55 protein-coding genes and 2 pseudogenes are annotated in these 54,689 nt (G+C 63.8%); 34 read left to right on the top strand and 23 right to left on the bottom strand.

All coding sequences use genetic code 11. From position 1 onward, the window contains the following. Window positions 1–623: 623 nt before the first annotated feature. Window positions 624–905 (bottom strand): hypothetical protein, encoded by a 282-nt coding sequence (locus A8G00_RS24825; protein ID WP_146032597.1) that lies wholly within the window; start codon window positions 903–905, stop codon window positions 624–626. Between the two features lie 88 nt (window positions 906–993). Here A8G00_RS24825 and A8G00_RS15095 point away from each other — a divergent pair. Further along, window positions 994–1,350 (top strand): annotated as a pseudogene (locus A8G00_RS15095) (chromosome partitioning protein ParB); the annotation flags it as partial. Here the strand turns inward: A8G00_RS15095 and A8G00_RS15100 are convergent. Both A8G00_RS15100 and A8G00_RS15105 read right to left on the bottom strand, forming a co-directional pair. Further along, a pseudogene (locus A8G00_RS15100) lies at window positions 1,349–2,044 on the bottom strand (conjugal transfer protein TraH); the annotation flags it as partial. The pseudogenes A8G00_RS15095 and A8G00_RS15100 overlap by 2 nt on opposite strands. A gap of 94 nt (window positions 2,045–2,138) precedes the next feature. After that, complete coding sequence (locus tag A8G00_RS15105; RefSeq protein WP_103001049.1) at window positions 2,139–2,753, bottom strand: hypothetical protein; 615 nt, start codon at window positions 2,751–2,753, stop codon at window positions 2,139–2,141. 28 nt (window positions 2,754–2,781) lie between these two features. On the opposite strand from A8G00_RS15105, the gene A8G00_RS15110 reads away from it, so the two are divergent. Then, window positions 2,782–3,033, top strand: a complete 252-nt coding sequence (locus A8G00_RS15110) for an AbrB/MazE/SpoVT family DNA-binding domain-containing protein (RefSeq protein WP_103001050.1) — start codon at window positions 2,782–2,784, stop codon at window positions 3,031–3,033. Next, the gene (locus A8G00_RS15115; RefSeq protein ID WP_044660699.1) at window positions 3,030–3,428 is read left to right on the top strand and encodes a type II toxin-antitoxin system VapC family toxin; all 399 of its coding nucleotides are present in this window, start codon (window positions 3,030–3,032) and stop codon (window positions 3,426–3,428) included. The genes A8G00_RS15110 and A8G00_RS15115 overlap by 4 nt, the downstream gene beginning before the upstream one ends. Window positions 3,429–3,481: 53 nt before the next feature. Here A8G00_RS15115 and A8G00_RS15120 read toward each other — a convergent pair whose 3' ends face one another. From A8G00_RS15120 to A8G00_RS15135, 4 genes are read right to left on the bottom strand one after another with little or no spacing between them, the layout of a single operon-like run. Beyond that, window positions 3,482–4,324, bottom strand: a complete 843-nt coding sequence (locus tag A8G00_RS15120; RefSeq protein ID WP_253258015.1) for a conjugal transfer protein TraF — start codon at window positions 4,322–4,324, stop codon at window positions 3,482–3,484. A 38-nt stretch (window positions 4,325–4,362) separates the two neighbouring features. Next, the gene (locus A8G00_RS15125) at window positions 4,363–4,962 is read right to left on the bottom strand and encodes a S26 family signal peptidase (RefSeq protein ID WP_103001051.1); all 600 of its coding nucleotides are present in this window, start codon (window positions 4,960–4,962) and stop codon (window positions 4,363–4,365) included. Further along, complete coding sequence (locus A8G00_RS15130) at window positions 4,934–5,788, bottom strand: type-F conjugative transfer system pilin assembly protein TrbC (RefSeq protein ID WP_253258009.1); 855 nt, start codon at window positions 5,786–5,788, stop codon at window positions 4,934–4,936. The genes A8G00_RS15125 and A8G00_RS15130 overlap by 29 nt, the downstream gene beginning before the upstream one ends. Before the next feature lie 13 nt (window positions 5,789–5,801). Then, window positions 5,802–6,032 carry a hypothetical protein gene (locus A8G00_RS15135; protein WP_216365623.1) on the bottom strand — a complete coding sequence of 77 codons (231 nt, stop codon included), beginning with the start codon at window positions 6,030–6,032 and terminating at the stop codon, window positions 5,802–5,804. Between the two features lie 214 nt (window positions 6,033–6,246). Between A8G00_RS15135 and A8G00_RS15140 the strand changes: the two genes are divergently transcribed. Together A8G00_RS15140 and A8G00_RS15145 are read left to right on the top strand one after the other, a co-directional pair. Next, window positions 6,247–7,785: an AAA family ATPase gene (locus tag A8G00_RS15140; protein ID WP_367379459.1), complete on the top strand. Its 1,539-nt coding sequence runs from the start codon at window positions 6,247–6,249 to the stop codon at window positions 7,783–7,785. Continuing rightward, window positions 7,782–8,354: a lytic transglycosylase domain-containing protein gene (locus A8G00_RS15145; RefSeq protein ID WP_253258010.1), complete on the top strand. Its 573-nt coding sequence runs from the start codon at window positions 7,782–7,784 to the stop codon at window positions 8,352–8,354. The genes A8G00_RS15140 and A8G00_RS15145 overlap by 4 nt, the downstream gene beginning before the upstream one ends. A 316-nt stretch (window positions 8,355–8,670) precedes the next feature. Here the strand turns inward: A8G00_RS15145 and A8G00_RS15150 are convergent, their stop codons facing one another. After that, window positions 8,671–8,994, bottom strand: coding sequence for a hypothetical protein (locus A8G00_RS15150; RefSeq protein ID WP_044660683.1), 324 nt, complete (start codon window positions 8,992–8,994; stop codon window positions 8,671–8,673). Between the two features lie 149 nt (window positions 8,995–9,143). Here A8G00_RS15150 and A8G00_RS15155 point away from each other — a divergent pair, with 149 nt between their 5' ends. Both A8G00_RS15155 and A8G00_RS15160 read left to right on the top strand, forming a co-directional pair. After that, complete coding sequence (locus A8G00_RS15155) at window positions 9,144–10,028, top strand: DUF1206 domain-containing protein (RefSeq protein WP_167706850.1); 885 nt, start codon at window positions 9,144–9,146, stop codon at window positions 10,026–10,028. Window positions 10,029–10,085: 57 nt separating this feature from the next. Next, the gene (locus A8G00_RS15160; RefSeq protein ID WP_226870466.1) at window positions 10,086–10,382 is read left to right on the top strand and encodes a hypothetical protein; all 297 of its coding nucleotides are present in this window, start codon (window positions 10,086–10,088) and stop codon (window positions 10,380–10,382) included. Window positions 10,383–10,586: 204 nt separating this feature from the next. On the opposite strand, the gene A8G00_RS15165 is transcribed toward A8G00_RS15160, so the two are convergent. Beyond that, the gene (locus tag A8G00_RS15165; protein ID WP_025548404.1) at window positions 10,587–11,345 is read right to left on the bottom strand and encodes a ZIP family metal transporter; all 759 of its coding nucleotides are present in this window, start codon (window positions 11,343–11,345) and stop codon (window positions 10,587–10,589) included. 214 nt (window positions 11,346–11,559) lie between these two features. Between A8G00_RS15165 and A8G00_RS15170 the strand changes: the two genes are divergently transcribed. From A8G00_RS15170 to A8G00_RS15185, 4 genes are all read left to right on the top strand, one after another. Continuing rightward, a complete protein-coding gene (locus A8G00_RS15170) occupies window positions 11,560–12,045 on the top strand; it encodes a VOC family protein (protein ID WP_103001083.1) in 486 nt (161 codons plus the stop codon). A gap of 101 nt (window positions 12,046–12,146) precedes the next feature. Beyond that, complete coding sequence (locus A8G00_RS15175; protein WP_172451869.1) at window positions 12,147–13,001, top strand: SDR family NAD(P)-dependent oxidoreductase; 855 nt, start codon at window positions 12,147–12,149, stop codon at window positions 12,999–13,001. 8 nt (window positions 13,002–13,009) lie between these two features. Further along, window positions 13,010–13,864, top strand: coding sequence for an SDR family NAD(P)-dependent oxidoreductase (locus A8G00_RS15180; RefSeq protein WP_103001055.1), 855 nt, complete (start codon window positions 13,010–13,012; stop codon window positions 13,862–13,864). A 16-nt stretch (window positions 13,865–13,880) separates the two neighbouring features. After that, on the top strand, window positions 13,881–14,663 hold the full coding sequence (locus A8G00_RS15185; RefSeq protein WP_103001056.1) for an SDR family NAD(P)-dependent oxidoreductase: 783 nt from the start codon (window positions 13,881–13,883) through the stop codon (window positions 14,661–14,663). A 157-nt stretch (window positions 14,664–14,820) separates the two neighbouring features. On the opposite strand, the gene A8G00_RS15190 is transcribed toward A8G00_RS15185, so the two are convergent. Beyond that, entirely contained in the window at window positions 14,821–15,096 is a 276-nt protein-coding gene (locus A8G00_RS15190; RefSeq protein ID WP_103001057.1) for a hypothetical protein, read from the bottom strand. 184 nt (window positions 15,097–15,280) lie between these two features. On the opposite strand from A8G00_RS15190, the gene A8G00_RS15195 reads away from it, so the two are divergent. The 8 genes from A8G00_RS15195 to A8G00_RS15230 all read left to right on the top strand — a co-directional run bounded on the left by A8G00_RS15195 (window position 15,281) and on the right by A8G00_RS15230 (window position 23,138). Further along, window positions 15,281–15,991: a GntR family transcriptional regulator gene (locus A8G00_RS15195; protein WP_082718674.1), complete on the top strand. Its 711-nt coding sequence runs from the start codon at window positions 15,281–15,283 to the stop codon at window positions 15,989–15,991. A gap of 194 nt (window positions 15,992–16,185) precedes the next feature. Continuing rightward, on the top strand, window positions 16,186–17,112 hold the full coding sequence (locus tag A8G00_RS15200) for an SDR family NAD(P)-dependent oxidoreductase (RefSeq protein ID WP_171009955.1): 927 nt from the start codon (window positions 16,186–16,188) through the stop codon (window positions 17,110–17,112). Between the two features lie 112 nt (window positions 17,113–17,224). Continuing rightward, window positions 17,225–18,124 (top strand): SMP-30/gluconolactonase/LRE family protein, encoded by a 900-nt coding sequence (locus A8G00_RS15205; RefSeq protein ID WP_103001084.1) that lies wholly within the window; start codon window positions 17,225–17,227, stop codon window positions 18,122–18,124. Window positions 18,125–18,180: 56 nt separating this feature from the next. Further along, complete coding sequence (locus tag A8G00_RS15210; protein WP_103001059.1) at window positions 18,181–18,738, top strand: hypothetical protein; 558 nt, start codon at window positions 18,181–18,183, stop codon at window positions 18,736–18,738. Then, window positions 18,656–19,756: a hypothetical protein gene (locus A8G00_RS15215; protein WP_244309809.1), complete on the top strand. Its 1,101-nt coding sequence runs from the start codon at window positions 18,656–18,658 to the stop codon at window positions 19,754–19,756. The genes A8G00_RS15210 and A8G00_RS15215 overlap by 83 nt, the downstream gene beginning before the upstream one ends. Beyond that, the gene (locus tag A8G00_RS15220) at window positions 19,753–21,234 is read left to right on the top strand and encodes an AMP-binding protein (RefSeq protein ID WP_103001061.1); all 1,482 of its coding nucleotides are present in this window, start codon (window positions 19,753–19,755) and stop codon (window positions 21,232–21,234) included. The genes A8G00_RS15215 and A8G00_RS15220 overlap by 4 nt, the downstream gene beginning before the upstream one ends. 3 nt (window positions 21,235–21,237) lie before the next feature. Beyond that, a complete protein-coding gene (locus tag A8G00_RS15225; protein WP_103001062.1) occupies window positions 21,238–22,329 on the top strand; it encodes a CaiB/BaiF CoA-transferase family protein in 1,092 nt (363 codons plus the stop codon). Window positions 22,330–22,340: 11 nt separating this feature from the next. Beyond that, on the top strand, window positions 22,341–23,138 hold the full coding sequence (locus A8G00_RS15230; protein WP_101756434.1) for a sugar phosphate isomerase/epimerase family protein: 798 nt from the start codon (window positions 22,341–22,343) through the stop codon (window positions 23,136–23,138). Between the two features lie 28 nt (window positions 23,139–23,166). Here A8G00_RS15230 and A8G00_RS15235 read toward each other — a convergent pair whose 3' ends face one another. Continuing rightward, window positions 23,167–23,487 (bottom strand): 2Fe-2S iron-sulfur cluster-binding protein, encoded by a 321-nt coding sequence (locus A8G00_RS15235; RefSeq protein WP_061936771.1) that lies wholly within the window; start codon window positions 23,485–23,487, stop codon window positions 23,167–23,169. 214 nt (window positions 23,488–23,701) lie between these two features. Here A8G00_RS15235 and A8G00_RS15240 point away from each other — a divergent pair, with 214 nt between their 5' ends. Together A8G00_RS15240 and A8G00_RS15245 are read left to right on the top strand one after the other, a co-directional pair. Continuing rightward, on the top strand, window positions 23,702–24,715 hold the full coding sequence (locus A8G00_RS15240) for an alcohol dehydrogenase catalytic domain-containing protein (RefSeq protein WP_064232577.1): 1,014 nt from the start codon (window positions 23,702–23,704) through the stop codon (window positions 24,713–24,715). Further along, window positions 24,715–25,881, top strand: a complete 1,167-nt coding sequence (locus A8G00_RS15245; RefSeq protein WP_103001085.1) for a sulfotransferase — start codon at window positions 24,715–24,717, stop codon at window positions 25,879–25,881. The genes A8G00_RS15240 and A8G00_RS15245 overlap by 1 nt, the downstream gene beginning before the upstream one ends. 80 nt (window positions 25,882–25,961) lie before the next feature. Here A8G00_RS15245 and A8G00_RS15250 read toward each other — a convergent pair whose 3' ends face one another. Beyond that, complete coding sequence (locus A8G00_RS15250) at window positions 25,962–27,191, bottom strand: CaiB/BaiF CoA-transferase family protein (RefSeq protein ID WP_103001063.1); 1,230 nt, start codon at window positions 27,189–27,191, stop codon at window positions 25,962–25,964. Window positions 27,192–27,350: 159 nt separating this feature from the next. Between A8G00_RS15250 and A8G00_RS15255 the strand changes: the two genes are divergently transcribed. Genes A8G00_RS15255 through A8G00_RS15275 form a run of 5 tightly spaced genes read left to right on the top strand, consistent with a single transcriptional unit; the run spans window position 27,351 to window position 32,025 of the window. Then, the gene (locus A8G00_RS15255; RefSeq protein WP_253258011.1) at window positions 27,351–28,178 is read left to right on the top strand and encodes an enoyl-CoA hydratase/isomerase family protein; all 828 of its coding nucleotides are present in this window, start codon (window positions 27,351–27,353) and stop codon (window positions 28,176–28,178) included. Further along, entirely contained in the window at window positions 28,175–29,308 is a 1,134-nt protein-coding gene (locus A8G00_RS15260; protein WP_253258012.1) for an NADH:flavin oxidoreductase, read from the top strand. Before A8G00_RS15255 ends, A8G00_RS15260 begins: the two co-directional genes overlap by 4 nt. Further along, window positions 29,305–29,859, top strand: coding sequence for a nuclear transport factor 2 family protein (locus A8G00_RS15265; RefSeq protein WP_103001066.1), 555 nt, complete (start codon window positions 29,305–29,307; stop codon window positions 29,857–29,859). The genes A8G00_RS15260 and A8G00_RS15265 overlap by 4 nt, the downstream gene beginning before the upstream one ends. Before the next feature lie 28 nt (window positions 29,860–29,887). Further along, window positions 29,888–30,655 carry an SDR family NAD(P)-dependent oxidoreductase gene (locus A8G00_RS15270; RefSeq protein ID WP_103001067.1) on the top strand — a complete coding sequence of 256 codons (768 nt, stop codon included), beginning with the start codon at window positions 29,888–29,890 and terminating at the stop codon, window positions 30,653–30,655. A gap of 59 nt (window positions 30,656–30,714) precedes the next feature. Next, on the top strand, window positions 30,715–32,025 hold the full coding sequence (locus A8G00_RS15275; RefSeq protein WP_103001068.1) for a DUF1214 domain-containing protein: 1,311 nt from the start codon (window positions 30,715–30,717) through the stop codon (window positions 32,023–32,025). Between the two features lie 53 nt (window positions 32,026–32,078). Here A8G00_RS15275 and A8G00_RS15280 read toward each other — a convergent pair whose 3' ends face one another. Together A8G00_RS15280 and A8G00_RS15285 are read right to left on the bottom strand one after the other, a co-directional pair. Further along, on the bottom strand, window positions 32,079–33,014 hold the full coding sequence (locus tag A8G00_RS15280) for a lysophospholipase (protein WP_253258013.1): 936 nt from the start codon (window positions 33,012–33,014) through the stop codon (window positions 32,079–32,081). Between the two features lie 135 nt (window positions 33,015–33,149). After that, window positions 33,150–34,301: a Gfo/Idh/MocA family protein gene (locus A8G00_RS15285; RefSeq protein ID WP_103001070.1), complete on the bottom strand. Its 1,152-nt coding sequence runs from the start codon at window positions 34,299–34,301 to the stop codon at window positions 33,150–33,152. An 84-nt stretch (window positions 34,302–34,385) separates the two neighbouring features. Between A8G00_RS15285 and A8G00_RS15290 the strand changes: the two genes are divergently transcribed. Continuing rightward, a complete protein-coding gene (locus tag A8G00_RS15290) occupies window positions 34,386–35,027 on the top strand; it encodes a TetR/AcrR family transcriptional regulator (protein ID WP_025552037.1) in 642 nt (213 codons plus the stop codon). A 56-nt stretch (window positions 35,028–35,083) separates the two neighbouring features. Here the strand turns inward: A8G00_RS15290 and A8G00_RS15295 are convergent, their stop codons facing one another. Then, window positions 35,084–36,826, bottom strand: coding sequence for an amidohydrolase family protein (locus A8G00_RS15295; RefSeq protein WP_103001071.1), 1,743 nt, complete (start codon window positions 36,824–36,826; stop codon window positions 35,084–35,086). Between the two features lie 98 nt (window positions 36,827–36,924). On the opposite strand from A8G00_RS15295, the gene A8G00_RS15300 reads away from it, so the two are divergent. The 3 genes from A8G00_RS15300 (at window position 36,925) to A8G00_RS15310 (ending at window position 39,531) form a co-directional block, all read left to right on the top strand. Then, the gene (locus A8G00_RS15300) at window positions 36,925–37,566 is read left to right on the top strand and encodes a TetR/AcrR family transcriptional regulator (protein ID WP_025552035.1); all 642 of its coding nucleotides are present in this window, start codon (window positions 36,925–36,927) and stop codon (window positions 37,564–37,566) included. Between the two features lie 97 nt (window positions 37,567–37,663). After that, window positions 37,664–38,629 (top strand): SDR family NAD(P)-dependent oxidoreductase, encoded by a 966-nt coding sequence (locus A8G00_RS15305; protein WP_103001086.1) that lies wholly within the window; start codon window positions 37,664–37,666, stop codon window positions 38,627–38,629. Then, complete coding sequence (locus A8G00_RS15310) at window positions 38,626–39,531, top strand: acyl-CoA thioesterase II (protein ID WP_103001072.1); 906 nt, start codon at window positions 38,626–38,628, stop codon at window positions 39,529–39,531. The genes A8G00_RS15305 and A8G00_RS15310 overlap by 4 nt, the downstream gene beginning before the upstream one ends. Window positions 39,532–39,681: 150 nt before the next feature. Here the strand turns inward: A8G00_RS15310 and A8G00_RS15315 are convergent, their stop codons facing one another. Beyond that, the gene (locus tag A8G00_RS15315) at window positions 39,682–40,935 is read right to left on the bottom strand and encodes an MFS transporter (RefSeq protein WP_103001087.1); all 1,254 of its coding nucleotides are present in this window, start codon (window positions 40,933–40,935) and stop codon (window positions 39,682–39,684) included. A gap of 135 nt (window positions 40,936–41,070) precedes the next feature. Here A8G00_RS15315 and A8G00_RS15320 point away from each other — a divergent pair, with 135 nt between their 5' ends. Further along, entirely contained in the window at window positions 41,071–41,880 is an 810-nt protein-coding gene (locus A8G00_RS15320; protein ID WP_064232575.1) for an enoyl-CoA hydratase/isomerase family protein, read from the top strand. 54 nt (window positions 41,881–41,934) lie between these two features. Here the strand turns inward: A8G00_RS15320 and A8G00_RS15325 are convergent, their stop codons facing one another. Beyond that, a complete protein-coding gene (locus tag A8G00_RS15325; protein ID WP_253258014.1) occupies window positions 41,935–42,921 on the bottom strand; it encodes a TauD/TfdA family dioxygenase in 987 nt (328 codons plus the stop codon). A 284-nt stretch (window positions 42,922–43,205) separates the two neighbouring features. Between A8G00_RS15325 and A8G00_RS15330 the strand changes: the two genes are divergently transcribed. After that, a complete protein-coding gene (locus tag A8G00_RS15330; RefSeq protein WP_061936754.1) occupies window positions 43,206–44,312 on the top strand; it encodes an amidohydrolase family protein in 1,107 nt (368 codons plus the stop codon). A gap of 53 nt (window positions 44,313–44,365) precedes the next feature. Here A8G00_RS15330 and A8G00_RS15335 read toward each other — a convergent pair whose 3' ends face one another. Together A8G00_RS15335 and A8G00_RS15340 are read right to left on the bottom strand one after the other, a co-directional pair. Further along, a complete protein-coding gene (locus tag A8G00_RS15335; RefSeq protein WP_103001073.1) occupies window positions 44,366–45,112 on the bottom strand; it encodes an enoyl-CoA hydratase-related protein in 747 nt (248 codons plus the stop codon). After that, window positions 45,109–46,212, bottom strand: a complete 1,104-nt coding sequence (locus A8G00_RS15340) for an epoxide hydrolase family protein (protein ID WP_103001074.1) — start codon at window positions 46,210–46,212, stop codon at window positions 45,109–45,111. Before A8G00_RS15340 ends, A8G00_RS15335 begins: the two co-directional genes overlap by 4 nt. 171 nt (window positions 46,213–46,383) lie before the next feature. Here A8G00_RS15340 and A8G00_RS15345 point away from each other — a divergent pair, with 171 nt between their 5' ends. Beyond that, a complete protein-coding gene (locus A8G00_RS15345) occupies window positions 46,384–47,232 on the top strand; it encodes a metal-dependent hydrolase (protein ID WP_172451870.1) in 849 nt (282 codons plus the stop codon). A gap of 56 nt (window positions 47,233–47,288) precedes the next feature. On the opposite strand, the gene A8G00_RS15350 is transcribed toward A8G00_RS15345, so the two are convergent. The 4 genes from A8G00_RS15350 to A8G00_RS15365 form a co-directional block, all read right to left on the bottom strand. After that, window positions 47,289–48,863, bottom strand: a complete 1,575-nt coding sequence (locus tag A8G00_RS15350) for an AMP-binding protein (RefSeq protein WP_103001076.1) — start codon at window positions 48,861–48,863, stop codon at window positions 47,289–47,291. 109 nt (window positions 48,864–48,972) lie between these two features. Next, complete coding sequence (locus A8G00_RS15355) at window positions 48,973–50,304, bottom strand: MFS transporter (protein ID WP_103001089.1); 1,332 nt, start codon at window positions 50,302–50,304, stop codon at window positions 48,973–48,975. 16 nt (window positions 50,305–50,320) lie between these two features. Continuing rightward, complete coding sequence (locus A8G00_RS15360) at window positions 50,321–51,796, bottom strand: aldehyde dehydrogenase (RefSeq protein WP_103001077.1); 1,476 nt, start codon at window positions 51,794–51,796, stop codon at window positions 50,321–50,323. Window positions 51,797–51,836: 40 nt separating this feature from the next. After that, window positions 51,837–52,625 (bottom strand): SDR family NAD(P)-dependent oxidoreductase, encoded by a 789-nt coding sequence (locus A8G00_RS15365; protein WP_103001078.1) that lies wholly within the window; start codon window positions 52,623–52,625, stop codon window positions 51,837–51,839. A gap of 185 nt (window positions 52,626–52,810) precedes the next feature. On the opposite strand from A8G00_RS15365, the gene A8G00_RS15370 reads away from it, so the two are divergent. Next, the gene (locus A8G00_RS15370) at window positions 52,811–54,484 is read left to right on the top strand and encodes a GMC family oxidoreductase (protein WP_103001079.1); all 1,674 of its coding nucleotides are present in this window, start codon (window positions 52,811–52,813) and stop codon (window positions 54,482–54,484) included. Window positions 54,485–54,689 lie beyond the last annotated feature (205 nt).

The raw sequence follows: 54,689 nt of genomic DNA on the forward strand, positions 1-54,689 counted from the left end.
CCGCAGAAAAACGGCCAATATGCAAAGGGCCCCGATCGGGGCCCTTTGCATATCATCCGCGCCACATTCACTGGCCTGCTTTTACTCCGCCGCGCTGGCCTAAAATCCGACCGCCGTTGACAGTTCCGGTAGGTTCCGGAGGGAATCATATCGGACAACCGCTATTCAACGGCTGCCAGTATATGTCTGCTGATCTAACGCCCGACGGATTTTTGATCCACGTCAGCGAGCAGCTGTCTTGCCGAGAAAAATGGTTCCGCACTCAGGTTGAGTGCTCGTACCTTCGCTTCGATCAAGGATCGAAGCTCTACTTCGCGCATTAAGGCCATTCGAAGATCATACCTTCTTCCTCGCGAGCTTTTGCGTTCCCATGAGGGCGTCGCGACGCTCACGATGGCATTGGTCCTGAACCCCTATCTTTTCATAGGCGGCCTCGGCTTTGGCTATTTTCGCGCCGCCTGGACATACAGATTTGGTCCGATGCTGCCGCTTACCGAGGATGAATGTGAATGGCGTAGGCGCCGCCGCGGGAATGACCCGACTGATTCCGGAAACCCTGACTGGCATTGGCATCCAATGAATCCGATGAGCGATTCTTTTCGGCGCCGACTTTACGGTGATCCTTAGCGCTTTTTGAAGGTCGGGTCGCCGTCTCCTGGACCATAGCCAATGTCACCCGAGAAACTTCCCGTGCCGAGAACCTTCGATTGCTCGAAGCTTGTCACGGGGGCTGTGAGGTCAAAAGTACCCCGACTTTCATCAGCTTGGCTGAGGTAGCGATTGCGTAGGCCTTCAGGGCCGAGGATCTGTTTGCTCAGTTCTTGAATGAAGGACTGATGCGGATTGCTCGATCTGGCTGCGCTTTGTTCGGCGTTAGCAATCGCCGAACGAACGTCGTAATTCACGATGTCTATAGTTGATGAAGCCCTTGTGGCACCGGATCCCGTGTCGGCCGTCCTACCAGTCAATTGAAATCCACTTTCCCCACGCGAGGCTGTCCGTGTCCTCGCCGCTTGCCATAACGACCGCGCCGAGGCCGCCCGGCGCCTTGGCTGGTCCAAGGCCAAGCTTGATCGCCGCCTTGCGCTGGCCAACCTCTCGGAAACCGTGAAACTTGCCCTGGATGAGCGCCGGATCAAGGTGGGGCACGCCGAACTGCTCGCAGCCGTCCCCGCCGACAAGCAGGACAAGGCGCTGGAAACGATCCTCGGCTCTGGCCTCGACGTCGCGAAGACGCGTGATCTCCTGATGCGTGTCACGCAGGATCTCGCCAGCGCCTGCTTCGACAAGACCGAATGCATGACCTGTCCCTTCAATTCCGCGGCCCAGCGCGCGCTCTTCGAAACGCATAGACGTCGCCCACATGCGCCCGCATGACGCCTGCCCAGCCGCTCGCGCCCACGCGCGCCGCGGCATGGGAAAGGAGCGATCCGGTCCGGAAGATGTCGGTGACTTCCGCCGGGCAGTTGGAGAGCGCGTCCTTCAGATCTTCGGTGGGATTGTTGGAGTTGGACTCGATCTTTTCCCGGCTCTGCTGATAGCTTTTGGCGAAACCCTGTTTTACCGAGCGATAGCCGGTCATCTCCTCGATAATCCCCGACATATTGTCGTCGCCCTTGGCGATCTGGACCATGCGGTTCGACAGGCGGCAGTCATTCACCTGGATGGAATTGAGGTAATTGGTCGCGGCCTCCATCTTGCTGATGATATTGCCCATTTTCTCATCGAGCGTTTCGAGCAGATACTGAAACGCGACCGCCGGGGCGGCCTGAAGAATGCTTTCGAGCTTCTGGACCAGATAGTCGGGGTCAAGGAACGACATGCCGCCCAAGAACATGTCGATGCCGCCGCAGCCGGCCTTCACCTTGGGAAGCGTGAGACTCATCAGATAGTCGTTATGAACGTCGACCCGGCCGGACATGCCGCCCGCCGTCACATACCCACGGGTCTGATCTTCGAAGCTGCCGGGGCTCGTATAGGTCACATTGTCGAACCAGCTTTCCGCCCAGCCCTGGGCATGGGCTGTTGGCGCGGTCAATGTCATGCCGAGGGCTGCGAAGCAGATCAGGAATTGGCGAGAGATAGGTGCCATGGCGGGTATCCTTGTCTGTGGGGGAAAGGGCTGAGACCCGCCATGGTCAGTTGCCTTTGCGCTGAGGTGAGGTGGTGGCTGCGCCGCTGGGCGCGACGATGCCGGTATATTTCGACATGGCGCGCAGGCCGATTTCCGGTCGGACGCCGGTCAGTATCTTCGCGGCAAGATAGATGTTCCGCCGAAGATTCTCGTCATGATCGGTGCCGATTGCTGCTGGCACGAGCCGGACCGGATCATTGGCAGGCCGCACCCACAGAACCGGATGGCCGACCCATGGAAGGCCAAGCCGGCCCGAGCGCACAAGCGCCTCGCTCGAAGGGATGGTGCGCACCTGCCAGCCATAGGCGTGGCCGAATCGGAGAAGGCGCGCCCAGAGATCGCCACAGGGCAGACAGCCGGGCGCCGAACTCATTTCGACCACGAAGGTCTGCGCCTCTGCCCGCAATGTCGCGTCCAGATCCGATGGAAATTCCCGGGTGCGCGGAACCCGAGCAAGCCAGGCGATCATTTCGCGGGCTTGCGTGACAGGATGGATCGCTGCCCGCTCAGCCTTTACCCTGTCATTTCCGGCGGCGGGCGCCTGCGCCGGAATGGCCAGCAATGCGAGGGGCAAGAGGGGCACAGTCGCTCTCAGCTTGAATGTAATGGAAGTTTCCATTACATGGCGAATGGAAAGGACCACCCGGATGAACGCGCTCACCGTCACCGCCAGAGGGCAGATCACGCTTAAGAAGGATTTGCTCCAGCATCTGGGCATCCATCCCGGCGACAAGCTCAGCATCGACAAGATGCCGGGAGGCGAAATCCGAATCCGGGCCGAGCGGCCTTCGGGAAGCATTGCCGATTTCTGCGGATCGCTGAAGCGGGAAGGGCAGCGGTCCCTTTCGATCGAGGAAATGAACGAGATCATCGGCAAAGGCTGGGCCGGAGAGCTGTGAAGGTCACGGCGGACACCAACATTCTGGTTCGCGCGGCCACCCAGGATGATGCGAAACAAGGACCAATTGCCCGTAAGCTCGTGTCGAGCGCGGAACTGGTCGCTGTGCCGCTGTCCGCGCTTTGCGAGTTCTGCTGGGTTCTCAAGGTCGGCTACAAATTGAGCTCTGCCGAGATCGCGAATTCTGTCCGGCTGCTGCTGAACGCCGGCAACGTCGTCATGGATCGCGGAGCGGCAGAAGCTGGCCTGGCTCTGCTCGATGCTGGAGGCGACTTTGCCGATGGCGTCATCGCCCATGATGGCCAGTGGTTGGGCGCCGATGTCTTCATGAGCTTTGACAAAAAGGCCGTGAAGCTTCTTCAGGCCACAGGGCATAACGCCGCCCATCCCGATTGAGAGGGATATGCGCTCAGCCCATGAAGTGGAGTTCAAAGGGAAGGGCGCGCTCATCATCGGTCAGCCCGTTGTTCGGTGGCGCCGGGCACATCATCGGCCGCGCTGGCGGAAACCGGACCATTGGCGAGCGCGTCGAAGAAGCCACCTTCCTCGCCTGCGCCCGTCATGAACTGCTCGGGCCGGATGTCGCCGTTCAATAGCCGCACGGCCTGATAGGCCATTGCCGAGAGATTGGGATATGCCTCCACCCCGCTGGCGATGATCATCCGCTGCTGACTGTCGCGCTTGATGACCATGGTCGTTGGCGTCACCTCGACGCCGAACCGTTGACCAAGCTCAGGATGCGCATCGAGATCCTGTCGTATGACCTGCCAGCCATATTCTTCCTGGAACCGCTGGGCGATCGGCCATTGTACGCGGCAATAGCCGCAGCTCGTCCGGCTGAACATGACAAGCGCATAGCCGCGGGCATTGGCGCGTAGATAGGCCCGGCGGGCGGCTTCCTTTTCCGCACCCAGCGCCGCGCGCGCGTCGCCGACCATGGGATTGGCGGACCTAGAATTGAGTTCCGGGTGGGTCAGCATCGCGATCTGCGTGACGCCGGCGAAGGCGCGGGCCTTGCGGCGCGCAAAATCCTGTAGCCGCCAGAAGTCTGAGACCGCCTCGACCGTCAGCACCGTCGCGGCATAATCGCGCTGGGCCTCGATCAGTTTGCGGATGCGGGGCGGCGACCATTTGGCAAGCTCCGCCATCGCCGCAATGGTCGGCTTCTCGATCGCCTCCTCCTGCTCGGCCCCTGCCGGCGCAGGCGGCGCTTCATACCACCAATAGCCCTGGCGGACCTTGGTGGGCGTGGAAGGGAAGGTTTCGCACACGCCGGCTGTCGGGTTGACCAGCGCTGCGGCGAAGATCAGCGATGGGAGGGCGCGGCGGATCACAGCACGCGCTCCATGCGTGTGAGCGCCGAGATGGGCACCAGACCGAAATAGCGGCTGTCGAACCCGTCCTTGTAGGAGGAGCCGATATAGGCCTGACCCTTGGGCACGGAGCCGTTCTTCCAGCGGAAATAGTCCAGCCTTTGCCCTGCGTGGCCATAAGGCTTGCTGACGCCGATCAGGCTTCCGTTGCAGAAGAAGGCGGCTTCGAGATGCTTGGGGAAACGGTCGCTATGCATCGTGTAGGAGGCGAGGTAATCGCCCGGCATACAGAGCGCATATTTGGTGACGGTGATCGGCAGAGGCCCTGCGAGCGGATGGCGAAGCTCAAACATAACGAGATCATGCCGTTCGACCGTGCCGCCGACCTTTCGCACCGCCCAGGCGTCGATCGAGGGGCTTCTGACCCAGATGAGCTGGGACAGCGCCCACCAGACGAACAGCGCGATGGCGCTCACGATCAGGATCGCCTTGGTGAGCCGGCTTTGGGCGAAAGGCTGATCGGGGTCGGTCGACTGCAGGGCCGCGGCCGCGTGGCGCGGAAGATCGCGAACGCAGGGCCAGACGAACTTACCGGCGTTCCAGGCGAGTCTCAGCATCGCGGACCTCCTCTTTTCCGCCCAGACGGGCGTAGGTTTCAAGCATCCCGGAGAGCGCCGCGTCGCCATAGACGAGGTGGCTGGCCTTGGCTGATGCGGGCCCTTCCTCTTCCCGCTCGCAATAGGGCTTGGTCGGATCACCCGGCAGCATCCCGAGTGCAGGCACACGGGCCACGCCATGCTGGCGGAACAGGATCGGATCGACGATGAGCTGGACATCGCGCATCGCGCAGGCCGGCCCTTCGCAGCCCGGATCGAGCCGCAGGATCTGCGCCGAGAGCTTCGCCATGGGGCCGACCCGGGTCAGGCCACCCGGCATACCGCGGAAGGCCAGCACGCCACGCGCCCGTTCAAGCTGCCCGGCATAGGTCCGCAGCGTAGCGAGCGGCATCGACGATGAGACGAAGAGAACCGGCACCCATGCGCCTGGGGCATTCGGCGCGACGGCCTGCGCGACCGCCATCGTCGATGGGGCCTCGAGCCCCAGGGCCTCCGCCAGCCGCTTGCTCATCGCCTCGCGATCCCGCGCAAGCTGGGCTTCGCCCGCCTTTCGCGCCGCGCGGGCCCGTTCCTCAAGGCGTGGATCGGATTTGTCCGAGCGAAGGGCGTCGAACGCGCGCTTGCGCAGGGCAGGAGAAGGCGTGAAGATCTTGGGTGACGGGATCGACTTGTCCGCATTGGCGCCATTGCGCGCCCGTGCTTGCGCGTCCGCCAAGGCTTCCATGGCCTTCTCACCCTCGGCGGTCGAAGCCACTTTCGCCTTGGGCTGGGCTATTTCCGGTGCTGCCTGCGCTGCCGCGATCGCGCAGCTGGCAACCAATGTCACGGATGTGATCAGCCTAATTCTGGACGGCGTTGAGATAGGCATCGACGCGCTCCTCCATGTCGGATTGGATGAGATCGGCCGAGCGGGCTTCGATCTCGGTGTAATATTCGCTCAGGTCCATCTTGCTGAAGTCGAGGGCCTGGAACTCCTGCGCGGTGAAGCCGCGGCAGTTGGGCGACTTCACGTCGCCCCATCCATTGGCGAACGCCTTCAGTTGGCCCAGCCTTCGGGTTGCCTCGACCATTCGTCCTTCCAAACTCCAAGCTGCGACCTGAAATGTCTGCGCTGAACGTGACGTCATTGGAAATCTGATGGTCTGCGGATCGAGCAAGTGAGCGGGTCCATCCTGTTTGAGACATTACAGCCTGAACATCCCGCTGAAGCGTATCTGCCACCTGCGGCTTCAAACGCCATTGGCCGTGACGGTCCATCTCGAACCCGCCTTTGCGGATGTCCGGGTGCAAGCCCTCGCGCCGACCTCATCGGCCGCAGCAGAACTCGGGAAGAAAGCGAAAATTCCCTCCCAGACGGTCATGAATTTGATCGTGTCGGGCGGACGGAAACTGGACGCTCGCGATCTTCTGGTGGTCGATGAAGCCGGGCAGCTCAGCAACCGGCAGGCCCTGCGGCTCTTGGAACTCAGTCGGGAGACCGGCGCTCGGATTCTCTTCCTCGGCGACAACAAGCAGACAGGCGCGATCGAACAAGGGAAGGCATTCTGGCTTCTTCAGCAGCTTGGATTGCCAAAGGCGGAGCTCTCCGAATCGCTGCGGCAGCAGAACAATCAGAAGATGATGAAGGCGGTTAAGGAGGCGCGCCTTGGAGAATATGCGCGGGCGATCGGCTTTCTGCACGGCGTCGTGAGCGGGGACAAAGCGAGCAAGCTTGCGAAAAATCTCGTCGATCAATGGATGCAACTGGCCCCCGAAACGCGCGCCGCGACGAACATCCTTGTTCTGGACAACGCGACCCGGATCACGGTTAACGCAAATGTCCGGCGCGGGCTTCAGAAGGAAGGTCTCATCGCTGTCGAGGAAGTGCCGTTGAAAATCCTCGCGCCAGCGGTTCTGACGAGTGAGGAGCGTCGAATGGCACGCCTCTATTCCAAGGATCAGGTCGTCATGTTCAACCGTGATGTTGATCAGCTGGGGATCGCCCGGCAGACGGAATACGCGGTCGTCGGTTTCGGGCGAGAAGAGAGCGGGCGCGAGGTCGTCAGGCTGGAAGACCAGCAGGGCCGAATCATCCATTGGGACCCGCGCCGAACGCGCGCTTCCGTGGTCAGCGTCTTCAACGTGCAGGACCGGGGCCTCGCAACGGGTGATCGAATTCAATGGCGCCTGGCGACGAAGGAACTGGGTCTGAAAAATGCCGAGCGGGGCACGGTCGAGCGCATGGAGAACGAGCGGGCCACGATCCGATGGGATCGAACCGGCGAACGACAGGAGATCGACCTCTCGAAATACAAGACCTGGGATCACGGCTATGCGGAGACCGTATACTCCTCCCAGTCGAAAACCTACCCGCGGGTCTTTGTTCTCGCCCCAGTCGACTCACCCTTGGTGACGGGACAAAATTTCTACACCGCGATCACGCGCGCGGCATCCAGCGTGACGCTGTGGACAGAAAATCGGTCGGACCTCGTGGAGAAATTGAAGCGCAATTCCGGCCAGAAGACCTCGTCCCTGGAAGGGCTGGATCTGATCAGGCGAAGCGGGACCGAGGCGCGGCTCGAAAGGGAAGCTGCCCGCATCCAGAAAGAACACGACCTCTATGACGTTCAGCGGCGTGAACTGGCCCTTCTGCGCACAGAACGCAGAAGCCGTGATCGAGGGAGCGAGCCCAAGGGTCTGGCTGGCGCAGGGCTTCGCGCAACGGAAACCCTCACGGCGCTCATCGAGCGCATGCTTCGGAACCGGCCGCAGCCGGAAATCTCCCAGCCCAAACAGCCGGATCGGACGACCGAGGTGCGCAGGGACCGAGGGCGCGACCGATGATCAGGCGGTGTTGTGCAACGCTTCTGGCCGGCGGCTTCGCTTCCACGCTGATCGTTCAGGCAGCGCCAGCTTATGGTGAGGCGAGGGACCCGGACATGCTGGCGGCGGAGAAGGCGATCAATCAATGCATCCATCGGGCAGCGTCCGGCCGGCCATGGCTTGCCCAAACCCTGCGGGCCTTGAGGAAGCAGGAGGGGGGATGGATTGGTGCAGAAGTCAGGAATAGGGATGGTTCCGTCGACCTGGGGCCGATGCAGGTCAACAGTTGGTGGGTTCCTCGAATCGCCCGAATGATCGGGCGGAGCGAATCGCAGATCAAGTCGTGGCTGCGGGATGATCCGTGCTTCAATGTCGATGCGGCCCGGTGGATATTTCTCTCAGCGCTCCACGACGTAAAGAATTTCTGGCGGGCAGTGGGCATTTATCACAGCCCAACCCGCTGGCGACAAATGCGATATTCGCGAAGTATCGCCTCGATCATGTTGACCCAGCGACAGGCGTTCGTCGCCTCGCCATTGCGGGAGCGAAAATTCAGGAAGTCACATTTGGTTATTTTCGGACCTCGCTAGCGTTCGCACTTCGAACGGTTCGGCACGGCCGACAGCGGGAGTGAAATTTACAGGCTTATAGTTGACTTTGGCTTGTGTACTCTTCGCGTAGATAACAGCCTCCCATGGCTTCCTCGCGGCAGATTGGAGCCTCCCTATAAAAGGCGATGCGCGTTGCTTTCAGATCGGACGTGGATTGCCCCATCCACGCCCGTTTGACATTCGTGCCATGGCGTTCCAGAGTGTCGCTTGCCGCAACTGTTGGAATTTTGTTGGAAACTGCGACAGGGGTGGCAATAAAGTAGCTTATTTTTCAATGTTGTACCGGGCAGTTGGGTTAGTCGGCGCAATATTCCCAGCGCCCGGCATTGCAGGCCGCGACGGCCCGGCGCCATTCCGCCATTCTCTGCGCGTATTCGCCGCGGGCGTCGGCATAGCTGTCGCGATCGCCTTGCGCCTGGCGGTAGTTGCGCATGATCCTGGCGTCGCGCTGACGGACATAGGCGAGCTGCTGCTGATTCATCCTTCTGATGATCGCGCTGTCGCGTGCGCGTGCTGCGGCGCTGCGCATCGTCGGATCATTGGGGTCGTCCGCATGCGCCGTCACGGGCAGCAGGGCCGCACCTATCGCAAGCGCCAACGCACAGGATCCAAGCTTCATGAATGCGCCCCTCTTTATCAGTCGCCTTCCTTCGCGCGGGAGAGGGCGCAAGGCAATCGATTTGCGATAAATGGAGGGCGCCCGGCAGGTTTCCGACCTGCTTCCGCATGTGCAGCCTGGCAAATGCGGCTGAGGCAACTTCACAGGCGATGCCGCGTTACCCTGCTTCCAATGCGATGGTGAAGATGATGAACGGCACGGAGAGTTATGGCGAACGTCTGACGATACTGGCGCGCATAGGGTTCGCGGCGCGCGGGATGGTGTATCTTCTCATCGGACTGTTCGCCATAGACGTGGCGCGCCTCGGCGGCCAACCAAGCGACAATCAGGGCGTTCTCGGCTCCCTTTCACAAAGCAGCCTGGGGTCGTTCCTGCTCCTGCTCTGCGCGGCGGGTTTCGCGGGCTATGCGCTCTGGCGCTTGATCGAAGCCGCTCTCGACCCCGAACATCGCAGCCGCAGCCTGAAGGGGAGGCTGGAACGGGCAGGCTATGCCATGAGTGGAATCGTGTACGGGGCACTCGCCCTGGCGGCGGTCAACCTGGTGCTTCGCAAGGCGCCGGCAGCCGAAGGAAGTCCCGGCGACCGGACGGCGCAAGGCTGGTCCGCCTGGCTGCTCGATCAGCCGGGCGGTCAGGCCGTTCTCGTCATTTGCGGGGTCATATTCTTCTTCATTGCGCTCGCACAGGCGGTAAAGGCCTATCAGGGCCGTTTCGACGAACTCGCGGCCGATGTGCCGGTGCCGGAAGCCGTGCGCTGGGCCGGACGGATCGGCTATGCGGCCCGCGCCATCGTCTTCGCCATGATCGGCTGGTTCGTGATCAACGCTGCCTTGCATGCCGATCCCGACGAGGCGGGCGGGTTGGGCGCGGCCCTCAGGCAGCTCCGCGATCAGGAGCATGGGCCGCTGCTGCTCTTCATCGTCGCGAGCGGGCTCGCGCTGTTCGGCCTGTTCAGCATTGTGGAAGCGCTATATCGCCATGTCAGGATCGACGGTTCGCAGCTTCGGGAAATTGCCCGGACGGCCAGACAATGAATGGAAAGGGAACAAGAATTAAGGCCTGATTGTTTCCCCAGTCTCTTAAGGAGGAGGATGGAGATGGTAGAAGTTCACAGGGATCGCTATACGGATGACCGTGTCGTGGTTCATAAACATCGCGGCGGGCGGACCGTTGCGATTGCCTTGATCATCGTTCTGGCGATTGTCGGAATATTGTTCGCAACCGGCTTCTGGAAAGCCGATGTTTCCGGTGGAGATGTTCCGGAGGTCAGTGTGAAGGGCGGCGAACTTCCCAAGGTGGACGTCGATTCCAAGGCGGTCGTCGTCGGCACCAAGAAGGAAACCATCGACGTGCCGACAGTGGGCGTGAAGGATAATGGCGAAGAATAAAGGCCGATTGTAAATTCAGCGCCGGCGCCCTGTCCCGAAAGGGACGGGGCGTTTTGTTATGGCAGGGGGCCTGCCTTCCCTTGCGAAGTCGTCGGCTACCCGCAAACATGAGGGTTGGACGCCGTGTCGTGCATGGGCGTCGGTCCTGCATGTGGAACCGGAGATGAACGAGGCTGGCATTTTCCCGTTCATCTGTGGCCCCGCTCACTCCAGCTTCGTCAATATGAAGGCAATCAGGAATCCCGCGACGGCGATGAGGCCGGAAAATTCATGCGCTTCCTCCGTCGCTTCCGGAATCATCGTGTCCACCAGCATGGCCAGAATGGCTCCTGCTGCCACGGCGGTGGTGGCTGCGATCAGATCCGGATCTGCGCCCGCCAGAGTGATGTAGCCGATCAGCGCCGCCAGACCGGAAGCCAAAGCGATAGCTCCCCAGACGCCGAAGATATAGGCGGGGCCCCGGCCCGCCTTCTTCATTCCCGCGGCGCTGGAAAGGCCTTCGGGAACGTTCGAAAGGAACACGGCGATGACCGTGACCATGCTGACGCCGCCGCCGTGCAGCAGACTCACCCCTATGACCACGGACTCCGGAATGCCGTCCAGCAAGGCGCCGACGGCAATCGACAGCCCGGAATTCCCGGCAGCCGGCGCCTGGCTCTCGTGCGGGTTCGAACCCGACCGTTTACGATGCCGGGCACCGGCCCGCGACACGGCCACATTCGCAATCGTGTAGACGACCGCCCCGGCCAGAAATCCGAAGGCGGTGGAATCGAAGCCGCCGCGAGCATAGGCATCGTCCATCAGGTCGAAGGCCACGGCCGAAATCAGCACGCCCGATCCAATCGCCATGATCGCGGCAATCAGCCGTTGCGGAAGATCAGCCACATAGGCGATGCACGCGCCTATCAACAGCGCCGATCCGCCCACCAGGCCCCAAAATCCCGCTTCCAAGGCTCCATGCATCGATGCTCTCCCTCATTCTGAAACGGCAAGGGGCGATAAAGGATGCTGGGGCCGCCCCATTTCACGGCGCGCCTATGTCGCCCATGCGCGCTTGCTGGACGACCGCTTGGGCCAGGGCCTCGCGCTGCCGAACCCGCCCGGGACCGGCTCGCTTGTCAGCATAGGTTCTTGATAGTACCTATCTTGGCATAAGGTCGCAGCGGCGGAGGACAGGGTGCAGAATTTCTTCAAGGGCTTTTTCCAGTTCGGCTATGTCACCCGCGACGCGGACGCCGCTGTTGCCGCGTTCCGCGCGAAATTCGGCCCGGTCGAGTTCATGGTGAACGAACCGCCGGCGATCGACGGCCGACCGGCGCCGACGCGGCGGATTGCGCTTGCATGGATCGACGATGTGATGACCGAGATCATCGAACCCGATCCGATGCAGAGGACAATCTATGACGATCATATACCCGCTTTGGCGGGGCCGATACGGCTACATCATTTCGGTTATCTGATCGACGATCATCAGGCGATGCTCCACCGGCTTCGGGGCATGGGCTATGATGTACCGATGGCGGGTTCCATGCCGGGGGTGCTGGACTATAGCTATGCCGATACGCGCCGCGATCTGGGCCTATGGTCGGAATTCATCCGTCTGGAGGAGGCCGGCAAGGCCTTTTTCAACGCAGTTCCGCGCACGATAACAGGCAATTCATAAGAACGATCGTTCTATATATTTGGCGAATTTCCGTTCACCTTCATATCCGTGATGGAATCCCCAGTAATATTGATCATCTTCATGGCCATATAATAAACTTGGTGAAATATCATCGAGTGGAGAGAGCCGTGCAGCCCATATTGGCGGACAAGGTGGCTGTCGTGACGGGCGGCGCATCGGGCATCGGCAAGGCGACAGCCGAGTTGCTCGCTACGCAAGGCGCGGCGGTGGTGATTGCCGATCTGGACGAGGGTAATGCACGCTCCGCGGCGGGGGCCATTGCAGCGGCCGGTGGACAGGCGTTGGCGCTACGGGTCGACATGCGCGACGAAGCGCAGGTCCGGATGATGGTCGATGAGACCGTGGCGCGCTTTGGGGGTGTCGATCTGCTCGACAACACCGTGTCGTACAACGCGCCCGATCAGACCGGTGCCGATGGCGAGATTCATGAGATGGACGTCGCCATCTGGAACCGCGCGCTGGAGGTCAACCTGCGCGGGCCGATGCTGGCCGCCAAATATTGTATCCCGCAGATGTTGAAGCGCGGCGGCGGGGCGATCGTCAATATTTCGTCCACCGCCGGCATATTGTCGCTTGGCTCCGTTCCCGCCTATGCGGCTTCGAAGGCGGCGGTGCACAGTCTGAGCCAATCGATCGCCACCGCCTATGGCAAGCGGGGAATCCGCTGCAACACGATAGCGCCGGGCTTCATCGACACGCCCACGACACGCAATATGGGCGACCGGTTCTTCCAGATGACACTGGACAATAATGTGCTGCCTTATCTTGGTCGGCCGGACGATATTGCGCAGGCCGCGCTGTTCCTGCTGTCAGATGCGGCCCGTTACATCACGGGCCAGTTGCTGGCGGTGGACGGCGGACAGACCATCCACCTGCCGGTAGTCGCAGACATGTGGCGCATGACGGCGGGCAAGCCGCTGATCGAAACAGCTTGAGGAGGGAAATGATGCAGACGCATGGGCGCCTGAGCGGCAAGGTGGCGGTCGTCACGGGCGGCACGAAAGGCATTGGCCAAGGCATCGTGCTGCGTTTCCTGAAGGAAGGCGCCGCAGTGGTCTATTGCTCGCGCAGCCCGGAAAATAATCGGGAGAATGAAGCGCTGATCGCGCAGCTTTCCGGCGCTGCGGAACGGGCGCAATTCGTCGCCGCCGATGTCGGCAACCGGCAACAGATGGAAGATCTGGTCAATAATGCGGCCGAACGATTCGGGCGGCTCGACATCGTCGTCAACAATGCGCAGGGGATCGCGCCTGTCCGGTCGATCGAGAACAAGCCCGACGCCGATTACAGCATGACGCTGATGACCGGCTTCTACCAGTCGCTCTGGACCAGCCGCGCCGCGGTTCCGCATATGCGCAAGGTTGGCGGCGGGCGGCTGATCTATTTCTCCAGCCACTGGAACATCTGGGGTCAGCCCTATGCCAGCGATTACAACATCACCAAATCCGCCAATGAAGCACTGACGCGCAGCGCCGCACGGGAATTCGGCAAGGACAATATCACTGTCAACTGCATCACGCCGGCTGGCGACAGTTGGGCCTATAAAAGCTGGGCCGACCAGAACAGGGAAATGGCCGAAGCCAGCGTGCGTCAATTTCCGATGCGTCGCATGGGCGATTGCGAGATCGACATTGCCGGCGCGGTGCTGGGGCTTTGCAGCGACAATGGCCGCTTCATCACCGGGCAGGTCTTCTGCGTCGACGGCGGCGTATGGGCGACCGCGCCGCTCCAGATGCATGAGGAAGGCACCGACATCCACAAGGGGCACAGCCAGGCGGCCGTCGAACTGACGGCCTGAGCGCGGGGAGGACAGGATGGGATTGATCGAAGGGCAGGTCGCGATCGTTACCGGCGCGGCCAATGAAGTGACGCGGGGCATCGCCCTCCGTTTCGCCCGTGAAGGCGCAAAGGTGGTGCTGGTCGACAAGGATCACGAAGCGGCGCAAGCGGCCGCCCACCCTATTCCCGGCGCGGAGGCGCGCAGCGCCGACCTTTCCGACCCCGAGGCCGCACGGGCGCTGGCCGATGCGGTAGTGGGGGCGCATGGCCGGATCGACATAATGCTGAATGGCGCGCACGCGGCGCTGAAATGGGACCGGCTGGCGGACAGGCAGGCGGCGCCCGACTTCACCGCAGCGTTCAATGACGTGCTGCTGAGCGCGCTCAACATGATGCAGGCGGTCTATCCGCACATGAAGGCGGCGGGCGGCGGGCGCATCGTCAACCTGGGTTCGATCTACGGTCCGACGGCGAATGAGGGCGTGACGGATGCCGTCACCATGGACTTCGCGCTGACGGGCCTTACCCGGTCGGCAGGCGTCGAATGGGGGAAGGATGGCATTCTCGTCAATTTCCTCCAGCCGGCGGTGCCGGACATTGCGGTCTTTGCGGATTATCGCGCGAAGAAGGGCAAGAGCGTCGATACGCTGATCGCCAATATGGCGATGCCGCGCCTTGCCGACCCGGTGGAGGATGTGGGCGGGGCGGCGATGTTCCTGGTTTCGGACGAGGCCTGCTTCATCCTGGGCCATCGCGTGCTGGCGGACGGCGGCCAGCATCTGACCGCCGCGGTCTTCGAACCTGGTGCGGAGCGGTGAGCGAAGGCGGGGTCGGCATCCCAAGCAGGCAGCCGGGCAAGTTCGTCCAGCTCCGCCATCTGGCGCCCGACGAGGGGTTGCGCTTTTCCGGGCCGGGATAAGATGCCGAACGCAATGACATGACGCGCATGATGCGCCATGCCATTTTCCGCCCCGGTCAGAGCTTGTTGAGGTCGGCTGCGGTCAGGCTGGTGACCAGTCCCTTTTCCCCATTGGACAGGGTTGCCGCCGGTATCGACACGAAGCGGCCCTTGTAGATGATCTGTACGGAGGTCGGGGCGCCCTCGGCATTCGCATTGACGCGATCGATGAAGCCGACGCGGACGCCATCGGCCGTCTTGACCATCGTGCGCGCCTTGATGACGGGCGCGTCCTGCGTGGCCGCCGGGCTGGAAAGGGACAGGGCAGCCGCAAGAGCAAAAATATACTTCATATATGCCTCATGATCGTTTGCCCGCGCGCTATCATGCCGGCCGGCAGCAAACAAAATGAATCCGATCCGTTCAGCATGCCATCGCCTATCTGAAGATTGCCGTGGTCATATCCTCATGCCCGCAATTGGCACGGCGGCCCGGTTTGCGTTGAAACCAGCTGCGATTGGGAGCATGGAGCTTTGCATGCAGAAGGAACATGAATATGCCGACGGGGAGCTGGAGGCGTCTGGGCATTTCGAACCGCTGACCCGGCCGGAGGCGCTGACGGAAATGGTTGCCGAGCGGCTGCGCAATGCCATACTTTCAGGCGCACTGGCCCCCGGCACTCATTTGAGCGTGCCGGAGATCGCGCGGCAGTTGGGGGTTAGCCGTACGCCTGCGCGCGAAGGACTGATCGCGCTGGAGCGGGAAGGGCTGGTCGAACCCCGCGCCAGGACCGGCGTAGCGGTGATCGCAGGCGGCACGCCCGACATTCTCGATCTGCTCGACATTCGGGAAGGGTTGGAGATCATGACCGTGCGCCGTGCGGCCGAGCGCATGGATGCGGAAGGCGTTGCCCGGCTTAGGGCGTTGTTCGCGCAGCATGAGATCGTGGTGGAGAAAAGCGATCTGGCTGCTCATGTCGAACTCGACGCCGCCTTTCACGGCATGATCCGCGAGGGTGCGGGCAATATGCGGCTGGCGCGGCAACTGGTGCAGATCGACCAGCAATTGCGGGTACTCAACAGCCGGCTCTCTCGCGCCCGTGGCTGGAGCGGACGGGCCGTGCTGCGGGATCACAAGGCGATCATCGACGCGATCGAAGCCGGCAATCCCGACGCTGCCGAACGGCATATGCGGGCGCATATCGAGCGCACCCGCGCATTCCAGTTGCAATCCGCCGGCCAGGACTGAGGCTGCGACCCTTCCATATTCGCCGATCCCGGTTGTGGCCCCGCTCGTGGCGCTGGGCCGCCTTATGTGGACTATTGCCACCGCTCCGCCGCAGGGACGCCCCCATATAATGGATAGGCGATGTTTTGGACGCGGATATGGCGGCGTCGTCCCTCTGCATGTTGCATGTATATGGACAGGCGAGAGGAAGCGGGATGATTCGGTTGGACGGGCGGGTCGCGATCGTCACGGGGGCGGGGCGAGGCATGGGCCGGGCTCATGCCCTTCTGCTCGCCGCGCGGGGGGCGAGGGTGATCGTCAACGACTATGGCGGCGCGCAGTCCACATTGACGCCCGGCACCATTTCCCATGCCCAAGCGGTTGTGGATGAAATCCGCGCTGCGGGAGGTGAGGCGGAAGCGGACGGCGAGATGGTCGGCACCGGCGAGTCCGCCCGGCTCATCGTCGAACATGCGCTCGACGCCTTCGGCCGGGTCGACATTCTGATCAATAATGCCGGCGGATCGCTGATCGGTGAGCCCGATGCCTTCACCGATGAAGAGATAGAGGGCGTGCTGCGGACCAATTTCATCGGTCCCTATATGCTGCTGCGTCGGGTCTGGCCGCTGATGCGCGGTCAGGGTTTCGGACGCATCGTCAACGTCATGTCGTCGGCGGTTCTGGGCGCGGGACATCTGGGGCCCTATGCAGCGGGCAAGGCCGGGCTGCTGGGGCTGACCCATGATGCGGCCTTTGACGGGCGGCCGCATAATATATTGGTGAACGGCATCTTCCCCACGGGCGCCTCCCGCCTTACGGAAACGTCGCACGAAGATCTGGCGCGCTGGTATCGCACCCATTTCCAGCCGGAGAAGGTGTCGGCGCTGATTGCCTATCTCAGTAGCGAGCAGTTGGACTTCTGCGGAGAAGTCTTCAACGTTGGGGGTGGGCGCGTCGCGCGGCTGGCGATCTTCGACAATGACGGATTGTTCGATCCGGCGATCACCCCTGAAAGCATAGCCGCCAATATCGACCTGATTCGTGACCTGAGCAAACCCACCATGATTCCCACGCTCTGGGCGCAGACCGAGCGCTATTTCGTGCATATTCCCTGGACTGGCGGCAAGGCCGGCCTGTTCTGAAGCGGTGAAACGACAGAATATGGCTGCCTGGCAGGAAAGGCCGCAGCCATCAACGGAAGCGGGTTCGGCATAACCACCATGAGCTGACAGGCGCCGGATGAAGGAGAAGAAGATGCAGGAGGGTAACGCCCCGGCGCGCTGCGTGCTGGACATCAGGGCGGAATCGGGCGAAACCCCGGTCTGGTCGGTGGCGGAGCAGAAGCTGTTCTGGGTGGATCAGGAGGCGCACCGGCTCAATGCCTTCGATCCGGCCTGCGGGAGCAATGAAAGCTGGCAGATGCCCGCCCATGTCAGCAGCTTTGCGCTGCGCGGCGCGGGCGAGCCGATTGTCGTGGCGCTGCGTACCGGCCTGTTCGATTTCGACCGGGCCAGCGGCACGTTGGCGCCGGTCGCCGCGCCGCCGCCCTATCCCGTCGAAACCCACCGTTTCAATGACGGCCGGTGCGACCGGCAGGGTCGCTATCTGATCGGTTCGGTCGACCTTTCCTATTTCCAGACCGGGGTGGCCGGCCGCGCTGCCGTCTATCGGCTGGACGGCGGCGGGTTGGCCGAGGTGATCGGAGACATCACGTGCAGCAACGGCATGGCCTTCAGTCCCGACGGGCGGATCATGTATCTGGCGGATTCCCCCGCCGGGCGGGTCTATGCCCTCGACTATGACATCGTGACCGGCACGCCCTCCAACCGCCGTGTCTTCACGGAGCGGGATCGCGGCGACGGGATTTTCGACGGGGCGGAAGTGGATGCGGAGGGCGGCTATTGGGTCTGCCTGCTGATGAAGGGCGCGGTGGCGCGCTATATGCCGGACGGACGGCTGGACCGGGAGATTGCCGTGCCGGTTCTGCAACCGACCAAGGTGGCCTTTGGCGGGCCGGAACTGGCCACGCTTTATCTGACGTCCGCCGCTCACCGCCATCTTCCCGGCGATCAGCCCCTGGGCAGTCATGCCGGTGGCCTCTTCGCGATCGAGACGGGCGTTCGGGGCATTGAGGAGCCGAAATACCGCTTCTGACATGCCCAATTTGACAATTTGCATGCAACATGCAAAAAGATGGCGGAGGTAACGACATGACCATCATTCTCGATCCCACTGCATCGCTGGCGCACGATCTGGCTGAGCCGGGTCCGGATGCCGGCGTCCTGAGGGGCAAGAAGATCGCCATCCGCATCGATATGCTGTGGCGTAGCTGGGACTGGGTCAGCGAGATCTGGGCCGAAGGCTTGCGGGCCGAAGGCGCCGAAGTGACCTTCTGGCGCAGTTGCGGCCGCACGGGCCGGGAGGGCGAGCAAGCCGAACGCGACTATGGCGCGCTACTGGCGCAAAGCGACATGGCCATCGTCGGACTGGGCAATTGCGGGTCCTGCACCAGTTGGACCATCGCGGACGCACTGACCGCGGCAGCCACCGGCATCCCGACCATCGCGGTGGCGACCGCGCATTTCGAAGGGCTGGCCCATAATCTGGCGAAACGGGGCGGCCGGTCGGGCCTGCGCCTTCACATCCTTCCCTATCCTCTCGACATTCTTCCAAAAGAACAGGTCCATGACATTGCACGAAACCACTATCGATCGTTCCTGCGGAATTTCGGGGTGCGAAGCAGACTGGCTGAGCAGTCGGCGGCATGAGGTCGAGGATGACATTGTCGCCTTCAACGATTTCGCCATGGCGCAGGGCTGGGGTGACGGACTGCCGCTGATCCCGCCGACGCAGCAGCGGGTGCAGGACTTCCTGATCGCGGGCGGACGCTTTCCGGACGAGTTGATCGCCGTGTTGCCGCCGCTGTGCGCCGAATGCACGGTGGAGAAGATCGCGATCAACGCGGTTATGGCCGGCTGCACGGGCGACGCGATGCCGCTACTGTGCGCGGCGATAGAAGCGATGGCGGACCCCAGGTTCGACCTGGCCGGCCTCAATGCCACGACCGGGTCGGTGGTGCCCGCCATGATCGTGAACGGGTCCATCCGCAACCGGCTGGACATTCCCTGTCAGGCCGGTTGCCTGGGCGGAGTGGCCGGTCCAGCGGTGGCCATCGGCCGGGCGATCCGTCTGATCATGCGCAATGTGGCGGGCCAGTTGATCGGTTCGACGTCGCAAAGCGTCTATGGCACGCCGGGGCGTGTCGCCGGCATCGTCTTTGGCGAATGGGAGGAGCGCTCTCCCTGGGCGCCGCTGGCTGAACGTCGCGGCGTAGGAGGCGATGCCGTCACCGTTTACGGCGCGATGGGCACGGCCAATATCTGCGACGTGGTGGCGAACAGTGCCGACGGTTTCCTCGACATGATCGCCAAATCCATGGCCTATCCGGGCGCAAACGGCTTCCTGCCGTCCTCGGCCTTTGCGGAGACTTTGTGCGTCATCAACCCGATCTGGGCGGAGGTGATTGCGAAGGCCTACCCCAGGATCGAGGATGTGCAGGCCTATATCTGGGACAGATGCGCATTGCCGATCGACTGGTTCCGACCCGAATATCGCGATCCCATCGGCAATCTGGGTCGGATCAAGCCCGACGGGCGCGTGCATCTGGTGCCGACGCCCGACGATGTGCTGGTCATGGTCGCGGGAGGGGAAGGCGGCCTGCACGCCGCGATGCTGCATAGCTGGGGCACCTGCCTCACCGTGACCCGGCCCATCGAGACGGCATGAGCGGCGATGTGATCGTCGGCGATCGCATTCGCGGACGCGCCGAACTGCTCGACCGGGCGGCGCGGCTGGCGAGGGCGATGGCGGCGGCAGGCGTCGGCGCGGGCGATGCGGTGGCGCTGTTGCTGCGCAACGACTTTGCCGTGCTGGAAGCCAATCTGGCCGTGCGCAGGCTCGACGCCTATGGCGTGCCGATCAACTGGCACTGGCATCCGACGGAGATCGGTTATGTGCTGCGCGACGCGACGCCCCGGCTGCTGATCGGCCATGCCGACCTGCTGGACGGGCTGGGCGCCCATATTCCCGAAGGCCTGCGCGTGATCGCCGTCGGCGGTACGGGCGAGCAGCCGGATTATGACGACTGGATCGCTGCCCATGAAGCCCATGAGGGCCATGGCAACGGTCTCGGTTCCTCCATGGTCTACACGTCGGGCACCACGGGCAAGCCCAAGGCGGTCAGGCGCCTGCCCGCGACAGGCGAGGAATCGGCGCAGCGCGCCCGTGTGCTGGCGGTCATCCATGACACGGCGCCCGGCAATGTCGCGCTGGTGACGGGACCGCTCTATCATCTCTTCAGCCAGGCGATCCTGATGGCGACTTTCGCCGCCGGGGGCACGGTGGTGGTGATGGAGCGCTTCGATCCGGAGGATTGCCTGCGGCTCATCGAGCAGCATCATGTGACCCATGGCGCGCTGGTGCCCACGCTTTTCGTCAGGCTGCTGCGCCTCCCCGAAGAGGTGAAGGGCCGATATGATCTCTCCACCCTTCGTCACGTCGTCCATTCGGGCGCGCCCTGCGCGCCGGAAGTAAAAAGGGCGATGCTGAACTGGTGGGGGCCGGTCCTGTATGAAACCTATGGATCGACCGAAACCGGCGTCGTCACGAAGATCAGTCCTCGGGAATGGCTGGCTCGACCCGGCAGCGTCGGCCGACCTGTCCTGACTGGTGAAGTCCGTATTCGTGGCGACGACGGCCAATGGACAGAGGCGGGGCGAACGGGCGACATCTACCTGCGCATCCACGGCACGCCCGATTTCACTTTTCACGGCGATCCGGAAAAGCGCGCCGCCGTCGAATATGACGGCCTTATTACCTGCGGCGACATGGGCTGGCTGGACGAAGAAGGCTATCTGTTCCTGTGCGACCGGCGCGCGGACATGGTGTTGTCCGGCGGGGTCAACATCTATCCGGCAGAGGTGGAGGCTGCCTTGCTAGAGCATCCCGCGGTATCCGATTGCGCTGTCTTCGGCGTGCCGGACGCCGAATATGGTGAAGTGCTGGTCGCGTATCTCCAGAGCGACGAGGCGCTGATCCCCGATGAGGTGACAGCGTTCCTGCGCGGACGCATCGCCGGCTACAAGATTCCGCGTCATCTGGTCGTCGGCGCCAGCTTGCCGCGCGAGGAAACGGGAAAGATCTTGAAGCGCAGGCTGCGGGAAAGTTTCCTGGCCGGCGAAGCGCGGGAAACGGGAGCATATTGACGGATGGAGGAACCGGGGAAAGGCGCCTTCCCGCCCGGCGCGCTGGCGGGGCTGAAGGTCATCGACATGGCGTCGCTCTATGCCGCGCCGCTTGCGGCGACGATCATGGCCGATTTCGGCGCCGATGTGCTGAAGATCGAGCCGCCGGAAGGCGACCTGTTCCGTGGCAGCAAGATGTGGCCGCTGGTCGCGCGGGGGAAGCGTTGCCTGGCGCTGGACCTGCGTTCGGAAGAGGGGATCGACCGGCTCAAGGCGCTGGTGGCGCAAGCCGACGTGCTGGTGGAAAATTATCCCGCCGCCGTACTGGAGAGGCGGGGCATTGGCTGGGAAGTCCTGTCGGCGGTCAATCCCCGGCTTGTCATGCTTTCCGTGTCCTGCTTCGGCGCCACCGGTCCTTATCGGGGCCGGCCTGGATCGGGCACGATCGGTGAAGGCTTTGGCGGCCTGACCTTCCTGACGGGGACGGAAGACGGTCCGCCGATGCTCCCTTCCGTAGCCTTGGGTGACGCCGTGGGCGCGATGAGCGCGGTGATCGGCACGCTCTCTGCCCTTTATTGGCGCGACCGCAGCGGACGGGGGCAACAGGTGGACGCCAGCCTCTACGAACCGATATTGCAGATCGTCGCCCATGCGGCGCAAAGATGGGAGCCGGGCCGCTCACCCGAACGTTGCGGGTCGCGACTGCCCGGCGTACTGCGCAACGTCTATCGAACCTCCGACGAAAGATATGTCGCTATCTCCGCCAGCACCGCTCGGCATGCCGCCGATCTGCTGGCGCTGGCGGGCGGGCAGGGGGACGACCAGGATGCCTGCGTCGCCGCCTGGATCGCCACCGTGCCGCAGGCTGCGCTGGTGGAGCAGCTCGTCGCCCGGCGTATTCCGGTGACGCCGGTCAACAGCCTGGACGATATGCTGGCCGATCCTCATATGCGCGCTCGCGGGAGCCTGATCCATGTGGCGGATGAAGCGTTGGGCGATCTGGCATTGGCCGCGCCCGCGCCGCGCCTGTCGGAGACGCCGGGCAGGATTGGCGATGTAAACCCGCCCCTGGGTACGGATGCGGATGCCGCGCTTGAGCGCTGGGCCGGAAGCTGACGGCGCAGCTCATGCGGTATGCGGCGCATCTTGGCATAGCCGATCCCGACGCGCCGTTGCTGGCCGCAACGGCCGGCTCGGTCGATCCGGTCGCTCAGATAAATTGCGCCGCTCGGCTGGGCTTTGCCGGCATCACCGACAATGGTCTGAAAGCCCGCACGCCGGAGGTTCAGCGGCGCATGGGTGTGGCGTTGCGCGACCATGGGATGGAGATGGGCAGCTTCACCCATAATGTTCTGGGGATGGAGCCGCCCTTCTTCTGGGGCGCGCCGATCACCGATATAGAGGCGGCCATGGCGTCCAGCCTGACGGCAGCGGAGCATGTGGGCGGTGGCTGCATCAACGCGGTCCTGCTGGATTGCGGCGCACCGTTGGCGGAACAGCTAGCGCGGGCGACGGAGAATTTCGCTGCCGCCACGAAGCTGGCGGCGGAGCGGGGCGTGGCGCTGGCGGTGGAGATGGTCAGCCGGGAGCGTGTGCCCCTGGCCCTGGTCGAGCGCCTGGCCGACATCGGCGCTATCGCCCGGTGGGCAGGCGTGGGGCTGATCCTCGATAGCTGCCATTGCCATTGCGCCGGCGAGGACATGGCGGCGGCGATTGTGGCGCAGGCGGATATTCTCGCCGCTGTGCAGATCGCTGACATGCCAGGCCGCGTTCAACCCGGTGCGGGCGTGATCGACTTTGCGCCGATCATGGCGGCGCTGCGGACAATCGGCTGGGGCGGCCTTGTCGAGGCGGAACTGATGCCGAAGCTGCGGGACATCGATGGGGAGGCGGCGGCCATCGCCGCGCTCAGGGCGCTGGGCTGACGTTTCTTGCCGGGCGCGCCGTTGCGCCTCAGCCCTGCCGTTCCGGCGTATGCACGATGAGGCCATCCAGCGCCGGGCGCAGACGAATCTGGCAGGAAAGGCGCGAATCCGCCCGCTTGCCATGGGCGAAGTCGAGCATGTCCCATTCGTCTTCGGATGGAGGACCGACCCGTTCGATCCACGCGGGATCGACATGAACATGGCAGGTCGCGCAGGCGGCGCTGCCGCCGCATTCCCCGATGATATTCTCGACGCCCGCGCGCTTGCCGATGTCCATCACCGACTGGCCGACATCGCCGTCCAGCGTGGTCGCGACCCCGGCAGGGGTGATGAAGGTGACATGGACCATGGTGATCCCCTTTGGACTGGCTTGGCGCGATCGGAAAGCGCTTATGCCGCCGACCGTCCCGGACATCATGTTTGCGATCACTCGCCGCCGATCTTCACACCTCTTGCCGCTACGTGCAGGTTCGGCCGCAGGCCGACCGTTCCAGTGCCACCGCCTTGTCATTTTAGGTACTGAATAGTAGCTTTAATGGCACGGTAGGAGAAGGAGGAGAGAGATGAGGGCAGCGTTATTCAAGGGCGCGGGCACGCCGCTGGTCGTGGAGACCGTGGACGATCCCCAGCCCGGTGAGGGCGAAGCGGTCATCAAGGTCACGCGCTGCGGCGTGTGCGGCACGGACCTCCACATGACCTCCGGGCATGGCAATGATTTCCCCGTCAACAGCGTGATCGGCCATGAATATTGCGGGGAGGTCGTCGCGCTGGGCAAAGGCGTCGACAATCTCAAGGTCGGTCAGTTCGTCACCGCCATGCCCGTGGCGGGCTGCGGCCGCTGCGCCCCCTGCCTGGCCGGTTATCCCATGGCTTGCGCGCAGATGCAGGGTCTTGTCGGCGGCTTTGGCGAATATATGCGGATCGCGGCGATGAGTTCTATCGTGCTGCCCGACACGCTGACGCCCGCTGACGGTGCTCTGATCGAGCCTCTCGCCGTGGGTCTGCGCGGCATACGGCTCGCGCAGATGCCGCCGGGCGCGAAGGTCGCGGTGCTGGGCGCTGGGTCCATCGGCCTCGCCGTCATCTATTGGGCGCGGTTGCTGGGGGCGGGGAAGATCGTGGCCATTTCCCGTTCGTCACGTCGCGCCGATCTTGCGCTGCAGATGGGCGCCAACAGCTTCGAGGCGCTGGGCGAAGGCGAAGCGGAACGCGTTTCGGCCGCGCTGGGCGGCATGCCCGACATCGTGCTGGAATGCGTCGGCGCGGTCGGCATGACGCAGAAAGCGGTCGAACTGGTCGCGCCCGGCGGAACGGTCGTCTCGCTGGGTTTCTGCACCTCGCCCGACCCGATACTGCCTTCGCTCGCCACATGGAAGCAGGTCACGATCAAATTCTCGTTCGCCTATGATCTCAGGGAATTCGAACATAGCGCCAATGCGCTGGACGCCGGGCATGTCGAGCCGCGCCTGATGGTGTCGCGGACGGTCGGCCTGGACGCCTTCCCCGACCTGTTCGAGCAACTGCGCGCCGGGGCCAACGAAACCAAGATTCATGTCGATCCGTGGAGCGCAGCCTGATGAGCACGGAAACCATTGTCCAGGACCAGCGGATATTGACCCTCGACGCCCTGCTGGCTGCCTCGACGGCGCGCACGGGCCTTGACGATTTTGGCGACGCCGGCTTTCGCGAGGGGCTGGGCCTGCTGCTGTCCGACATCCGCGCACTCGACCTCGATCCCGCGTGCGTGCAGGCGACCGCATGGCGCATCGGCCAGTCGCTCGATACCCGCGCCCTGGCGGTCAAGGGGTTGAAGGAACGGCCGGAGGTGCTGGAGCAGCCGATCCGGGAGCCGATCATCATCGCCGGTCTCGTCCGTTCGGGAACGACGGCGCTGCACCTGCTGATGTCGCTGGACCCTCAGTTCCAGGGGCCGGAACATTGGCTGACCGTCTATCCCATGCCGCGCCCGCCGCGGGAGACGTGGGACGGTATTGCCGAATATCGGACGGAGAAGGCGTCGCTGGACGCCTATCTGGCGGCGTCGCCGGAATCCGCCGACGACCATATGATGACGGCGGAGGGGATCGAGGAATCCCTGTTCATCCTGGGCGCCAGCTTTGCCAGCAACATGTGGCCGTCCATGTGGGACGCGCCCCGCTATGATCGCTGGTATCGCGGGCGCGACGACACCGACAGCTATCGCTGGCTGGCCGATGTGCTGCGCCTGATCGGCGCGGGGGACGATCGCCGCTGGCTGCTCAAGAACCCGACGGACCTCTTTTCCTTGCAGGAGGTGCTGAACGTCTTTCCCGATGCGAAGATCATCCAGACCCATCGCGACCCGGTGGATTCGACGCCATCGGTCAGCAATCTCATCTTCTCGGCGCGCCGGGCCTTTTGCGGCGACAAGGCGGATCGCGCCGATGTCGGGCGGCGCGAGGCGGAGATGTGGGCGCAGGCATTGGAACGCGCCGAGTCGGTGCGCGAAAAGAGCGACGCGACGTTCATCGACGTCGAGTTCCGCGACTTCACCCGCGATCAGATGGCGTCGATCCGCTCCATCTACGACCAGCTAGGCCTGACGCTGACGGCCGAGACGGAGGGCGCGATGCAGGCCTGGCTGGACGCGCATCCTCACAAGCCGAGCAAGGGGCCCAAGCACAGGCCAGAGGATTTCGGACTGACGCGGGAAGGGCTGGAGGAACGCTTCGCCGCCTATCGCGCCCGGCGCGGCTATATCTGACGGATTTGCATCTGAGGGATTTGCATCTGAGGGATCTGGGCGGGGGGCTCGTTCAAAAATGGGCCCCCGCGCAATCTCTTTCAGATGATCCCGTCTTCGGCCAGCCCGTCAAGCGCCGCCGCGTCCAGCCCCAGTTCCTGCGCCAGCACGTCGCGCGTATGTTCCCCCAGCATCGGCGGGGCGCGATAGTCGGTGATCGGCGTTTCCGAGAAGTTCAGCGGGCTGCGGATCACGTCCAGATCGGGCTTCAGCGGATGCGGAGCGCGCACGCGCAGGCCCCGATGCAACGCCTGCGGATAGGCGAACACCTGCTCCAGATCGTTGATCGGCCCGCTGGGGATGCCGGCGGCCACGAGCTTCTCCAGCCAGTAATCGACGCTGTTCGTCTGGAAGATCGCGTTGAACACTTCGGTGATCTCGTCGCGATTCTTCACCCGCTCGACATTGGTGTAGAAGCGCGGATCGTCCTTCAATTCGGGATGGCCGACCGCGTCGCACAGCGCGATATATTGTTTGTCATTGCCCGACGTGATCATGATCGCGCCGTCGCTGCACGGGAACATGCTCGTGGGCATGCCGCCATTGCCCTGTGTGCCGCGCCGGACCGGCACTTCGCCTGACGTCAGGTAGATTTGCGCATAATGGGACAGCGCCGACACGCCGCAATCGAGCAGGGCGATGTCGATATACTGACCCTCGCCGCCCGCCGCGTCGCGATGATAGAGGGCGGCCAATATGGCATTGGCGACGTTCAGCCCGGTGAACAGGTCGATGATGCTGGGGCCGACCTTCATCGGTCCGGCGCCCGGCTTGCCCTCCGGCACGCCGGTCACGCTCATCAGGCCGCATTCGCCCTGGAAGACGGCGTCATAGCCGGGCTTGGTCGCCAGCGGCCCGTCCTGCCCATAGCCAGTGACGGAGCAATAGATGATGCGGGGATTGACGGCCTTCAGGCTTTCATAGTCGAGGCCATAGCGCTTGAGATCGCCGACCTTGTAATTTTCCATCACCACGTCGCAGGACTTGACCAGTTCGCGGACCAGTTCCTGCCCCCTGGCGCTGGCGATGTTGAGCGCGACCGACCGCTTGTTGCGGTTGACCGACATGTAGAAGGCGTTTTCCCGCGTCGGCCTGCCTTCCGCATCGCGCAGATAAGGCTCGCCGAAGATGCGGGCGTCGTCGCCCACGACCGGCCGTTCGATCTTGATCACGTCGGCGCCCATGTCGGCCAGCACCTGCGATCCGAACGGCCCCGCCAGCACGCGGGTCAGGTCAAGCACGCGGATCTTTTCAAGGGGCAGTCTGGCCATGGATCACCTTGCTGAAATACCCTTTTCCCATGCCATCGGCAGGCATGATGACAAGATCGGGGCACGCCTGTTCACAACCATGATATGCTCTGCGCGGAAGGCTGTCAGGGGTTCCGCGACCCCCGTCTTTTGGTCGATTATGGTCCACAGCCACGCGGAATGAAAGAAAAGGACGGGAGCCAGATGGGCGACATCTTGCGCGACATGCCGGTCGAGGGCGTCTGCCGACTGACGCTGAACCGGCCCGATGCGCTCAATTCACTGACCTATGCCATGTATGCCGAACTGATCGGCCATCTGGAGGCCGTGCGCTATGATCATGACGTGCGGGTCGTCCTGCTGACGGGCGCGGGGCGCGGCTTCTGCGCGGGTCATGACATTCGCGGCGCGGGCAAGCCCGATTGGGTGGCCGAAGGGTTGGGCAAGGCGCAGTTCCAGCAGCGCGTCATGGCCAGGCTGGGCCAGATTCCGCTGCTGATGCGCGCCCTGCCGCAGCCTGTGATCTGCGCGGTGAACGGCGTGACGGCGGGCGCAGGCTATCCGATCGCAATCGCCGCCGACATGACCATAGCGGCGCGCTCCGCCAAGTTCGTCAACGCCTTCCACAATGCGGGGACGGGCCATGAAATGGGCTTTTCCTACCTGCTGCCGCGCTTGGTCGGATTGCAACGCGCCGCCGAGCTGATGTTGACGGGCCGCACCGTGATGGCGGAGGAAGCCGAACGGATCGGCCTCATCCTGCGCTGCGTCGATGACGATGCGCTGATGGAGGAGGCGCTCAAGCTGGCGGAGGCGGTGATGGTCAACAGCCCGATCGGCATCGCCCTCACCAAAAGCTCGCTCCAGTTCAACGCCGACGCGCCCAGCCTGGAAGCGGCGATCGAAATGGAGAACCGCGCCATCTTCATGAGTCAGTCGACCGCCGACACCGCCGAAAAGCGGGCCGCCTTCATCGAGAAGCGCAAACCCCTGTTCAGGGGGAAATGATGAGCCTGATCGATCCTCTGCTCAGCCCTCTAACTCTGCGTGGCCTGACCCTGCCGAACCGGGTGGTGATGGCGCCAATGACCCGTTACCGCTCGCCGCTGGGCGTGCCGACCGATGACGTGGCGAGCTATTATGGCCGCCGCGCCGCAACGGGGCTGGGCGCAATCCTGACGGAAGGGGTTGCGCTGCCGCATTATGCCGCGGCCGACCATCCGGACATACCGCGCATCGACGGGGTCGAGGCGCTGGCCGGCTGGCGCAAGCTGGTCGATGCCGTGCATGATGCGGGCGGGCGGATCATTCCGCAACTCTGGCATCAGGGACCGATGTGGAATGTCGAATATGCCGGCACCGGCACCGGCAATCCGATGCGGCCGTCGGGCATATGGGGTCCGCCGGACGGCATCATCTCCTTCCGCGAGGAGGGACGGGTGGAGAGCCTGGCGCCTGTGCCGCCGATGAGCGAAAGCGATATTGCCGACATCATCGCCGCCTACCGCCAGGCGGCGAGCAACGCGGTGGCGCTGGGCGTGGACGGCATCGCCATCCATGGCGCGCATGGCTATCTGATCGACAGTTTCCTGTGGGACTATACCAACCGGCGCGAAGACCGATGGGGCGAACGCGCCGCCTTCGGCGTGGCGGTGGTGAAGGCGATCCGGGCGGAGATTGGCGAGGATATGCCGATCGTGCTGCGCTTTTCCCAATTCAAGATGCAGGATTACCGCGCCATGCTGGCGGATACGCCGGACGGCCTTGGCGCGTTGCTCGGGCCGCTGGCCGATGCGGGGGTCGACCTGTTCGATGCCAGCCAGCGCTATTTCGACACGCCGATTTTCGACGGATCGCCGCTCAATCTCGCGGGCTGGGCCAAGAAGCTGACCGGCAAGGCGTCCATGACCGTGGGCGGCGTCGCGTTGGACAAGGCCAAGGGCAAGGCCAGGCATATCGACGACAGCCAGCAGTCGGTGAACAATCTGCCGCTGCTGATCGAACGGTTCGAAAAGGGCGAGTTCGATCTGGTCGGCGTCGGCCGGGCGATCCTCAACGATCCGGACTGGTTCGGCAAGGCAAAGCGGGACGAACCCTTCCTGCCGTTCGACCCCGCCAATCTGGAGCGGCTGGCATGAACGAACTGGAGGCGCGGATCGACCGGCTGGAATCGCTGGCGGCGATCCAGCAGCTTCCAATCCGTTACGCGATCGCGGTGGACAGCCGGGATATGGACGCCTGGGTCGATCTGTTCATCCCTGACGTCTATTGTGGCGCGCGCGGCAGCGGGCGCGATGTGCTCAAATCCATCATCACGCCCGCGGTCAGGACTTTCTATCGATCCGTCCACCAGATTTGCGGGCACCGGGTCGAATTTGACGATGCCGATCATGCGCATGGCGTGGTCTATTGCCGCGCCGAGCATGAGGACCAGGGCAAATGGGTGGTCATGGCGATCGCCTATTTCGACACATATGAACGGCGGGATGGCGAGTGGCTTTTTGTCCGGCGACGGGAAAAACACTGGTATTCGGCCGATTGGCAGGAACGGCCGGCGGCCCCCTTCACCGGTTGGGCCGGGCATGACAATCCGCCTGATCTTCCCCAGGATTTCGGCAGTTGGGCGCGTTTCTGGGCGGACATGGACGGGCAGGACATCGGCCGCCTGACCGACCGGCCGGCACATTGACGGATAAACAATCGGCAGGAGATTCAGGATGGGCGACAGGCGGCGTTTCGAGGGGCGATCGGTTTTCATCACCGGCGCCGGATCGGGCATCGGTGAAGCGACGGCGCATGCCTTTGCCGAGGAAGGCGCGAAGGTGGCGATTGCCGAACTGGACCCGGCCAGGGGCGAAGCCGTGCGCGACGCCATCCAGGCCAAGGGCGGCACCGCCCTGTTCGTCGCCACCGACGCCACGGACGAGGCGTCGGTGAAGGCCGCGATCGCCGCCGCCAACGAGGCGCATGGTCCTATCGCCCACGCCTTCAACAATATCGGGATGTCGCGCCCCGGCAGCATCGAGGAGATGAGCCTGGAGGATTGGAACTGGACGATCAGCATTTCGCTGACCAGCACCTTCCTGGCGATGAAATATGAAATCCCGGTGATGAAGGCCAATGGCGGCGGCACCATCGTCAATACCGCGTCCATGGCGGCGCGGCTCTACACGCCGTCCGCGCCCTGTTCCTATGCCGCGGCCAAGGCGGGGGTCGTCCATCTCAGCCATCATGCGAGCTGCGCCTATGCGGACGACAATATCCGCGTGAACAGCGTGCTTCCGGGGCTGACCGCGACGCCGCAGATCGCATCCATGTTCACCGCCGAGGAGCAGGCGGAGATTGCAGGCGAGAATCAGGTGATCCGCCGCGCGGTCGATCCCCGCGAAATCGCCAATGCGGTGCTCTTCCTGTCGAGCGACGAGGCATCGATGATCACTGGGCGCGGGATCGAAGTGTCGGGCGGACGCAAGCACGGAAGCTGACATCAGCCCGTCGGGCGGCGCCCGGCCGCCTGAGGGAATGGACGATATGGAGAAGGAGAGTGCCGGATGAGGACGCGAAGGACTTTGCACTGTCACGCCGGGGCCTCCTGGGCGCCGCGCTCTGCACAACGGTCGGCGGCCTGCTGCCGGCATCCGCATCGGGCGCGGCTATGAACAGCGGCGCCGCGCCTGCCGCCGCGCTCAGGGACTGGAGCGCCTATGCCGACCTGTTGAAACCGGCAGGGGCGCTCAACGCCATGACCGGCTTTCCCGAGGATGGCCAGATCCGCGCCGAGCTTTATCGCCAACTGGTGATGAACATCGCGCAATCCTATGTCTGGTATTTCCAGTCGACGCCCGAACATCCCGACTGGATGCCGTTCGAAAACAGCATCTTCCTGCTGCAACCCAATCCTGACGCCATTTACCACATCGCGCCGGTCAGCGGCGACGGCGTCTACAAGATCAGCGGCTATCGCGGCACCAACAAGGTGATGGGTTTCGCCGTCGGTCGCGGCATGTTCGGCACGCAAGATCCCAAACCCGGCTTCAACAATTATGATGCCGATGGCCTGACGCTGGACAAGGACGGCTATTTCGAGGTGATATTCAGCGCGGAAAGGCCAAAGGACTGGACCGGCGACTGGCGTTATCTCGATCCTCAGGCGGGCGACATCATGATCCGCCAGTTCGCCTATGACTGGGGCATCGACGTGGATGCGCGCTTCGCCATCGAACGGCTGGACAAACCGCCGCTGAAACCCCGTCTGACGCAGGAACAGATCGCGGCGCGGCTCGACGCGATCATGGGCGGGTTCGTCGAGCGTTTCTCGCGCATCTGCATCGGCTATCAGAACAAGGTCATCCATGACCTTGGCCTGAACGTCATGGAATTGTCGGGCTTTGAAGATCTGGGAAACAGCGGCGAATGGCCGCAAAAATATTTCCGGTGCATTTATGACTATCAGCCGGGCGAAGCGCTGATCATCGAGACCGAATTGCCGGAGAACTGCAAATATTGGAATGTGCAGCTTAACGACGAACTCTGGAACCAGATAGAGTTCGGCTATCGCCAGAGCAGCCTGAACGCGATGCAAGCGAAGCTGGACAGCGACGGCAAGTTCCGCGCCGTGATCGCGCTGGAAGACCCGGGCATCGCCAATTGGCTTGACAGCGGCGGTCATAGGCGGGGCATGCTGGTGGGGCGCTGGCATGGCGCGGACAGCTATCCGATGCCGACGATCAGGAAAGTGCCGCTTTCCGAAATCGCCAGCCACCTGCCCGCCGACACGCCCAAAGTGACGCCGGACGAGCGGGAGGCTGCCCTGCGCAAGCGCAATCTGGGGCTTCAGATGCGCAGGCGCTGGTAGGATATTCTTCCGGCATCCCCGGCGCAGGGGGATGCCGGGGCCTATCGCATGTTTCAGTGCAGGCCGTCTTCCGCAGCGGCGACCATGCGCGACCAGTCGTTGAGGCGTTGCCACAATATGGCGCGGGTGGAAGCGAAATTGTGCATGTGCGCCATGCGCGGCACGATGAAGAGGGAGACGTCGCGGGAAGCGGAATAGGCCGACGGCTCGCGATAAGGTTCGGGGCAGGTATCCCGCTCGCCATCCCCGACCAGCACCGGCACCGTGAGACGGGCCGCATCTTCCGCGAAGACGCCGGGCAGCATCATCCGCACCGCGCAATGCGGGATAGTGAGGCTGCCGAATATCGGAGCAGTCTGCCGGATCGGGTATCCGCCCTTCATATCCTCCTCCAATATGTCGGCGGGCACATCTTCCCAGTGGAAGGGATAGACATAATCGACGCCCTCATGGTCGTGGTCCAGATGGCTTGTGACTTCCCCACTCGCCACCCTGTCGAAGCGGCGCATGCCATGTTCGAAAGCGGCCTTGTCGCGCTGGGGCAAGGCGGTGTGGATCGCGCTGACGCCGAAAGGCGCGATCGCGTCGAAGGTGGCGAAGCGGCCCTGCGTCAATATGCTGACGCCGCCGCCCATGGACTGCCCCATGCCCACCAGGAAGAGCGACGGCAAGCCGGGAAAACCCTCCGCCGCCGTGCCGTCGCGCAGGGAAGCGGCAACCTGCCGCACGCAGGCGTCATGGGTCGCCGCCATCGTCTGGAAATCGATGCTGGAGAGGTCCGGGATGCTGCTTTCCCCGACGCCCACATGGTCGATGGCGACATGGATCAGGCCGTGCCGCGCTTGCCATTCCGCCTCGTCATAGCCTTCATGACCCTCGAAGCGCATCATGAAATAATGGCGCGAATATCCGCCGCCCGGACAGGCGAAGATCGCGACGGGCCGATCCGGCATCGCGGACGGATCGGGCAATGTCAGGGTCACGGCCATTTCGACCCTGTCTCCCAATTGTGGGGCGGCCATAGTGACATCAATGCGCTTATGCACTCTCAGCATATGTTTCTCTCCCTGCAAATATCCCCTGGCCAGGCAGGGGGATCGTTTCGTTTATTGGATCGCGCCGGTTCAGCCCATTTCCTTCATGGCGATCCAGCGCCTCTCGACATTGGCGCGCTCGACCGCCTCGACCACCCGATGTACGGCGGCCGCTTCGGTGAAGCTGGGCGATCCTTCCGTGCCGCCGCGAATGGCATCGACCATATGCCGGAACATCCAGTCCATCGCGGCGAAGGGACGCGGTTCCGCCGTGGCGCCCGCGACGCCGGGGACGGCATAATGGTCGTCCACCGTCACCTCTTCGCAGGTGCGCTGGCCATAGGTCAGCAACCGCGCATCGCCGGCATAGAGCATTGCCGAGGGGAAATTGCCGAAGCTGTCGTCGACCAGCAGCAAACGGCCCCTGTCGCCCCACACCTCCACCCGCCAGCCTTCGGTGTCGGGCACGCACCAGCCCGCCTGCAGGCTGCCGATTGCGCCATTTTCCATGCGCAGCACCGCGCTGCCCAGATCGTGCGTCTCCGGCCGCAGGACTTCGCCATTGGGCAGGAACCATTCGGGCACGCCCGTCGTCAACATGCCGGTCGCCTCCGCCACCGGGCCGATCAGGTGCGTCAGGAACAGCAGCGAATGGGTGGCGAAATTCCGCCACGCGCTGCCGCCGCTGCTCTTTTCCGCCAGCCAATAATAGGGGTCGGTATGTTCCGAATAGGCGCAATAGGCATAGGGCTTGTCGTTGGCGACGATCAGCGGCAGCATCAACTGAACATTGAAGCCCAGCGGGCGGCCGATGAAGCCTTCATCGATCATGCGCTTCATCTTCTGCGCATGCGGCGACCAGCGGAATTGCGCGTCCACCGCGCCGACGACGCCAGCGGCCAGCTGCGCGTCGCGCATCGCTTCGGCATCGGACAGGCTGACCGCGAAGGGCAGCGCGTCATAGACATGCTTGCCGTTCTTCAGCGCCGCCATGACCATGGGAAAACGGAAGGATGGCCGTGTGCCGACATCGATGATGTGCAGGTCCGGATCGGCCGACATCTCCTCATGGTTCCAATAGGCTTTGGGAATGTCATATTCCCGCGCCGCCCTTTCCGCCGTTTCCTGGCGAGAGGTGCAGATGGCGGCGACTTCCACGCCCTCGATCCGCCGCCAGGCCGCGCCGTGGACCTTGAGGCTCCAGTTGGCGCTGATGATCCCCACCTTGAGCGTATCCGCCATTGCCTTGCCCCTTCGCCTTGATTTAATTGAACCTATGTGTCCAATTAAAAAGCAGCCCGCGCAAGCGGGAAGGGGATCAGGAATATGATGATTGGGCACCAGGCCCGACGGCGGCGGGGGCGTCCCACGGCGGACGAGACCCAGGCGCGCGAGCAGGCCGTCATGGAGGTCGCTGCGGCACTGTTCGAACAGCATGGCTTTGCCGGCGTGACGATGGCGGAGGTGGCGCGCCGCGCCCGCATCAGCAAGACGACGCTCTACGCCCGCTACCCCGACAAGCCGACGTTGTTCCGTGCGATATGCAGCTATGCCTGCCGCGTCCCGGCCTATCGTTTCGCGGCAGTCGCGACAGAGGGGCGTGAGCCGGACGATGTGCTGGCCGATTTTGCCGTCGCGATTGCCGAAGCGACCGCCGACCCTGCCGCCGACCGCTTCCTTCGCCTGGTCATTTTCGAAGCGCCTCGATTTCCCGAACTGGCGGAGCAGATATTGCTCGAGAGCCGCGACGTGGCCGCGCCGCTCGTCGTCTGGCTGGAGGGGCTGGCGCGGGAGGGACGGCTTGCCAGCCATGATCCGGCTTTGCTGGCGCGGCAATTCGGCGCGCTCGTGACCGGCGGCCATGACGGTCTGCTGCAATGCTCCGAACAGGAGACGGGAAAACGGATCGCCTCTGCGGTCGCATTGCTGCGGCCGCTGTTCCGCCATGAAAAAGACCGGCACGGATAGGACCGTGCCGGTCTTCAGGAGGCCCGCGCGCCCCTTATCCGCGCGGACACGCCCTATCAGGCGACTTCATGCTGCCTGGCCTGCGCGGTTGCCGGAGCGCCACGAACGCCGCGCACCAGACGGCCCGGAAGCGCGTCGGTCGCTTCGCCATTGCGGTAGGTCACGGCGCCGCTGACGAGGGTCGCGACATAGCCCTTCGACTTTTGCGACAGGCGCTTGCCGCCCGCCGGCAGGTCCGCGATCACCTGTGGCCGGTGCAGGATCATGTTGGGGATGTCGAGGATGTTGATGTCCGCCTTGTAACCCACGCCCAGCACGCCACGATCGCACAGGCCCACGGAGTTGGCGGGCTGGCTGGTCAACGCCTTGATCGCGGTCGGCAGGTCCAGACCGTCCCGGCCCAGCCGCCCGGTCAGCAGATAGGTGGTATAGGCCGCGTCGCAGATCATGCCGTAATGCGCCCCGCCATCGCCCAGCGCGACGATCATATTGTCCTGCCCGATGAGGTCGCGGCTTTGGGCGAGATATTCCGGCACGTCGGACGAATAGGAACAGAGGATCGCCCGGCCTTCATCCTCCAGCAGCGCATCGTAGATCATTTCGCGCGGATCGACGCCGCGACGCGCCGCTGCCGCCTGAATGCTGTCCTCGGCCGCGAAATTGTAATCGGCCGGATCGCTGATGCGGAACAGCGCTTTGATCGACTTGATCAGCCCGACGAAGGCGGGGTTCGGATCGTCCGGCTCCTCCGCGATCAGGCGCGCGCGCAGTTCCGGATCGCGCATCCGCGCCACCTTTTCCTCCAGCGGCAGCTTGGCCAGCGGGCGGAAGCTGGGGTTGAGCGAGAAGGGGTGGTAGCTGAGCTCCAGCCCGTACATGACGCCCATCGGACGCGGCATGAACTGGCAACGGATGGTCAGGCCATCAGCCGCCGCCTGGCGCACGCCTTCGACATAGCGGCCCCAATTGTCCGGCCGCGTCGGCATGGCGATCAGGCTGAATGTCACGGGAACGCCCGCCTGCTGGGCGATGGTGCGGAAAATCTTCAGTTCCACCTCGGCATCATTGTCGAGATTGGGGTTGCACTGGAACGTGCCAGCGCCCGCATCCTTCAGGCCCTCGGCCAGGGCCAATACCTCGTCCAGTTCCGTCGTGACCGAAGGCGCGAGTTCGCCGGAACGGAAACGGTGGAACAGATTGCGCGAACTGGCGACGCCCAGCGCACCGGCCTTCACTGCCTCGCTGACGCAGCGGCGCATTTCGACCAGATCCTCCAGCGTTGGAGGCTCCAGATTGGCGCCACGCTCACCCATGACGAAGACGCGCAAGGGGCTGTGGGGGATTTGCGCGGCGAAATCGACGTCGGACACGCGCTGTTCCAGCGCGTCGAGATAGTCGGGAAAGCTGTTCCAGTTGAACGGCACGCCTTCGGCCATGACGACTTCGGGAATATCCTCGACCCCCTCCATCAGCTTGATCATCAATTGATGATCGCCGTCCCGCACCGGCGCGAAGCCGACGCCGCAATTGCCCATGACGACGGTGGTGACGCCGTGATTGGACGAAGGAGCCATGCGGTTTTCCCAGGTGATCTGGCCGTCATAATGGGTGTGGACATCGACGAAGCCGGGCGTCACCGTCAGGCCGCGCGCATCGATTTCCTCCGGAGCCGAAGCCTCGATCCTGCCGATTTCAGCGATCACGCCGTCCTTCACGCCGACATCCGCGACATAGGGCTGGGCGCCGGTGCCGTCCACGATCGTGCCACCGCGGATCACCACGTCGAATTGACTGCTCATGCCTCTCCTTTCAGAATCGCCACGCAATGGAGTCGCGTAGATAAATAGTATGTGCTATTTATAGCATCGATGAAGACAGGACAATGGCCTAGTGACGCATGCATGATATTTCCGATCGTCCCCAGGACGTTGCCGTTCCTCGCCGCCGCGCCCGGCGGTCAACGGCGGAAATTCGGGCGCTCATTCTCGACGCTGCCCGCGCGGTCTTCGCGGAGCGGGGCTTTGCCGGCGCGACGACGCGCCATATCGCTGCCCGTGCGGAGGTGGCGGAGCCTTTGATCTTCAACAATTTCGGCAGCAAGGAGGCTTTGTTCACCGAAGCGGTGACCGAGCCGTTCAATGCCCGTTTCCGCGAATTCCTGGACTATAGCGACACGCTGCCGCCCGACCGTGAGGAACGCAGCATGCGCTTCGTCCAGGCGCTGTATCCCTTTCTGCGCGACCATGCCGATCTGTTGCTGGCGATGGTCAAGTCCAGGGGGGACGTGGATGCGGCGGCCATTCATGGTCTGGACGACTATTTCACGCGTGCCGTCGCCCGCATGCGATCGCAATATGAGCAGGCGGGGCTGGAATTCGACGTGCCGCCGGAACTGATGGTCCGCTATGGATTCGGCATGCTGGCCGGATCGGTCTTGCTGGGCGACTGGTTCTTTCCCGAGGGCGGACCGGACCCGGACGTCGAGGAAAGCGTTCTGGCGCGCATGCTTTTCAAGGCGAGCGAACCCAAACAGCTTTGAGTTACGGCGCCGCCATTCATCACATGGCCGAAATTCCATCGCCCGGCTTGGCGGTCGGCCGGGCTGCCGCCATGGTCAGCGCCTGATGGAGGCGCGGATGGCGATCGATTTCAACGGGCAAGTGGCTGTGGTGACGGGTGCGGGCGGCGCGCTTGGTTCGGCCTTCTGCCGGGAACTGGCGCGCAGAGGTGCGGCTGTGGTCGCCAATGACCTGGGTGGAGATCCGACGGGGCAGGGCGGATCGACCGGCTATGCCGATGCCGTCGTGAAAGAACTCAGGAATCTGGGCGCTCGCGCCATCGCCAATTACGACACGGTGGCGACCGAGACGGGAGGACAGGCCGTCGTCGATGCCGCGATGGCCGCCTTCGGCCGGGTCGACATCGTCATCTCCAATGCCGGCAATCAGCGGAACGGAGCTTTCGGCGCACTGACCGGGGAGGACATCGAATCCGTGCTGGCCGTTCATGTGAAGGGCGCGTTCAACATATGCCAGCCCGCCTATCGCGCCATGATGGAGCAGGGCTATGGCCGGATCGTGCTGGTCAGTTCGCAATCGGGCGTATTCGGCAACCCCTATCGCGCCAATTATGGGGCTGCCAAGACGGCGCTGATCGGCCTGATGAACGTCATCGCGCAGGAGGCTCCCGCAGGGATCGTCGTCAATACGCTCTTCCCCAATGCGCAGGGCGGGCGGCTGGGCGGCACCCCTGTCGAGCAGCGCCCGGACATCGCTTTCCTCAAGGCCGCAGGCGCCCGGACCCGTCATTTCATCGAAGGGATGAAGCCGGAATTCGTCGCCGCCCTGGCCTGCTATATGGCCAGCCGGGACTGCACCTCCTCCCAGCATATGTATTCGGTGCTGGGCGGCAAATATTCGCGGCTGTTCGTCGGCCTGACGCGGGGCTGGTACAGCCCCGGCCGGGACGCGCCGAGCTGCGACGACATCGCCGCCCATATCAGCGAGATCGACGACCGCTCGGAATATGACCTGCCGTTGAGCGGTCTGGACGAGATGGATACGGTCCTGTCGGTGCGGCGCGCTCTGGGACTCGATGCATGATCGCGGCGGATGGGCCGTTCCATGACGATAGACCCCTGCCGACGCGGGATGCCATTTCCGACATCCTCGATGTCACGCAAACGGGACCGGACCGGTTCACCGGATCGGCCGGAGCGCACAATCACATCGGGTCGGTGTTCGGCGGGCGATTGCTGGCCCAGGCCCTGCTGGCAGGGATGAAGACGGTGGAAGCGCTGCCCGCAAGCTCTTTCCACGCCTATTTCCTCGCCGCCGGGCGCACGGATCGGCGGCTCGACTATCAGGTTGCGCGCCTGCGCGACAGCCGTCGTTTCGCGAACCGTCAGATCACCGCCTGTCAGGATGGGCGGGCGATCTTCACGATGATGGCCGAATTCCATGCGCCAGAGGAGGGATTCGTCCATCAGAACGCAGCGATGCCTGTCGTGCCGCCGCCCGAGCGGGTCGCGCCGATCCAGCATTTCGTGCGCGAACGGGCGGCGGAGTTGGAACAGGCGGTGACGCACAACTTCGCCGCCGCCCTGGCGATAGAGATGCGCCCGATCGCGCCGGAAGACTATTTCCTCGCACGGCCGACCGAAGCGGCGCGATCATTCTGGTTCCGCCAGTCCGGCGCCACCACTGTGGAGGACAGCCGGTTGCAGCAGTGTCTGCTCGCCTTCGCCAGCGATTACTGGCTGGGCGGCGCCGCGGCGATCCCGCATTTCCTGCCCACCAACAGCGGCGAATTCCTGATCACCAGCATGGATCATGCGATGTGGTTCCACCGCCCTGCCCGCTGCGAGGCATGGATGCTGCATCATACGTCCAGCCCGTCGGCAGGTGATGGCCTGGGCCTCACGACGGGGCGGATTTTCGACCGCGATGGCCGTCTGATCGCGTCGACCGCCCAGGAATGCCTGATGCGCCGCCTCCGGACTTGAGGCGAGCTTAGAGCCAATCGACATTCAGCCCTGACGGCCTGCGAATGACGCTTTTCCGTGCTTCCGGTGCTCACGTACTTTGAGTACGCTGCGCGCCGGGTCACGGAAAACCACCATTTTCGGCTCGTCATCTTCTGAATGTCGATGGCTCTAGTCCGGTTGGCCGCCCTCCGGATAACGCCCCATCATCAGGTAGAACAAGGCGGCGAGAAAGAAGCTGCTTGAACAAGCCAGCAGGGCAATGTCGTAACTGCCGAAACGATCATAGGCCATGCCGATCAGGCTGGCGCCTACCGCGACGCCAAGCGCGATGCCCAGCGTCGACAGGCTGTAGATGGTGGCATAGCTGCGCAGCCCGAAATAGCGCGCGATCATGAAGGCGACGATATCGATCTCCGCCCCCTGGCCAAGGCCGATCATCAGCACCGCGCCATAGAAAAGCGCGGGCGGTACATCGTGCTGGAGCAGCAGCAGGCAACCGACCGCAGGCGCGAAATTCAGGATGAAGGCAATTGCGGGCGCCCAGAAGCGATCGACCAGGACACCGCTGAGCAATGCGCCCATGGCGGCAGCCGCGCCCATCATCGATACCGCGCCCACGGCGGCGACGGCATCGAGCCCCTTTTCCACGCCAAGCGGCTTCATCTGGGAGAGCAACGCCACCACCGGCACATAGTTGAGAACGGACGCCGCGATGAGGATGCGGACCTTGCCATTGGCCAGCAGCGACAGCGCGCTGTCAGCACGGGGCAGCGCGGTGCGTCCGGACCGCAGCTCCGCAGTGCGTGGGGGCACCCAGAACCAGATGAGAGGCAGCGCGATCAACAGGATGAAGGCGGCAAGCAGCAGATAGCCGCCCGACGATCCGAAGCGCAGGATCAACGGATATAGCGCCATCGGCATCAACGCACCCGCGACCGCCAGCCCCGACCGGCCTATGGCGAGCGCGGTCCCCCGCGTCCGCTCGAACGCGCCGCTCAGGATGCGCGTGACGGTGATGCCGGTCGTCGCCATGCCGACGAGCGCAAAGCCGAAATGCACCGCGTAGAAATAGCCGAGCGATCCGCCCATGGAAGCGAGCAGCCCATAACCGATGGCGGTCAGCAGCAGGCCCGCCGACAATATCGGTCTGACGCCGTGACGATCCGTCATCCGGCCGATGACCGGCGCGATGAAAGCGATGATCAGGCCGAAGCTGTGGACGAAGGCGATGTCCCCGCGCGACCAGCCGAACTGCTGCTGCAAGGGTTCCACGAACAGGCTGGAAACCGCAGAATAGAGGGAATAGCCCAGCGATCCTGCGAACAGCGCCGCAACGCCGGGACGCCAGGCGCGCCTCCATTCCTGCGCGATCAGATGCAATTGGGATGTACCGGCGGCGTCAGGGGGCGGGTGCGGGCTCATGCCCCATTCCTGCGCGAAAGCGGGCGATGGGAACAGCCGCATCCCATTTCTACGCATATGTGTAGAGACCATGGCCATGGCTTGCCAGCGGGTCGACGGCGGCGGCACCGTCATGGCCATGTTGGGGAGAGGATGATGGCCGAGGATATTGTCGTCGAACGGCTGACGGACGGCCAGGGAATCGCGCTCGTAACGCTCAATCGGCCCGCGCGCATGAACGCCCTGCTTCGGGAGACGGTCGCCCGCTTCAACGGGCTGATGGACGAACTGGCGGCCGACGCCGCCTGCCGGGCCGTCATCATCACCGGCGCCGGGCGAGGCTTCTGTTCAGGGCAGGATCTCGCGGCGTCCAACCAGCGTAACCAGACGGGCAGCAGCGGCGTCATCGAGAAACTTCACTGGCAACAACAGTTCGCCGGCATGGGCGGACGCATCCGGTCCATGCCGAAACTGGTGATCGCGGCAGTCAATGGCCCGGCTGTGGGTGCGGGCATGGCGATCGCGCTCAGCGCCGATGTACGGATCGCGACCCCCGCAGCGAAATTTCTCGTGGCGGCGGTGCGGATCGGATTGACCGGCGGCGAAAGCGGCATCTCCTATCTGCTGCCGCGCATGATCGGCGCGGCGCGAGCCTTCGACATATTGCTGACCGGCCGCGCGATCGAGGCGGAGGAAGCCGAGCGCATCGGCCTTGTGCGATCGCTGTCCGATCCGCGGTCGTTGATCGACGACGCCATCGCCTATGCGCGCTCCGTTCTGGCGAACAGCCCCTATTCGGTCGCCCATACCAAGGCGCTGATGTGGGCCAATCTGGATGCCAACAGCTATGAAGCCGCGATCCAGGCGGAAAACCGGGCGCAGATACTGGGCACGATGACGGAGGATTATAGCGAGGCGACCGCCGCTTTCATGGAAAAGCGGCCGCCGCATTTTTCGGGACGATAGGCCAAAGGCGCCCCATCACGGCCCGAAGGCGGTGACAAGGCGCTCCCCTGATTGTCAATCCACGATCCGCTTGACGGCCCGGTTGCGGTCGAGTGCCGGGTCGAGATAGCGGCCCACCGCATAGTCGCCCATGATCGTGGTGCGGCGGGCGCTGCGTGGGACGTTCAACGGCACGCCCTCCGCATGGTGGATCATCCGCCAATTGTCCCATACCAGCATGTCGTTCTTCTGCCAGTCGTGGAAATAGGCATGTCGCTCGTCGGTCAGATGCGCCGCCAGTTCGGCGAGCAGCGAATCGCTTTCGGCCCGATCAATGCCCAGAATATACTGCGCCTGCAGCGGTGAAATCTTCAGCGCCTTGCGCCCGGTCTCCCGCTGGGTGATGACCATCGGGTGGACGACGGGCGGGAAATCATATTTCGTTCCGCCAGAAGGCGTGTCGCGCGCCAAGGCACGGAGATCGGCCGGGACGCCATATTTGCACTGCATGAAGTCCGTCACGAAATGATAGACGACCTCCATGCCGTCGATCTTCTCCTTCATTCCGGGCGACAGCCGCTCATAGGCTTCGATCGCATCGATGAACCCGGTTCGGCCAAGCTGCGTCGCCGGCTTCTCCATGCGGAGCACCGCGCCGCGCACGATCGTCGGCATGAAGCTCTGGTCCCAATGCCACGGGATATAGCCCGCCCGGTCATGCCCGCCGAAATGATAATCGGTCTGGAAGCGGGGCTTGTCGTCCGCCGGGTCATATTTCAGCGTCATCATGAACTGGTTGTTGGGATCGTTCATATCGGCGGTCGCAGCCGGCTCCATCTCCCCGAACAGACGGCTCAGCCGCATCTGCGCTTCGTCATCGGCATCGGGATCGCGGAACAGCAGCAGTCCGGCCTCGATCCATATGTCGCGGATTGCGTTTGCCATGTTGTCGTCCAGCGGGCGCGACAGATCGACGCCGATGATCTCCGCACCGAAACCGGGGCTGAGTGCGCGGACCTTGAGCCCGGCCCTTTCCTGAACCTCGTCTTCTTTCAGCATCATTCTCTCCTCGCGCATGCGGCCGGGCCATAACGGCGGACCAGTGCGCTCATGTTAAACCTTATCCATTGCCCCTATAATCGGGCAATTTTCGAAAAAACTATTCAATATCATTGAACAATGATCTTGAATGGACTTTCGACAACTCATCAGAAGTCTGATGACATCGCCCGGAACCCGCCCATAACGGCGCCTATTCCTTCGGTCATGCTATAAGGGCGAGCAAGACGGGGGTAGCGGACGGCAGCCCCGTGTCGGACGAGATCCCCAAGAAGGAATGGAAAAGGATGAATAGTTTCACCGCGACCCCGTGGCCCAAGGACCGCGTCATGCCGGCCCGATCGTGGGAGAGGCCGGCCGGCATGCGCGTCATTTCCAGCGACGATCATCTGATCGAGGAACCGGGGCTGTGGGAAAACCGGCTGAAGGGCGCGGACAAAGATCGCGCGCCTAAATATTGGAAGGACGAGACGGGCTTCCATCTCGAAGTCGACGGCCAGAATTATGACGTCCCCGGCCTGCCGCCGACCTTCCCTGAAGGGCGCGAGGGCTTTTGGGATGTCGACAAGCGCCTGGCGGACATGGATGCGGAGGGCATTGACGCCGCCATCATCTATCATGGCCGCCTCAACAGCCTGATCCGCATGCCGGACAAGGAATTCTGGTATCGCTGCGTCGATGTCTGCAATGAATGGGCCGCGGAATGGAAGGAAGCGGCGCCCGACCGGCTGTTCCCCGTCGCGCTGCTGCCCACCTTCCTGTGGCCGGAACGAACGAAGGATTATCTCCAGAAGCTGAAGCAGCTCGGCTACAAGGCGATCGACATTCCCGTCAGTCCCAAGGGCGTGCGCTACAACAGCAAGGATATGGACCCGTTCTGGGAAGCGATCCAGGAAAGCGGCTTTCCCGTCTCCTTCCATATCGGCGCCTATCTGCAATATAGCGGCCGGGGCTCATTGGGCGCGAACCTGAACGCCAATCTGATGCCCTTCACCGGGCTGTTCGGGCAGTTGGTTTTCTCCGGCCTGTTCGACCGTTTCCCCGGCCTGCGCGTCGTCTTCACCGAAGGCGGCGCGAGCTGGGTGCCCGGCACGCTGGAAAATGCCGACAAGGTCGCACGCGACTATGCGACCGAATTGCGGCCCAAGCTGGCGCAGAAGCCGAGCTGGTACTGGCATAACCACTGCTACACCACTTTCATGGAAGACGATGTCGCGATGGAGAATATCGCGCGCATCGGGGATGGCCGGGTGATGTGGTCGACCGACTATCCGCATCCGGAAGGTGTGATGGGCAGCAGCGACGCCATCATGAAGCGCATCTTCGACACGGTGGGTGAGCCCGCCGCGCGCAAGGTGCTGGGCGAAACGGCGGCCCAGCTCTGGGGCATCTGACCGGAAAAGGGGTAAGGGAAGGGGAGCGGATCTTTGGTTCGCCCCCCTTTCTTTCAGCCGGGCGTCGCGCTGCTCCACGCCATGGCGCCCATGGCCTTGCGCTGTTGCAGCGCCTCCGTCTCGATCGCCAGCGCGTCGGCCAGCGTGCCTTCCGTTCCGCGATCGATCACGCTCTTGGACATGCGGATCAGGCCGGGATCGTGCGCGGCGATCGCCCCGGCGATCTCGATGGCTCTGGGCAGCAATTGCTCAGCCGGCAGAAGCTCATTGGCCAGGCCCACGCGCAAGGCCGTGGCGGCATCGACCGGCTGGCAGCTCAATATCATCTGGCGGGCGAAGCGCGCGCCTACGGCGCGGGGCAGGCGCGACCCCATGCCGCTGCCCGACAATGCGCCGATCTTCGCATGCGTATCGGCAAACCGGGCATTCTCGCTGGCCAGAATGAAGTCGCAACCCAGCGCCAGCTCAAGCCCGCCAGTATAGGCCGCACCGCCGACGGCGGCGATCATGGGCTTGCCTAGGCGCGGTACGCGCTGGATCAGCGCCGTCACGCCCTGGCGCGGCGCCTCGGGGGCAGAGAAGGTCTTGAGGTCCAGCCCGGCGCAGAAGGCGGGCGGCGCGCCCGTCAACACGCCCACCCGCCAGCGGTCGTCCTGCACGAAAACATCGAATGCCGCGTTCATGGCGTCGAGCAGCGCGAGATCGATCGCATTGCGTTGCGCCGGCCGGTTCATCGTCAGCAGCAATATGCCTTCGCCGGCTTCCTCGGCCAGCAGCACGCCATTCGGTTCCAGCGTCATATCCAGCTCTCGAAAAATGCGACGACGTCGCGGGCGAACGCCTGGGGTTCCTCCATCGCGGCGAAATGCCCGCCCGCGTCCATCTTCGTCATGCGGACCACATGATATTGCCGCTTGGCCAGGGCGTGGCTGGGCATGGGATAGAATTCGCCGGGAAAATGGGCGAGCGCGGTGGGCACTGTCACCGGCCCGGCCGCCAGCGCGTCGCCGTTCAGGCCGTAATACATCCATATCGACGACATCACATTGTCGGTGACAAGATAGGACATGAGGTTGGTGATCAGATGATCCTTGCTGAACCGGCTCTCTATATCGCCCTTGGTGTCGCCCCAGCGCCAGAATTTCTCGACCACCCAGGCCGCCCAGCCGACCGGATTGTCGTGCAGCGCAAGGCCGATGGTCTGCGGTTTGGTGGCCTGTTCGTGATGATAGCCGCTTTCCGCCTCCATCACCGTGCGGACCTGCGCCCAATAGTCGAGCAGTTCCGCATCGGCATCGGCATGCGGCGGCGGCGCCATGAAGAAATTGAGATGGATCGCCGCCACGACATCGGCATGGCTGATGCCCAACTGCGTCGTCACCGCCGATCCCCAGTCGCCCCCCTGCGCGAAGAAGCGCGGATAGCCCAGCACGTCCACCATCAAGACGCGCCACAAGGCGGCGACGCGGGCGGGGCCGATCGGCCGCGGCGGCCGGCCCGACCAGCCATAGCCGGGCAGGGACGGCACGACGACGGAAAAGCCCGCCTCCGTCAGCAGCGGGATCGCCTCCTGGAACTCCACCACCGATCCCGGCCATCCATGCGTCAGCAGGATCGGCGGCCTGTGCGCGTCACTGCCCCGCACATGATAGAAATGAATGGGGATGCCGTCGATCTCGACCATGAACTGCGGCCAGCGGTTGAGCTTCTCCTCCTCCGCGCGCCAGTCATATGCCGAACGCCAATAATCGACCAGCTCGGCCAGATAGCGCGCATCCATGCCATATTTCCACTGGTCGGGATCGTCGGGCATATAGCCGATGCGACTGTCCGCCAGCCGGTGCCGGATATGATCGAGCACGGACTGCGGCACGTCGATGCAGAAGGGGGTGGGAGTCAAAGGGCCTCTCCTCAATGATCGGCCGATTCATAATGCTTCCATCCCCTGGCCGAATATCCATGGGCGGATGCATCACAGTCATGATCGGACTCCCGGGCAGTCATGACGGGAGAACGGGCCGGTGGTACGATGGCGTATCCTTGATGACAACGAAAGAAAGAGGGGATGTCCGTGGGCATCATCATACGCTATCCACGTATCGATTTTTCAAAGGTGCGCGCACATTGGGCGCCCAATATCGCCTTCGCCCAGTTCCAGAACGCGACCTCGATCATTCCCGCCCCGGTCGAACCCTGGCTGATCAAGGTGCTGAACATCGCGATGGAGCGCCTGCCCGCCGGTTCGGAGCAACTGCGCGAGGACATGGCCGCCTTCATCGGCCAGGAATCGCAGCATTACCGCCAGCATCAGAAGTTCAACAAGGTGATCGCGGCGCAAGGCTATCCCCGGCTGGCCGAGTTCGAGAAGAAGCTGGCCGACGATCTGGACGCTTTCCTGAAGAACCGCTCGCTCAAATTCATGCTCGCCTATGCCGACGGCTTCGAATCGCTGGGCGCGGTGCAGGGCGGCATCTGGTTCGAGCGGATGGATGCGCTGATCGAAGGCGCCGACCCCAATGCCGTGGCATTCTGGAAATGGCATATGGCCGAAGAGTTCGAACATCGGGAGGTCTGCTTCCAGATCTATCACCGGATTTACAGCCGCGGCCTGTGGGGCAGGATCTGGAACGGCTATTTCTACCGTGTCTATGGCTGCCTCTATGCCATGGTTCATTTGCGGGGTTTCATGGACCGCATGTTTTCCTACCTGATCGAGCAGGACAAGAAAAGCATGACGCCTGCCGAACAAGCCGCGCTTGATCGCGACATCAAGGCGCTCAACAATTTCCAGCTCAGGGTATTTTTCCCACAACTGCTCAAGAACTTGCTGCCCTGGTACGATCCGGGGAAAAAACCAACCCCGCCCGGGCTGTTCGATTTTCTCCGCCAGTTCGAAAAATCGGGACCGGCGGAGGCCTGAGCTGACGGTTCGCCAGAAATGACGGGGCGCGCGGCGCTGACGCCTCTTCTTCCCGGTCACGCGCTTTTATACAGTTCCTTCAGCGCGAACTTGATCACTTTCCCCGTCGAATTCATCGGCAGCGCGTCGAGGAAGGTGACGCCGCGAGGGATCTTGTAATTGGCGAGATTGGCCTTCGCCCAGCCGATCACCTCCTCCGCCGTGATGGAGGAACCGGCTGCCCGGACGATGAAGGCATGGCCCACTTCGCCCAGCCGCTGGTCGGGCACGCCGATGATGGCGGACTGGTGGATGCCCGGCAGGCCGGTCATCTGCTTCTCGATCTCCGCCGGATAGACGTTGAATCCGCCGACGATATACATGTCCTTCAGCCGGTCGGTGAGCTTCAGATACCCGTCCGCATCCAGACAGCCGACATCGCCCGAATGCAGCCAGCCATCGGCGTCGAGCGTGGCGCGGGTCGCCTCCGGATTGTCGAGATATTCGATCAGCAGCTTGTCGTCGCGGATCAGCACTTCGCCCGGCTCGCCCACGGCAAGGGAATGGCCGTTGGGTCCGGCGATGCGGATTTCCGTGCCGGGGATCGCCGTGCCGACCGTATAGGCGATGCGTTCCATGGGATCGCGCGGCCGGGTGTGCGTCGCGGAGCCGCAGCATTCGGTCATGCCATAGCCGGTGCTGATCTCCTGGATCGGGGTTTCGGCCTGGAGCCGTTTCATCAGTTCGATCGGCACGACGGTCGATCCCGTCGACATGAAGCGCCAGCTCGAAATGTCCCAATCGCGCCAGTTCGGAAAGGCCAGCATCTCCTGAAACACGGTCGGCGGCGCGGGCATCACGGTGATCCGGTTCTTCGCCACCAGGTCGAGCACGCTGGCCGGATCATAGGCTTCGGGCCAATAGAGCGTGCTGCCCGCGATCAGCGATGCGACCCAGCCCGCCTTGTAGGATGCATTGTGCGAGAAGGGACCGAAGGCGGCATAGCGGTCGTCCGCCGTCTGCCGGGCGATGTCGACCCATGCCTGACCGCCGCCCAGCGACCGGCGATGATCGAACAGCGCGCCCTTGGGCGCTCCCGTCGTGCCGGACGTGAACATGAGGTCGGCCAGCGTGTCGGGCTTCACCATCGCCTCGCGCTCGGCAAGCTGCGCGTCGCTGCTGTTTGCGGCCAGCGCGACGAAATCCTCGAAACCGATTTCGCCTTCGCCCAGTTCCTGCGGTTCGGCGCGCAACACGATGCGGCGGCGCAGGCCGGGCATCGCTTCGTCCTTCAGCATGGCCGGATAATAGCGGCCCAGGAAACTGCCGATGGAAAACAGGCGGACAATCTGTCCCCGCCGCACGATGTCCGACACCTCGCCGCCCTTCAGGCGCGTGTTGAGCGGCACCATCACGCCCGCGGCGCGCTGGATGCCGATGGCGATGGCGACCCATTCCCACATATTGGGCGCCCAGATGGCGGCCCGGTCGCCCGGCCGGGCGCCATCCGCGATCAGGGCCTTGGCGACCAGATCGGCCTGGCGGTCGAGTTCGCGATAGCTGATCGCCCCGTCTGTCTGCGAAACCAGGGCCGGGCGGTCCCCGTGACGCGCGGCGGCGCTGCGCATGAGGGCGGGAATAGTCGTCGTCATGATGGCCTTTTCGTCAGGATTCTGGTGCCGATGCCATGTTGCAGCATGGGCCGAACTCGCCTTCGAAGGAAGGACAAGCTTGGCATCACCGTGGTTGTGATGGCTGGCTTCATCGATCCAGATGGCGCAGGAAATCGCCCCGCGCCGACCAGACCATCCAGGCCGCGAGCGGTCCGGCGGTCAGCAGGCCGGTGATGATCGCCCAGCCCAGCTTCATGGGATCGCCATAGACATAATCCGTCAGGAAACCGATCAGCATCGGTCCCAGCGCATAGCCGCACAGATTGGACGCCAAAACCATCAGCGCGGCGAAGCGTCCGCGCATCTCGATGGGCGCGATCATCTGCACGGCGGCCATGGTCGGCCCATAGCTCGACCCCATGGTCATCATCATCAGCGTGATCGCGCCGAACAGCAGGGCGAAATTGCCGGCTGCGAAGGCCGCCGCCAGAACCGGGGGAATCGCGATGCAGAAGCCGCACAGCAATCGCAGCGCCATGTCGCGGGTGCCGCGCGCGAAGCGATGGTCGATCAGCACGCCCAGCGACAGGCCGCCGACGATGCCGCCCAGCGCGACCGCGACCGACATCATCGTTCCCACCTCCGCCGCGCTGACGCCCAGCACGCGGCGGGCATAGGTCGGCGTCCATACCATCGTCCCCTGAATGGCGACGGCCATCACCGCCGATCCCAGGATCAGCCCCAGCATCAGCCGGGGATGCGCGCCGATATGGCGGAAGAAGGCGCCCCAGCTTGCCGCCTGCCGGTCGGGCGGAGGCTGGCTGCGGCGCTTCGGCTCGCGAAAGGCGAAGGCCAGGAACGCGACCGCCACGCCGGGCAGGCCCGTCACCACCAGCACTTGCCGCCAAGGGGCAAGCCCCGCGAACGGACCGCTCAACGGCTCCGCGCTGAACAGCGCGAGCAGGTTGCCGCCCAGCGCGTAGGACAGCGATATGCCGATGACGCCGGACACGGAAAGGCAGGCGATCGGCGTCGTCAGCCGATGACGGGGGAAGATGGAGGCAAGGAGCGACTGCCCGGCGGGGGATACCGCCGCCTCGCCCGCGCCCACCAGCAGCCGGCCGGCGAAGAGCTGGCTGTAGCTGCGCGCCAGCCCTGTGCCCGCCGCCGCCAGCGACCAGACCACGATGCCGGTGAACATGATCGCGCGCCGCGAATAACGGTCGACCAGCCCACCGATCACCAGCCCCATCAGTCCGTAGAAGAGCGCGAAGGACAGGCCTTGCACCAGGCTGATCTGGAAATCGTTGAGGCCAAGCTCCGCCCGCATCTCCGGGATCAGCACCGATATGACCTGCCGGTCGATCATCGACACGATCTGGAAGATCATCAGGATGAAGACGGTCCACCAGGCGCTGGCCGGACCATAATTGTCCGGCCAGTGACTGGTCTGGGCGGGGGCGTCGGCGGGGCCATCCACGCGCGCGTGCAAGGGGTCAGCCCTTCAGATGGGCAGGCAGGTCCTGCATGAAGACGGCCTTGATCTCGGTGAAGCCGTGCAACCCTTCCTCACCGCCCTCGCGGCCCACGCCGGACTGTTTGAAGCCGCCATAGGGGATGGTGTAGTCGATGACGCGGCCATTATGGCCGAAATTGCCGGTACGGATGCGGCGGGCGACCTTGTAGGCGCGCTCTACATCCTGCGTGAACACCCCGCCCGACAGGCCGTAGATATTGTCGTTGGCGATGGCGATCGCCTCTTCCTCGCTGCCATAGGCGATGATCGTGCCGACGGGTCCGAAAATCTCCTCGCGGGCGATGGTCATGTCGTTGCTGGCGTCCGTGAACAGGGTCGGCTCCACGAACCAGCCCTTGTCGAGATGCGCAGGGCGGTTGCCGCCCGTGACGATGCGGGCGCCCTGCGTCTTGCCCTGCTGGATATAGTCGAAGACGCGGCCATGCTGGCGCTGGGTGACGAGCGGGCCCATCTGCGTCGTTTCAGTGAAAGGATCGCCCACCTGCACATATTGCATGGCGGCGGCGAGCGCTTCCTCCACCGCGCCCTTCAATGAGGCGGGCACTAATATGCGGCTGAAGGCGGCGCATTGCTGGCCGCACAGCCCGACCAGGTTCGGCATGATCCCTTCCACGACCTTGCCGATGTCGGCATCGTCCAGGATGATGGCGGCGGACTTGCCGCCCAGTTCCGTCGTGATGCGTCCCGACCGGGCGCTGACGACCGAGGCGATGTGCAGGCCGGCGGCGGTCGAACCGGTGAAGCTGACCTTGTCCACCCCTTCATGGCGGATCAGATAATCGGACACGTCGCGATCCGCCGTCAGGACGGAAAAGACGCCCTCGGGCACGCCCGCCGCCGCGATGCATTCGGCCAGGATCAACGCTTCCAGCGGCGTTTCGGGCGAAGGCTTGGCGATGATCGTGCAGCCTGCCGCCAGCGCGAAGGCGACCTTCAAGGAGAGCGTGGCCAGCGGCGCGTTCCACGGCACCACGGCGGCGACGACGCCCACCGGCTCGCGCACGACGATGGCATGCCCGCCCGCCAGGGCGGGACGCACCTCCTCAAAGCCCTTTTCGGCAAGGTCCGCGGCATAGGTGTAATAGCCGCCCATGAAGGGGGCCGTCATCGACGATTGCGAATAGGGCATGCCCACCTGCAGCGACCAGGCGCGGGCGAAATCGTCGTTGCGCCTGGCCATTTCCTCAGCGATGCGGCGCAGATAGACGGCGCGCTCCGGCCCGGTCATGCGGGGCCAGGGGCCGTTGTCGAAGGCATTGCGCGCCGCCGCGATGGCGCGGTCCATGTCGGCGGTGGTCGCCTTGGCGACGCGGCCCACTTTCTCCTCGGTGGCGGGCGAGATGATCTCGATACCGTCCGATCCGGAAGAAGGGGACCAGTCGCCGCCGATGAACAGCTTTTCGGGGTTCGCTAGGTGGAGAAGCGTATCGGTCATGCGCGATTTTCCTTCTGGATTCGGCAAAGAAAGGGGCTGCTTAGGTCTCGACCACGACAGGCAGCGACAGGATATTGGCGACGCCGCCGTCGACCGGCAGCATGTGGCCCGTGATATAGGCCGATGCGTCGGATGCCAGGAACTGGACGGGGCCGACCATCTCCTTCGGATCGCCAAAGCGGTGGAGCGCTATGGCGCTGCGGAAGATCTTCGCCCGCTCCGGATGGCCGACGGTGGGCGCGGCCATGTCCGTGTCGAAGAATCCGGGCGCGATCGCGTTGCAGGTGACGCCATGGGGCGCCAGGTCGGCCGCGATGGATCGCGTCAGGCCCAGCACCGCATGTTTGCTGGCGACATAGGCGGACAGGTTCGGCCGCCCGGTGTCGGAGACGTAGGAGGCGAAGTTGATGATCCGCCCCCATTTGCGCGCCGCCATGTCTTTCGACAGGTCGCGGCACAGCAAATACATGGACGATACGTTCACATCGAACATATTCTCCCAATGGGCGAGGGTGGACTCGTGGAGCGGTCCCCATCCGCCGATGGCGCCGTTATTGACCAATATGTCGATGGCCGCGCCGTCGGCGTTCAGCCTGTCGGTCGCCGCCTGCACCGCCTCCAGATCGGCCAGGTCGAACGCGATGGTTTGCGCCCGCCCGCCAGCCGCCCGTATTTCCTCGGCGGTTTCCTCCAGCTTCGCGCCGTCCCGCGCCGCGAGGATCAGCGATGCTCCCGCGTCCGCCAGCCCCAGCGCGATCGCCCTGCCCAGGCCGCGGGAGGCTCCCGTGACCATCGCCGTGCGTCCCGCGAGCGAGAAAAGCCCCGTCATTCTTATCCTCATCCTTGGCCAAGACTGCGTCCCGATGCAGTCATAGCGCTGGCGACCCCCGGATTTCGATGGCATCCGCCAAGCCATCATAAGGGCGATGTTCGTCGGTAAAGTCCGACATAAGGCTTGCGCACCCTTCATCCCTCCCCGCTATGCACGGTGCTGAGGATAAGGAGAAAGGCAGCATGGTCGAGGCGCAGAGCAGCGTGGAGGCGGAAGCCGATTATGTCATCGTCGGCGCCGGATCGGCCGGCTGCGTGCTCGCCAACCGGCTGAGCGCCAACGGCCGCCACAAGGTCGCGCTGCTGGAGGCGGGCGGCGACGACCGGCCGTTGCAGAATCTCTTCAATCCCGCGCAGGCGATGAGCACGATGAACATTCATGTGCCCGCCGGCTTCACCAGGATGCTGAAGGACCCGCGCATAAACTGGAATTACATGACCGATCCCGATCCGGGTTCGGACGGCCGGCAGCATTTCTTCCCGCGCGGCAAGGTTCTGGGCGGTTCCTCCTCCATCAACGGCATCCTCTGGGTGCGCGGCTTGCCGGAAGATTATGACGGCTGGCGGCAAAGGGGGCTGACGGGCTGGGGCTGGGACGAAGCGGAAACCTATTTCCGCCGGATCGAGAACCAGCAGGGCGAAGGCGCCAGCCGCGACCAGCAGGAAGGCCCGCTCAAGATCAGCGACGTGCCGATGCGGCACCCGATGCTGGACATCATGACGAAAGCGTTCGAGGAAGCGGGCGCCCCGGTCGCCAAAGACCTGAACGGCACCACGCGGGAGGGCGTGGCGCGGGTCCGGCTCAACGCCCATAAGGGCCTGCGCGTATCGGCGGCGGTCGCCTATCTGCACCCGGCGATGAAGCGGCCTAACCTCCAGGTCATCATCCATGCCCACGCCACGCGCATCCTGTTCGAAGGCAGGAAGGCCGTCGGCGTCGAATATTGGAAGGGCGGCCGGCTGCGGCAGGTGCGCGCCCGCCGCGAAGTCATCCTTTCGGGCGGCACGATCAATTCGCCCCAATTGCTGGAACTGTCCGGCATCGGCCAGGGCGAACGCCTGCGGGCGCTGGGCATCGCGACGCTGGTGGACAGCCCGAACGTCGGTGAGAATTTGCAGGACCATTATGCATCGATGGTCCGCGCTCGCCTCAAGCCGGGCGCTTCCAGCTTCAACGCCATGTCGCGCGGCCTGCCGCTGGTGGGGCAGATGATCCGTTTCGCCGCGAGCCGTACCGGACTGCTGGCGCTGGGCGGGTCGAACCTGACGGCTTTCCTCAAGTCCGATCCGGCGCTCGACCTGCCGGACCTGCAATTCTTCGCCAGCCCCGCCACGGTGGATTTCGAGGCGCTGGCCAAAAATGGCGCCATGACGATGGAAAAGCTGCCGGGGATGACGGTGGGCGGTTATGTGATGCGGCCGCAGTCGAAGGGCTCCATCCATGTGAAGAGCGGCGACTTCCATGATGCGCCCTCGATCAAGCCCAACTTCCTGTCGGCGGAGGCGGACTGCCGCGCTCAGGTCGGCGGGCTGCGCTGGGCGCGCCGCGTGATGGAAAGCCCCGCGCTCGCGCCCTATTTCGACCATGAACTGACGCCGGGGGCAGCGCTGCAAAGCGATGAGGAATTGCTGGCCTTTGCGCGGGCGAGCGGGTCGACCGGTTATCATCACACCTCCACCTGCGCCATGGGCGTCGGCCCGGATGCGGTCGTATCCGGCACGCTGAAGGTCAACGGCGTGGAAGGCCTGCGCGTTGTCGACGCCTCGGTCATGCCCGCCGTCGTGTCGGGCAACACCAATGCGGCGACGATGATGATCGCGGAGAAGGGTTCCGACCTGATCCTTGCCGAAAGCTGATAGGATTGGCGTCGCCACCTCTCTCAGTCAGCGATGCTTTGGATTGAAGCGCGACTTGCTCCTGCACAGGAACGCGGTTCAAACTAGCACTACTTTGGCAGAAGTGAGACTGACGCGCTTGAGAGAGCACCCCCGCAATGAGGGCATTGGCCTGGCGGTGCACGCGAGAGGCGATCAAGGATGGCTTTGCGGACTGCCGGCAGGC

Origin of the sequence: Sphingobium sp. SA916 (genome assembly GCF_002894065.1) — a bacterium.
Classification (GTDB): Bacteria; Pseudomonadota; Alphaproteobacteria; order Sphingomonadales; family Sphingomonadaceae; genus Sphingobium; species Sphingobium fuliginis.

Coding starts and splice junctions, on each gene's coding strand:
- A8G00_RS15315 (WP_103001087.1), bottom strand. CDS start 40,935: ATGAGCCCGCACCCGCCCCCTGACGCCGCCGGTACATCCCAATTGCAT.
- A8G00_RS15105 (WP_103001049.1), bottom strand. CDS start 2,753: ATGGAAACTTCCATTACATTCAAGCTGAGAGCGACTGTGCCCCTCTTG.
- A8G00_RS15310 (WP_103001072.1), top strand. CDS start 38,626: ATGATCGCGGCGGATGGGCCGTTCCATGACGATAGACCCCTGCCGACG.
- A8G00_RS15360 (WP_103001077.1), bottom strand. CDS start 51,796: ATGACCGATACGCTTCTCCACCTAGCGAACCCCGAAAAGCTGTTCATC.
- A8G00_RS15205 (WP_103001084.1), top strand. CDS start 17,225: ATGCAGGAGGGTAACGCCCCGGCGCGCTGCGTGCTGGACATCAGGGCG.
- A8G00_RS15195 (WP_082718674.1), top strand. CDS start 15,281: ATGCAGAAGGAACATGAATATGCCGACGGGGAGCTGGAGGCGTCTGGG.
- A8G00_RS15370 (WP_103001079.1), top strand. CDS start 52,811: ATGGTCGAGGCGCAGAGCAGCGTGGAGGCGGAAGCCGATTATGTCATC.
- A8G00_RS15305 (WP_103001086.1), top strand. CDS start 37,664: ATGGCGATCGATTTCAACGGGCAAGTGGCTGTGGTGACGGGTGCGGGC.
- A8G00_RS15320 (WP_064232575.1), top strand. CDS start 41,071: ATGGCCGAGGATATTGTCGTCGAACGGCTGACGGACGGCCAGGGAATC.
- A8G00_RS15285 (WP_103001070.1), bottom strand. CDS start 34,301: ATGGCGGATACGCTCAAGGTGGGGATCATCAGCGCCAACTGGAGCCTC.
- A8G00_RS15230 (WP_101756434.1), top strand. CDS start 22,341: ATGCGGTATGCGGCGCATCTTGGCATAGCCGATCCCGACGCGCCGTTG.
- A8G00_RS15270 (WP_103001067.1), top strand. CDS start 29,888: ATGGGCGACAGGCGGCGTTTCGAGGGGCGATCGGTTTTCATCACCGGC.
- A8G00_RS15250 (WP_103001063.1), bottom strand. CDS start 27,191: ATGGCCAGACTGCCCCTTGAAAAGATCCGCGTGCTTGACCTGACCCGC.
- A8G00_RS15220 (WP_103001061.1), top strand. CDS start 19,753: ATGAGCGGCGATGTGATCGTCGGCGATCGCATTCGCGGACGCGCCGAA.
- A8G00_RS15125 (WP_103001051.1), bottom strand. CDS start 4,962: ATGCTGAGACTCGCCTGGAACGCCGGTAAGTTCGTCTGGCCCTGCGTT.
- A8G00_RS15365 (WP_103001078.1), bottom strand. CDS start 52,625: ATGACGGGGCTTTTCTCGCTCGCGGGACGCACGGCGATGGTCACGGGA.
- A8G00_RS15155 (WP_167706850.1), top strand. CDS start 9,144: ATGCCGCGTTACCCTGCTTCCAATGCGATGGTGAAGATGATGAACGGC.
- A8G00_RS15190 (WP_103001057.1), bottom strand. CDS start 15,096: ATGAAGTATATTTTTGCTCTTGCGGCTGCCCTGTCCCTTTCCAGCCCG.
- A8G00_RS15240 (WP_064232577.1), top strand. CDS start 23,702: ATGAGGGCAGCGTTATTCAAGGGCGCGGGCACGCCGCTGGTCGTGGAG.
- A8G00_RS15145 (WP_253258010.1), top strand. CDS start 7,782: ATGATCAGGCGGTGTTGTGCAACGCTTCTGGCCGGCGGCTTCGCTTCC.
- A8G00_RS15255 (WP_253258011.1), top strand. CDS start 27,351: ATGAAAGAAAAGGACGGGAGCCAGATGGGCGACATCTTGCGCGACATG.
- A8G00_RS15295 (WP_103001071.1), bottom strand. CDS start 36,826: ATGAGCAGTCAATTCGACGTGGTGATCCGCGGTGGCACGATCGTGGAC.
- A8G00_RS15350 (WP_103001076.1), bottom strand. CDS start 48,863: ATGACGACGACTATTCCCGCCCTCATGCGCAGCGCCGCCGCGCGTCAC.
- A8G00_RS15210 (WP_103001059.1), top strand. CDS start 18,181: ATGACCATCATTCTCGATCCCACTGCATCGCTGGCGCACGATCTGGCT.
- A8G00_RS15110 (WP_103001050.1), top strand. CDS start 2,782: ATGAACGCGCTCACCGTCACCGCCAGAGGGCAGATCACGCTTAAGAAG.
- A8G00_RS15330 (WP_061936754.1), top strand. CDS start 43,206: ATGAATAGTTTCACCGCGACCCCGTGGCCCAAGGACCGCGTCATGCCG.
- A8G00_RS15225 (WP_103001062.1), top strand. CDS start 21,238: ATGGAGGAACCGGGGAAAGGCGCCTTCCCGCCCGGCGCGCTGGCGGGG.
- A8G00_RS15160 (WP_226870466.1), top strand. CDS start 10,086: ATGGAGATGGTAGAAGTTCACAGGGATCGCTATACGGATGACCGTGTC.
- A8G00_RS15290 (WP_025552037.1), top strand. CDS start 34,386: ATGATGATTGGGCACCAGGCCCGACGGCGGCGGGGGCGTCCCACGGCG.
- A8G00_RS15265 (WP_103001066.1), top strand. CDS start 29,305: ATGAACGAACTGGAGGCGCGGATCGACCGGCTGGAATCGCTGGCGGCG.
- A8G00_RS15325 (WP_253258014.1), bottom strand. CDS start 42,921: ATGATGCTGAAAGAAGACGAGGTTCAGGAAAGGGCCGGGCTCAAGGTC.
- A8G00_RS15150 (WP_044660683.1), bottom strand. CDS start 8,994: ATGAAGCTTGGATCCTGTGCGTTGGCGCTTGCGATAGGTGCGGCCCTG.
- A8G00_RS15180 (WP_103001055.1), top strand. CDS start 13,010: ATGATGCAGACGCATGGGCGCCTGAGCGGCAAGGTGGCGGTCGTCACG.
- A8G00_RS15300 (WP_025552035.1), top strand. CDS start 36,925: ATGCATGATATTTCCGATCGTCCCCAGGACGTTGCCGTTCCTCGCCGC.
- A8G00_RS15215 (WP_244309809.1), top strand. CDS start 18,656: ATGACATTGCACGAAACCACTATCGATCGTTCCTGCGGAATTTCGGGG.
- A8G00_RS15200 (WP_171009955.1), top strand. CDS start 16,186: ATGATTCGGTTGGACGGGCGGGTCGCGATCGTCACGGGGGCGGGGCGA.
- A8G00_RS15280 (WP_253258013.1), bottom strand. CDS start 33,014: ATGGCCGTGACCCTGACATTGCCCGATCCGTCCGCGATGCCGGATCGG.
- A8G00_RS15245 (WP_103001085.1), top strand. CDS start 24,715: ATGAGCACGGAAACCATTGTCCAGGACCAGCGGATATTGACCCTCGAC.
- A8G00_RS15235 (WP_061936771.1), bottom strand. CDS start 23,487: ATGGTCCATGTCACCTTCATCACCCCTGCCGGGGTCGCGACCACGCTG.
- A8G00_RS15165 (WP_025548404.1), bottom strand. CDS start 11,345: ATGCATGGAGCCTTGGAAGCGGGATTTTGGGGCCTGGTGGGCGGATCG.
- A8G00_RS15185 (WP_103001056.1), top strand. CDS start 13,881: ATGGGATTGATCGAAGGGCAGGTCGCGATCGTTACCGGCGCGGCCAAT.
- A8G00_RS15260 (WP_253258012.1), top strand. CDS start 28,175: ATGATGAGCCTGATCGATCCTCTGCTCAGCCCTCTAACTCTGCGTGGC.
- A8G00_RS15335 (WP_103001073.1), bottom strand. CDS start 45,112: ATGACGCTGGAACCGAATGGCGTGCTGCTGGCCGAGGAAGCCGGCGAA.
- A8G00_RS15135 (WP_216365623.1), bottom strand. CDS start 6,032: ATGGTCGAGGCAACCCGAAGGCTGGGCCAACTGAAGGCGTTCGCCAAT.